Origin of the sequence: Streptomyces sp. NPDC005423, assembly GCF_040606415.1 — a bacterium.
In the GTDB taxonomy this organism is placed as follows: Bacteria; Actinomycetota; Actinomycetes; order Streptomycetales; family Streptomycetaceae; genus Streptomyces.
Map to the genome: position 1 here is coordinate 1 of NZ_JBEXET010000007.1, position 55,403 is coordinate 55,403.

At 70.6% G+C, this 55,403-nt stretch carries 50 protein-coding genes, 1 pseudogene and 1 riboswitch (1 of these 52 running past the window's edge); of the genes and pseudogenes, 20 read left to right on the top strand and 31 right to left on the bottom strand.

Features of this window, described 5'->3' with window-relative positions; all coding sequences use genetic code 11:
- Positions 1-214: pseudogene (locus ABZT12_RS11050) on the top strand (hypothetical protein); the annotation flags it as partial.
- On the opposite strand, the gene ABZT12_RS11055 reads toward ABZT12_RS11050, so the two are convergent.
- The 7 genes from ABZT12_RS11055 to ABZT12_RS11085 all read right to left on the bottom strand — a co-directional run bounded on the left by ABZT12_RS11055 (position 117) and on the right by ABZT12_RS11085 (position 9,634).
- Positions 117-602, bottom strand: coding sequence for a hypothetical protein (locus ABZT12_RS11055; RefSeq protein ID WP_356380894.1), 486 nt, complete (start codon positions 600-602; stop codon positions 117-119). The pseudogene ABZT12_RS11050 and the gene ABZT12_RS11055 sit on opposite strands and share 98 nt — an antisense overlap.
- 110 nt (positions 603-712) lie before the next feature.
- The gene (locus ABZT12_RS11060; protein WP_356380897.1) at positions 713-2,788 is read right to left on the bottom strand and encodes a putative Ig domain-containing protein; all 2,076 of its coding nucleotides are present in this window, start codon (positions 2,786-2,788) and stop codon (positions 713-715) included.
- 284 nt (positions 2,789-3,072) lie between these two features.
- Entirely contained in the window at positions 3,073-4,029 is a 957-nt protein-coding gene (locus tag ABZT12_RS11065; RefSeq protein WP_356381363.1) for a ribonucleotide-diphosphate reductase subunit beta, read from the bottom strand.
- 50 nt (positions 4,030-4,079) lie between these two features.
- The gene (locus ABZT12_RS11070; protein WP_356380900.1) at positions 4,080-6,449 is read right to left on the bottom strand and encodes a ribonucleoside-diphosphate reductase subunit alpha; all 2,370 of its coding nucleotides are present in this window, start codon (positions 6,447-6,449) and stop codon (positions 4,080-4,082) included.
- A 122-nt stretch (positions 6,450-6,571) separates the two neighbouring features.
- Positions 6,572-6,734, bottom strand: a riboswitch (cobalamin riboswitch).
- Positions 6,735-6,874: 140 nt separating this feature from the next.
- Positions 6,875-8,485 (bottom strand): monocarboxylate uptake permease MctP, encoded by a 1,611-nt coding sequence (gene mctP / locus ABZT12_RS11075; RefSeq protein WP_356380903.1) that lies wholly within the window; start codon positions 8,483-8,485, stop codon positions 6,875-6,877.
- On the bottom strand, positions 8,482-8,745 hold the full coding sequence (locus ABZT12_RS11080) for a DUF3311 domain-containing protein (RefSeq protein ID WP_356380906.1): 264 nt from the start codon (positions 8,743-8,745) through the stop codon (positions 8,482-8,484). Before ABZT12_RS11080 ends, mctP begins: the two co-directional genes overlap by 4 nt.
- Positions 8,746-8,869: 124 nt before the next feature.
- The gene (locus ABZT12_RS11085) at positions 8,870-9,634 is read right to left on the bottom strand and encodes a GntR family transcriptional regulator (RefSeq protein ID WP_356380909.1); all 765 of its coding nucleotides are present in this window, start codon (positions 9,632-9,634) and stop codon (positions 8,870-8,872) included.
- A gap of 361 nt (positions 9,635-9,995) precedes the next feature.
- On the opposite strand from ABZT12_RS11085, the gene ABZT12_RS11090 reads away from it, so the two are divergent.
- The 4 genes from ABZT12_RS11090 (at position 9,996) to ABZT12_RS11105 (ending at position 14,735) form a co-directional block, all read left to right on the top strand.
- On the top strand, positions 9,996-11,279 hold the full coding sequence (locus tag ABZT12_RS11090) for an extracellular solute-binding protein (protein ID WP_356380912.1): 1,284 nt from the start codon (positions 9,996-9,998) through the stop codon (positions 11,277-11,279).
- 73 nt (positions 11,280-11,352) lie between these two features.
- Complete coding sequence (locus ABZT12_RS11095) at positions 11,353-12,345, top strand: sugar ABC transporter permease (protein ID WP_356380915.1); 993 nt, start codon at positions 11,353-11,355, stop codon at positions 12,343-12,345.
- Positions 12,342-13,184 carry a carbohydrate ABC transporter permease gene (locus ABZT12_RS11100; protein WP_356380918.1) on the top strand — a complete coding sequence of 281 codons (843 nt, stop codon included), beginning with the start codon at positions 12,342-12,344 and terminating at the stop codon, positions 13,182-13,184. Before ABZT12_RS11095 ends, ABZT12_RS11100 begins: the two co-directional genes overlap by 4 nt.
- 9 nt (positions 13,185-13,193) lie before the next feature.
- Positions 13,194-14,735 carry a glycoside hydrolase family 3 protein gene (locus ABZT12_RS11105; RefSeq protein ID WP_356380921.1) on the top strand — a complete coding sequence of 514 codons (1,542 nt, stop codon included), beginning with the start codon at positions 13,194-13,196 and terminating at the stop codon, positions 14,733-14,735.
- An 82-nt stretch (positions 14,736-14,817) separates the two neighbouring features.
- Here ABZT12_RS11105 and nagB read toward each other — a convergent pair whose 3' ends face one another.
- A complete protein-coding gene (nagB, locus tag ABZT12_RS11110) occupies positions 14,818-15,603 on the bottom strand; it encodes a glucosamine-6-phosphate deaminase (RefSeq protein WP_356380924.1) in 786 nt (261 codons plus the stop codon).
- Positions 15,604-16,145: 542 nt separating this feature from the next.
- Between nagB and ABZT12_RS11115 the strand changes: the two genes are divergently transcribed.
- Positions 16,146-17,612: a PAS domain-containing sensor histidine kinase gene (locus ABZT12_RS11115; RefSeq protein ID WP_356381366.1), complete on the top strand. Its 1,467-nt coding sequence runs from the start codon at positions 16,146-16,148 to the stop codon at positions 17,610-17,612.
- Positions 17,613-17,798: 186 nt separating this feature from the next.
- Here the strand turns inward: ABZT12_RS11115 and ABZT12_RS11120 are convergent, their stop codons facing one another.
- Together ABZT12_RS11120 and ABZT12_RS11125 are read right to left on the bottom strand one after the other, a co-directional pair.
- Positions 17,799-18,056, bottom strand: coding sequence for a WhiB family transcriptional regulator (locus ABZT12_RS11120; RefSeq protein ID WP_006142322.1), 258 nt, complete (start codon positions 18,054-18,056; stop codon positions 17,799-17,801).
- Between the two features lie 323 nt (positions 18,057-18,379).
- On the bottom strand, positions 18,380-19,345 hold the full coding sequence (locus ABZT12_RS11125; protein WP_356380927.1) for a diacylglycerol kinase family protein: 966 nt from the start codon (positions 19,343-19,345) through the stop codon (positions 18,380-18,382).
- A 116-nt stretch (positions 19,346-19,461) separates the two neighbouring features.
- Between ABZT12_RS11125 and ABZT12_RS11130 the strand changes: the two genes are divergently transcribed.
- Positions 19,462-19,908, top strand: coding sequence for a hypothetical protein (locus tag ABZT12_RS11130; RefSeq protein ID WP_356380929.1), 447 nt, complete (start codon positions 19,462-19,464; stop codon positions 19,906-19,908).
- Between the two features lie 15 nt (positions 19,909-19,923).
- Here ABZT12_RS11130 and ABZT12_RS11135 read toward each other — a convergent pair whose 3' ends face one another.
- The 3 genes from ABZT12_RS11135 to ABZT12_RS11145 all read right to left on the bottom strand — a co-directional run bounded on the left by ABZT12_RS11135 (position 19,924) and on the right by ABZT12_RS11145 (position 21,967).
- The gene (locus ABZT12_RS11135) at positions 19,924-21,009 is read right to left on the bottom strand and encodes a SigB/SigF/SigG family RNA polymerase sigma factor (protein WP_356380932.1); all 1,086 of its coding nucleotides are present in this window, start codon (positions 21,007-21,009) and stop codon (positions 19,924-19,926) included.
- A 17-nt stretch (positions 21,010-21,026) separates the two neighbouring features.
- Positions 21,027-21,440 (bottom strand): anti-sigma factor, encoded by a 414-nt coding sequence (locus ABZT12_RS11140; protein ID WP_006136266.1) that lies wholly within the window; start codon positions 21,438-21,440, stop codon positions 21,027-21,029.
- Positions 21,441-21,706: 266 nt separating this feature from the next.
- The gene (locus tag ABZT12_RS11145; RefSeq protein WP_356380936.1) at positions 21,707-21,967 is read right to left on the bottom strand and encodes a UBP-type zinc finger domain-containing protein; all 261 of its coding nucleotides are present in this window, start codon (positions 21,965-21,967) and stop codon (positions 21,707-21,709) included.
- A 62-nt stretch (positions 21,968-22,029) separates the two neighbouring features.
- On the opposite strand from ABZT12_RS11145, the gene ABZT12_RS11150 reads away from it, so the two are divergent.
- Positions 22,030-23,625: a Na+/H+ antiporter gene (locus tag ABZT12_RS11150; protein ID WP_356380939.1), complete on the top strand. Its 1,596-nt coding sequence runs from the start codon at positions 22,030-22,032 to the stop codon at positions 23,623-23,625.
- A gap of 2 nt (positions 23,626-23,627) precedes the next feature.
- Here the strand turns inward: ABZT12_RS11150 and ABZT12_RS11155 are convergent, their stop codons facing one another.
- Both ABZT12_RS11155 and ABZT12_RS11160 read right to left on the bottom strand, forming a co-directional pair.
- Complete coding sequence (locus tag ABZT12_RS11155; RefSeq protein ID WP_356380942.1) at positions 23,628-24,527, bottom strand: pyridoxal-phosphate dependent enzyme; 900 nt, start codon at positions 24,525-24,527, stop codon at positions 23,628-23,630.
- Between the two features lie 21 nt (positions 24,528-24,548).
- Positions 24,549-25,139: an N-acetylmuramoyl-L-alanine amidase gene (locus tag ABZT12_RS11160; RefSeq protein ID WP_356380945.1), complete on the bottom strand. Its 591-nt coding sequence runs from the start codon at positions 25,137-25,139 to the stop codon at positions 24,549-24,551.
- 313 nt (positions 25,140-25,452) lie between these two features.
- Here ABZT12_RS11160 and ABZT12_RS11165 point away from each other — a divergent pair, with 313 nt between their 5' ends.
- The 3 genes from ABZT12_RS11165 (at position 25,453) to ABZT12_RS11175 (ending at position 28,529) form a co-directional block, all read left to right on the top strand.
- Complete coding sequence (locus ABZT12_RS11165) at positions 25,453-26,859, top strand: family 2B encapsulin nanocompartment shell protein (RefSeq protein ID WP_356380948.1); 1,407 nt, start codon at positions 25,453-25,455, stop codon at positions 26,857-26,859.
- A gap of 113 nt (positions 26,860-26,972) precedes the next feature.
- Positions 26,973-28,043, top strand: coding sequence for a family 2 encapsulin nanocompartment cargo protein polyprenyl transferase (locus ABZT12_RS11170; protein ID WP_356380951.1), 1,071 nt, complete (start codon positions 26,973-26,975; stop codon positions 28,041-28,043).
- A gap of 132 nt (positions 28,044-28,175) precedes the next feature.
- Positions 28,176-28,529 carry a DUF952 domain-containing protein gene (locus tag ABZT12_RS11175; RefSeq protein WP_356380954.1) on the top strand — a complete coding sequence of 118 codons (354 nt, stop codon included), beginning with the start codon at positions 28,176-28,178 and terminating at the stop codon, positions 28,527-28,529.
- A 49-nt stretch (positions 28,530-28,578) separates the two neighbouring features.
- Here the strand turns inward: ABZT12_RS11175 and ABZT12_RS11180 are convergent, their stop codons facing one another.
- From ABZT12_RS11180 to sodN, 4 genes are all read right to left on the bottom strand, one after another.
- Positions 28,579-29,331, bottom strand: a complete 753-nt coding sequence (locus tag ABZT12_RS11180; RefSeq protein WP_356380957.1) for a VOC family protein — start codon at positions 29,329-29,331, stop codon at positions 28,579-28,581.
- Entirely contained in the window at positions 29,328-29,792 is a 465-nt protein-coding gene (locus ABZT12_RS11185; protein ID WP_356380960.1) for a VOC family protein, read from the bottom strand. Before ABZT12_RS11185 ends, ABZT12_RS11180 begins: the two co-directional genes overlap by 4 nt.
- A gap of 9 nt (positions 29,793-29,801) precedes the next feature.
- On the bottom strand, positions 29,802-30,212 hold the full coding sequence (locus ABZT12_RS11190; RefSeq protein ID WP_356380963.1) for a helix-turn-helix transcriptional regulator: 411 nt from the start codon (positions 30,210-30,212) through the stop codon (positions 29,802-29,804).
- Between the two features lie 335 nt (positions 30,213-30,547).
- A complete protein-coding gene (gene sodN / locus ABZT12_RS11195; RefSeq protein WP_356380966.1) occupies positions 30,548-30,943 on the bottom strand; it encodes a superoxide dismutase, Ni in 396 nt (131 codons plus the stop codon).
- Positions 30,944-31,088: 145 nt separating this feature from the next.
- Here sodN and sodX point away from each other — a divergent pair, with 145 nt between their 5' ends.
- The gene (gene sodX, locus ABZT12_RS11200) at positions 31,089-31,523 is read left to right on the top strand and encodes a nickel-type superoxide dismutase maturation protease (protein WP_356380969.1); all 435 of its coding nucleotides are present in this window, start codon (positions 31,089-31,091) and stop codon (positions 31,521-31,523) included.
- Here the strand turns inward: sodX and ABZT12_RS11205 are convergent.
- Positions 31,406-32,056 carry a CGNR zinc finger domain-containing protein gene (locus ABZT12_RS11205; protein ID WP_356380972.1) on the bottom strand — a complete coding sequence of 217 codons (651 nt, stop codon included), beginning with the start codon at positions 32,054-32,056 and terminating at the stop codon, positions 31,406-31,408. The two genes, sodX and ABZT12_RS11205, sit on opposite strands and share 118 nt — an antisense overlap.
- A 100-nt stretch (positions 32,057-32,156) precedes the next feature.
- On the opposite strand from ABZT12_RS11205, the gene ABZT12_RS11210 reads away from it, so the two are divergent.
- The gene (locus ABZT12_RS11210) at positions 32,157-32,915 is read left to right on the top strand and encodes a class I SAM-dependent methyltransferase (RefSeq protein WP_356380975.1); all 759 of its coding nucleotides are present in this window, start codon (positions 32,157-32,159) and stop codon (positions 32,913-32,915) included.
- 52 nt (positions 32,916-32,967) lie between these two features.
- Here ABZT12_RS11210 and ABZT12_RS11215 read toward each other — a convergent pair whose 3' ends face one another.
- The 3 genes from ABZT12_RS11215 to ABZT12_RS11225 are packed head-to-tail and all read right to left on the bottom strand — an operon-like array spanning position 32,968 to position 35,692.
- Complete coding sequence (locus ABZT12_RS11215; protein ID WP_356381369.1) at positions 32,968-33,720, bottom strand: amino acid ABC transporter ATP-binding protein; 753 nt, start codon at positions 33,718-33,720, stop codon at positions 32,968-32,970.
- A gap of 50 nt (positions 33,721-33,770) precedes the next feature.
- Positions 33,771-34,709, bottom strand: a complete 939-nt coding sequence (locus tag ABZT12_RS11220) for an amino acid ABC transporter permease (RefSeq protein WP_356380978.1) — start codon at positions 34,707-34,709, stop codon at positions 33,771-33,773.
- Between the two features lie 35 nt (positions 34,710-34,744).
- Positions 34,745-35,692, bottom strand: coding sequence for an ABC transporter substrate-binding protein (locus ABZT12_RS11225; protein WP_356380981.1), 948 nt, complete (start codon positions 35,690-35,692; stop codon positions 34,745-34,747).
- A gap of 527 nt (positions 35,693-36,219) precedes the next feature.
- Between ABZT12_RS11225 and ABZT12_RS11230 the strand changes: the two genes are divergently transcribed.
- From ABZT12_RS11230 to ABZT12_RS11245, 4 genes are all read left to right on the top strand, one after another.
- A complete protein-coding gene (locus ABZT12_RS11230) occupies positions 36,220-37,443 on the top strand; it encodes an NADP-dependent malic enzyme (protein ID WP_356380984.1) in 1,224 nt (407 codons plus the stop codon).
- Between the two features lie 596 nt (positions 37,444-38,039).
- Positions 38,040-39,005 carry a zinc-binding dehydrogenase gene (locus tag ABZT12_RS11235; protein ID WP_356380987.1) on the top strand — a complete coding sequence of 322 codons (966 nt, stop codon included), beginning with the start codon at positions 38,040-38,042 and terminating at the stop codon, positions 39,003-39,005.
- A 202-nt stretch (positions 39,006-39,207) separates the two neighbouring features.
- Positions 39,208-39,417: a helix-turn-helix domain-containing protein gene (locus tag ABZT12_RS11240; protein WP_356380990.1), complete on the top strand. Its 210-nt coding sequence runs from the start codon at positions 39,208-39,210 to the stop codon at positions 39,415-39,417.
- Positions 39,417-40,001, top strand: a complete 585-nt coding sequence (locus tag ABZT12_RS11245; RefSeq protein WP_356380994.1) for a Clp protease N-terminal domain-containing protein — start codon at positions 39,417-39,419, stop codon at positions 39,999-40,001. Before ABZT12_RS11240 ends, ABZT12_RS11245 begins: the two co-directional genes overlap by 1 nt.
- A gap of 43 nt (positions 40,002-40,044) precedes the next feature.
- Here ABZT12_RS11245 and ABZT12_RS11250 read toward each other — a convergent pair whose 3' ends face one another.
- The 7 genes from ABZT12_RS11250 to ABZT12_RS11280 form a co-directional block, all read right to left on the bottom strand.
- Positions 40,045-41,115 carry a helix-turn-helix transcriptional regulator gene (locus ABZT12_RS11250; protein WP_356380997.1) on the bottom strand — a complete coding sequence of 357 codons (1,071 nt, stop codon included), beginning with the start codon at positions 41,113-41,115 and terminating at the stop codon, positions 40,045-40,047.
- 1 nt (position 41,116) lies between these two features.
- Positions 41,117-42,202, bottom strand: a complete 1,086-nt coding sequence (locus ABZT12_RS11255; RefSeq protein WP_356380999.1) for a DUF4097 family beta strand repeat-containing protein — start codon at positions 42,200-42,202, stop codon at positions 41,117-41,119.
- 278 nt (positions 42,203-42,480) lie between these two features.
- Positions 42,481-42,666 carry a DUF6104 family protein gene (locus ABZT12_RS11260; protein WP_024761804.1) on the bottom strand — a complete coding sequence of 62 codons (186 nt, stop codon included), beginning with the start codon at positions 42,664-42,666 and terminating at the stop codon, positions 42,481-42,483.
- A gap of 130 nt (positions 42,667-42,796) precedes the next feature.
- Positions 42,797-46,615, bottom strand: a complete 3,819-nt coding sequence (locus ABZT12_RS11265) for a multifunctional oxoglutarate decarboxylase/oxoglutarate dehydrogenase thiamine pyrophosphate-binding subunit/dihydrolipoyllysine-residue succinyltransferase subunit (protein WP_356381002.1) — start codon at positions 46,613-46,615, stop codon at positions 42,797-42,799.
- Positions 46,616-46,896: 281 nt separating this feature from the next.
- Positions 46,897-48,003: a HAMP domain-containing sensor histidine kinase gene (locus tag ABZT12_RS11270; RefSeq protein WP_356381005.1), complete on the bottom strand. Its 1,107-nt coding sequence runs from the start codon at positions 48,001-48,003 to the stop codon at positions 46,897-46,899.
- Positions 48,000-48,740, bottom strand: coding sequence for a response regulator transcription factor (locus ABZT12_RS11275; protein WP_356381008.1), 741 nt, complete (start codon positions 48,738-48,740; stop codon positions 48,000-48,002). The genes ABZT12_RS11270 and ABZT12_RS11275 overlap by 4 nt, the downstream gene beginning before the upstream one ends.
- Before the next feature lie 112 nt (positions 48,741-48,852).
- Positions 48,853-49,557: a spermidine synthase gene (locus ABZT12_RS11280; RefSeq protein WP_356381372.1), complete on the bottom strand. Its 705-nt coding sequence runs from the start codon at positions 49,555-49,557 to the stop codon at positions 48,853-48,855.
- Positions 49,558-49,719: 162 nt separating this feature from the next.
- Between ABZT12_RS11280 and ABZT12_RS11285 the strand changes: the two genes are divergently transcribed.
- The 3 genes from ABZT12_RS11285 (at position 49,720) to lon (ending at position 54,737) form a co-directional block, all read left to right on the top strand.
- Complete coding sequence (locus ABZT12_RS11285) at positions 49,720-50,520, top strand: rhomboid-like protein (RefSeq protein WP_356381375.1); 801 nt, start codon at positions 49,720-49,722, stop codon at positions 50,518-50,520.
- A gap of 330 nt (positions 50,521-50,850) precedes the next feature.
- On the top strand, positions 50,851-52,134 hold the full coding sequence (locus ABZT12_RS11290) for an MFS transporter (protein WP_356381011.1): 1,284 nt from the start codon (positions 50,851-50,853) through the stop codon (positions 52,132-52,134).
- 176 nt (positions 52,135-52,310) lie between these two features.
- The gene (gene lon, locus ABZT12_RS11295; RefSeq protein WP_356381014.1) at positions 52,311-54,737 is read left to right on the top strand and encodes an endopeptidase La; all 2,427 of its coding nucleotides are present in this window, start codon (positions 52,311-52,313) and stop codon (positions 54,735-54,737) included.
- Positions 54,738-54,803: 66 nt separating this feature from the next.
- Here the strand turns inward: lon and ABZT12_RS11300 are convergent, their stop codons facing one another.
- Positions 54,804-55,403: the 3' portion of a lysozyme gene (locus ABZT12_RS11300; RefSeq protein ID WP_356381016.1), read on the bottom strand. 237 nt of this gene lie beyond the right edge of the window; only the last 600 of its 837 coding nucleotides appear in the window; its start codon lies beyond the right edge, outside the window — the gene reads right to left on this strand; the stop codon is at positions 54,804-54,806.

Sequence of the window (55,403 nt, forward strand, 5' to 3'; positions counted from 1 at the left end):
CAGCGAGGACGCCCCGCTGAACTACGCGTACATGATCCAGTGGTGGCTGTTCGCCGCGGCCGTCCCGTTCGGCTACGTGGTACTGGCCCGCGCACCGCGGGCCGCCGTCCGTCAGGTCACTTCGCCGTCACCACGACGGTGGCCCGCCACTCCTGGATGCCCTTGCAGGAGATCTTGTGCGGCGCGGTCGCGCACAGCGGCCGGGACGCGGTGAGTTCGACGGTCCCGGCCGAGACCGCCCGGAACGCCGAACTGGCGTCACCGGCCCGGATCATGATCCCCCCGTTGGTGGCCTCCAGGCCGGTGCCGGCGGTGCTGACCGGCGTCCAGGGCCGGGCGGCCGTCCCGTCCAGCAGAACGCGGACCGTGCCGCCCTCGGTCAGGCAGAACGTGCCGTTGCCGTCGGCGGCGGCGAGGGACGTCTTGGGCGTGCAGTCCGGCCGGCCGGACGCGCTCGACGAGGGCGTCGGCGTCGGGGTGGGCGTGGCGGTGGGGGACGGGGACACGGTGGCGCTGCCGGTGTCGGACGTGGAGTCGCAGCCCGCGAGGGCGAGTGCCAGGACGGCGAGGGCGAGCGCGGGGCGAAGGGTCGATCGGCGCATGGGGGACCTCCTTTGTCCCTTTGACGTGTCACCGTCGAATCCGGATCCATTCGTGGACATGACAGGACCCCGACCGCTGCGAGACGGCCGGGGCCCAGCTCATGAGGGGATCAGCTGGTCGTCACGGCGGTGTCGTCGAGGACGAAGCTGGTCTGGAGGGAGGAGTCCTCGACGCCGCTGAACTTCAGCGTGACGGTGGAGCCGGCGAAGGAGGACAGGTCGAAGCTCTTCTGCGTGTACCCGGTGGCCTTGTTCAGGTTGGAGTACGTCGCGAGCGTGGTCGATCCGGCGGTGACCGTCAGCTTGTCGTACGCCGAGCTGGTCGAGGTCTCCGCGGTGTCGACGTGCAGGTAGAAGGTGAAGGTGGCCTTGCAGCCGGACGGGACGGTCACCGACTGGGACAGCGTGTCGGTGTGGGTGGAGCCGTAGCCGTCGAGCCAGGCGTAGTAGGAGCCGCCGTGGGCGGTCTGGCCGCTCTCGTTGGTGATGACCCCGCTGCTCGCGGTCCAGGTGGTGCTGCCCGACTCGAAGCCCGCGTTGCCCAGGAGCTGGGTCGAGGTGCAGGTGCCGCCGCCGCCGGAGGTGCTGACCGTCCAGGTGAAGGCGGCCGAGCCGGAGGCGCCGGTGGAGTCGGTGGCGGTCACCGTCACCGCGTAGGTGCCCGCGGTGGAGGCGGTGCCGGAGATCAGACCGGTCGAGCTGCTGATCGACAGCCCGGTCGGCAGGCCGCTCGCACTGTAGGTGAGGGTCGCGCCCGCGCTGTCCGACGCCGAGATCTGCAGGCTGGCCGCGCTGCCGGTCACGGTGGACTGGCTGCCCGGGTTGGTGACGGTCACCGTGTTGCCGGTGGTGGTGCCGGAGGTGAAGGCCGCGGTGCCGTCGGGGGTGCCCCAGCCGGTCGGGCCGTCGTAGCCGGTCCCCGCGGTGCAGTAGTACGAGGTCGTGCACGAGCCGTTGTTGCCGCTCGTGACGTCGTACAGGTTGGAGGTGTGGGAGTAGGGGTACTTCGCCGGGTAGTCGCTGGAGCCGGGGGTGCCGGCCAGCGCGTAGACGCCCGCGATGATCGGCGCCGAGGCGCTGGTGCCGCCGTAGACCGCCCAGCCCGAGCCGCCGTAGGTGTCGTAGACGGCCACGCCGGTGGCGGGGTCGGCGACGGCGGAGACGTCGGACTCCATGCGCTTGGTGCAGCCCGTGTCGGTCTGCCAGGACGGCTTCGTGTCGTACGCGGAGCAGCCCGAGCCGGTCCCCTCCGTGCTGCTCGTCTTCCACACGGACTCGGTCCAGCCGCGGGTGCTGGAGGAGCTGGAGAGGGCGGTGCCGCCGACGGCGGTCACGTACTGGGATGTTGCCGGGTACTCGGCGCCGTAGGCCGAGTCACCCGAGGAGACGGTGATCGCGACACCCGGGTGCTTGAAGTACGAGGTGTCCTCGCTGGTCTGTGAGGAGGACTCGGAGCCGCCCCAGCTGTTGGAGACGAACTTCGCGCCCAGGGCGACGGCCTCGTTCTCGGCGGTGCCGAGGTTGGCGTCGGTGGCGGAGGTGGCCTCCACCAGGATGATGTTGCAGTTGGGGCAGACCGCGCTGACCATGTCGATGTCGAGCGCTTCCTCGCCCGCCCAGCCGGTGTCGTTGGTCGGCAGCGAGGTGGTCGAGCCGGTCTGGCTGACCTGCTTGAAGCAGCCGTTGGCCTTGGTGCAGGCGGAGAGGCCGTAGTTGGAGCGGTAAGTGGCCAGGTCCGACTCGGCGTTGGGGTCGTTGTAGGCGTCGACCACGGCGACCGTCAGACCCGAACCGCCGGTGGAGGGGAGGGCGTAGGCGCTGTGCAGGTTGGCCGGGCTGAGGCCGGAGACCGCGGCGGCGGCGTCCGCGTGCACGGCGGCGGCCAGTCGCTGTTTGATGTCGGTGCGCCGCTGCGCGAAGCAGGAGGCGTGGCCGGGGGCGGCGGTGGCGCACAGGTGCTCGGTCGGCACCTTCTGGCCGGCCTTGCCGGTGGAGTGGACCGCCTGGGCCGTGGGAGAGGTGAGGGCCTTGGCGTTCTGGGTGACGCGGGAGACCTGGGCGGCGGCGTGGGGTGCGGGTTGCGCACCCGCGGGCGAGGCCGCGACGAGTCCGGCGACGCTGAGGGCGAGAGCGGGTATGGCAGCGGTCAGTAGTCTTCGCAGACTCCGTCTGGGCTTCTCACGCATGGGGTACTGCCTCCGTCTTGGAGTGGGGTTCCTCGGCGTGGTGGCAGGCCTGTGACGCGCGTAGCGGCGGCGGTAGACGTCGTCATGGGCATGACACTTTGGTCGTCCTGCTGAGCCACTTGTAAGTGACATGAACAGGACGGGCAGAACCTAGCCGGGACGGGCGGACCGCGAACAGGGACCCCTCAAGAACTTTGCTCCCCCATAGCAGCTCCATGGACGGCCCATGAAAGCTCCATGGGCCGTCCGCGACACGGGGGAGGGGCCGGCGGGGGGACCGCCGGTCAGAAGTCCTCGTCGAGGTCGACCGTGCCCTCCACCGCGACCTGGTAGGCCGACGACCGCCGCTCGAAGAAGTTCGTCAGCTCCTGCACGCCCTGCAACTCCATGAAGGAGAAGGGGTTTTCGGAGCCGTAGACGGGCGCGAAGCCGAGCCGCCGCAGACGCTGGTCGGCGACGCACTCCAGGTACTGGCGCATCGACTCGGTGTTCATGCCCGGCAGTCCCTCGCCGCACAGGTCACGGCCGAACTGGAGCTCCGCCTCGACCGCCTCCCTCAGCATCTCCGTCACCTGGTCGCGGAGTTGCTCGTCGAAGAGCTCCGGCTCCTCCTTGCGCACGGTGTCGACGACGTCGAACGCGAAGGACATGTGCATCGTCTCGTCCCGGAACACCCAGTTGGTGCCGGTCGCCAGGCCGTGCAGCAGACCCCGGCTGCGGAACCAGTAGACGTACGCGAAGGCGCCGTAGAAGAACAGGCCCTCGATGCACGCGGCGAAGCAGATCAGGTTGAGGAGGAAGCGGCGGCGGTCAGCGCGGGTCTCCAGCCGGTCCAGCTTCTCCACCTCGTTGATCCACCGGAAGCAGAACTCGGCCTTCTCCCGGATGGAGGGGATGTTCTCCACCGCGTCGAACGCCGCCGCGCGGTCCGCCGGGTCCGGGAGGTAGGTGTCCAGCAGCGTCAGATAGAACTGGACGTGCACCGCCTCCTCGAAGAGCTGGCGGCTCAAGTAGAGCCGCGCTTCAGGGGAGTTGATGTGCTTGTAGAGGGTCAGTACGAGGTTGTTCGCCACGATCGAGTCACCCGTCGCGAAGAACGCCACCAGCCGGCCGATCATGTGCTGCTCGCCCGGGGTCAGCTTCGCCAGGTCGGTCACGTCCGAGTGGAGGTCCACCTCCTCGACGGTCCAGGTGTTCTTGATCGCGTCCCGGTACCGCTCGTAGAAGTCGGGGTAGCGCATCGGACGCAGGGTCAGCTCGAAGCCCGGGTCGAGCAGGTTCTTGGCGGTCGTCACTGGCAGGCCTCGCAGGCTTCGGGGTTCTCGAGGGAGCAGGCCACCGCGTCGGGGTCGGCGGTCCGCTGGACGGGCGGGGGCGCGGCCTCCTGGGCCCGGGCCGCGCGGGCGATCCGGGTCGCGGGGCGCGAACGCAGGTAGTACGTCGTCTTCAGGCCCGACTTCCAGGCGTACGAGTACATCGAGGAGAGCTTGCCGATGGTCGGCGTCTCCAGGAACAGGTTCAGCGACTGGGCCTGGTCCAGGTACGGGGTGCGGGCGGCGGCCATGTCGATCAGGGCGCGCTGCGGGATCTCCCACGCCGTGCGGTACAGGGCGCGCACCTCGGCCGGGATCCAACTGAAGCCCTGCACCGAGCCGTTGGCCTCGCGCAGCGCCTCCCGGGTGCGGGCGTCCCAGACGCCGAGCGCCTTCAGGTCGTCCACCAGGTAGGAGTTGACCTGGAGGAACTCACCGGAGAGCGTCTCGCGCTTGAACAGGTTGGAGACCTGCGGCTCGATGCACTCGTAGACGCCCGCGATGGAGGCGATGGTGGCGGTCGGCGCGATCGCCAGCAGCAGCGCGTTGCGCAGTCCGCCGGCGGCGATCCGCTCGCGCAGCGCCGCCCAGCGCTCCGGCCAGGCCGGGGTCGTGTCGTAGTGGTCGGGGTGCAGGACACCGCGGGCGGTACGCGTCTTCTCCCAGGCGGGCAGCGGGCCGCCGCGCTCGGCGAGGGCCGCGGACGCCTCGTACGCGGCGAGCATGACGCGCTCGGCGATCCGGGTGGAGAGCGCCTTCGCCTCGGGCGAGTCGAAGGGCAGCCGCAGCGCGAAGAAGACGTCCTGGAGGCCCATCGCGCCCAGACCCACCGGGCGCCAGCGGGAGTTGGAGCGGCCCGCCTGCTCGGTCGGGTAGAAATTGATGTCGACGACCCGGTCCAGGAAGGTGACCGCCACGCGCACGGCCTCGTCCAGCCGCTCCCAGTCCATGTCGCCCCGCGCCGCGTCGACGAACGCGCCGAGGTTGACCGAGCCCAGGTTGCAGACGGCGGTCTCCGAGTCGTCGGTGACCTCCAGGATCTCCGTGCAGAGGTTGGAGGAGTGCACGGTGTGGCCCGGCTCGGCGGTCTGGTTGGCGGTGCGGTTGGCCGCGTCCTTGAAGGTCATCCAGCCGTTGCCGGTCTGCGCCAGGGTGCGCATCATCCGGCCGTACAGCTCGCGGGCCGGGATGGTCCTCCGGGCCAGTCCCGCCGCCTCCGCCGCGCGGTAGGCCGCGTCGAACTCCTCGCCCCACAGGTCGACCAGGTCCGGCACGTCGGAGGGGGAGAACAGCGACCAGACGCCGTCCTCGTTGACCCGGCGCATGAACTCGTCCGGGATCCAGTGCGCGAGGTTGAGGTTGTGCGTACGGCGGGCGTCCTCACCGGTGTTGTCCCGCAGCTCCAGGAACTCCTCGATGTCGGCGTGCCAGGTCTCCAGGTAGACCGCGGCCGCGCCCTTGCGCCGGCCGCCCTGGTTCACCGCGGCGACCGAGGCGTCGAGGGTCTTCAGGAACGGGACGATGCCGTTGGAGTGCCCGTTGGTGCCCCGGATCAGCGAACCGCGCGCCCGGACGCGGCTGTACGACAGCCCGATGCCGCCCGCGTGCTTGGAGAGACGGGCCACCTGGTGGTAGCGGTCGTAGAGGGAGTCCAGCTCGTCGCGCGGGGAGTCGAGGAGGTAGCAGGAGGACATCTGGGGGTGCCGGGTACCGGAGTTGAAGAGCGTCGGGGAGGACGGCAGGTAGTCCAGGCGGCTCATCAGCCCGTAGAGCGCGGCGACTTCGTCCACGGCGCGGGGGGTGTCGTCCTCGGCGAGGCCGGCGGCGACGCGCAGCAGGAAGTGCTGCGGTGTCTCGACGACCTTGCGGGTGATCGGGTGCCGCAGCAGGTAGCGGCTGTGCAGGGTGCGCAGCCCGAAGTAGCCGAAGCGGTCGTCGGCCCGCTCGTCGATCAGGGCGTCGAGGCGGACGCCGTGGACGCGCACGAACTCGGCGGTGCGGTCCGCGATCAGGCCCTCGCGGTGGCCCACGGCGACGGACCCGGTGAAGGACGTGACGCCCTGCGAGGCGGCCTCGGCGGCGATGCCGATCGTCAACAGCCGGGCGGCCAGCCGCGAGTAGGCGGGGTCCTCGGAGATCAGGCCCGCGGCCGCCTCGGTGGCCAGCTCGCGCAGCTCCGTCTCGTCCGCCCGGGCGGACCGGCCGCGCAGCGCGGCGGCGGCGACCCTGCCGGGGTCGGCGTCGGGCAGGTCGGCGGTCAGCTCGGTCAGGGTCCGCAGCAGCGCGGTCCCGGGACCGTCCGTCCGTACTGGGTCCGCTGAGACCGGCTCTGCTGGCGCGATGGTCACGTTGGGGCTCTCCCTCGCTCGGCACAGGGCCTGGCGCGGGGCAGGCGGCAGCACACGAGCGCACGGGGCGTCGCCTCCGCCGGCCCACTCCACGAGGCCCGGACGTCAGGCGCCTGGCCGGGTCGGCCGGGCGCGCTGTCGGCAGGTCCTCGGACTGACCGGGCGTGCGAAAGCACGCAAGTACACCGTTGCGGGACAGTTCCGGATTCGCACCGGATTCCCCTGCGGCGACAGCGAGCATGAGCATACATCTTGTGCCGGGCTGCCGAGACGCCACCAGATGTTGTGTCAGGGTGGTGTCGGAGCGTCAACTCGTAGGTGAGGAGAGTGATCACTCCGCGGCCCCGCGGCGCACGCCGACGGGCCGCCGGCAACCTGCTGCCGACGGCCCGTCGCGGGGTGGCGGGACTCTGTTGGGGGTGGGCTCAGTGGGCGGGAGCCGCGGTCGCCGGCGGCAGTTCCGCCTGTACGCCCGGGTCGCCGGCGTCCGCCGTGTAGTCGGCGGGGCTGGTCTCGTCGACGCCTTCGGGTGCCTTGAACGCCTTCAGGGCGAAGGTCAGCACGACCGTGACGACGACGTTCAGGACGAACGCGGTGAGGCCGATGTAGCCGATCTCGCCGATGCCGGGGATCTCCTTGGAGGAGCCGCCGAAGTGGGCCTGGGTCGGCGAGGCCACCCCGTACGCGGCGAGGGTGCCGTAGATCATGCCTACCGCCCAGCCCGCGAGCAGGGCCCAGCGGTGGAACCAGCGGGTGAAGAGGCCGCCGACCAGGGCCGGGAAGGTCTGAAGGATCCAAATGCCGCCGAGGAGCTGGAAGTTGATGGCGACCGTCTTGTCCATGGTGAGGACGAAGACCAGCGCGCCCACCTTCACCAGCAGCGAGACCAGCTTGGAGACCCTGGTCTCCTGGGCCGGGGTCGCGTCGGGCTTGATGAAGTCCCGGTAGATGTTGCGGGTGAACAGGTTCGCCGCCGCGATCGACATGATCGCCGCCGGCACCAGTGCGCCGATGCCGATCGCCGCGAACGCCACACCGGCGAACCAGGCCGGGAACATGTCCTCGAAGAGCTGCGGGATCGCCAACTGCCCGTTGGTCACCTTCACTCCGGCCGCGATCGCCATGAAGCCCAGCAGCGCCAGCAGACCGAGCATCAGCGAGTACAGCGGCAGCAGCGTGGTGTTGCGGCGGATCACCTCACGGCTCTTGGAGGAGAGCGTCGCGGTGATCGAGTGCGGGTACATGAAGAGCGCGAGCGCGGAGCCCAACGCCAGGGTGGCGTACGTCCATTGACCCGCCGGGGCGGGGACGAGACCGCCCGCTCCCGCCGCGGTGAACTTGGCGCCCGCCTTGGCGAAGACGGAGCCGAATCCGCCGAGCTTGATCGGGATGTAGATGATCGCCACCGCGATGACGATGTAGATCAGCGAGTCCTTCACGAACGCGATCAGCGCGGGCGCCCGCAGCCCCGACGAGTAGGTGTACGCGGCCAGCACCCCGAAGGCGATGAACAGCGGCAGGTCCTTCACGAACCAGTTGGCATGGGCGCCGCCGCCCACCCCCAGCACGTCCAGCACGGCCTGGATCCCGACCAGTTGGAGCGCGATGTACGGCATCGTCGCCAGGATGCCGGTGACCGCCACCGCCAGCGAGAGCCCCTTCGACCCGAAGCGCCCCCGCACGAAGTCCGAGGTCGTCACGTACCCGTGCCGGTGCGAGACCGACCAGAGCCGGGGCAGGAAGGTGAAGATCAGCGGATAGACCAGGATGGTGTACGGCACCGCGAAGAAACCGGCCGCGCCCGCCGCGTAGACCGCCGCCGGAACGGCCACGAAGGTGTACGCCGTGTACAGGTCGCCGCCGAGCAGGAACCAGGTCACCCAGGTCCCGAACGACCGTCCGCCCAGGCCCCATTCGTCGAGGCTGTGCTCGTTGTCCGGCCGCCGCCAGCGCGCGGCCAGGAAGCCCAGGACCGTGACGGCGAGGAAGAAGAAGACGAAGACGCCGAGCGCGACGCCGTTCACACCGTTCTTCACTCGGACGCACCTCCCTCACGCGTCGCGCCGGCCCGGACCTCGCGCTGCCACAACTGGTGCGCGGTCACCGTCAGCGCGGTGGAGATCAGCACCCAGAGCATCTGGTACCAGTAGAAGAACGGGATACCGATGAACGTCGGGTCCGTCTTGGAGTAGGAGCCGACCCAGAGCAGCGCCACGAAGGGCGCGGCCAGGCAGACGGCGATCACGACGCGTACCGGTGTCACCACCGGGTGTCTCACTTCTGTTCCGTCCGGCATACCGCGACTCCATCCCCTCACCGTTCGCCTGTGTAACGCGCAGGCAATCTAGATCACGCCGTCAGGGCAGCGAAAGGGCAAGTCCGCGTATCCGTATGCCGATTTCGTGAAGGGCCGCGCGCGGTCAGTCCTGCGGGCGCTTGAGCCGGGCCACGAACTTGTAGCGGTCGCCCCGGTAGACCGAGCGCACCCACTCCACCGGCTGGCCCTCCTTGTCCAGGGAATGGCGGGAGAGCATGAGCATCGGCAGGCCCACGTCGGTGCCGAGCAGGCCGGCCTCGCGCGGAGTGGCCAGCGAGGTCTCGATGGTCTCCTCGGCCTCCGCGAGATGGACGTCGTACACCTCTGCGAGGGCGGTGTAGAGGGACGTGTACTTGACGAGGCTGCGGCGCAGCGCCGGGAAGCGCTTGGCCGAGAGGTGCGTCGTCTCGATCGCCATCGGCTCGGCGTTGGCCATCCGCAGGCGTTCGATCCGCAGCACCCGCCCGCCGGCCGTGATGTCGAGCAGGCCGGCGAGGGTGTCGTCGGCGGTGATGTAGCCGATGTCCAGCAGCTGCGAGGTCGGCTCCAGGCCCTGGGCGCGCATGTCCTCGGTGTAGGAGGTGAGTTGGAGCGCCTGGGAGACCTTCGGCTTGGCGACGAAGGTGCCCTTGCCCTGGATGCGTTCGAGCCGGCCCTCGACGACCAGTTCCTGGAGCGCCTGGCGCACGGTGGTGCGGGAGGTGTCGAACTCGGCGGCCAGGGTGCGTTCGGGCGGCACCGGGGTGCCCGGGGTCTGGGTCTCCGTCAGGTCGAGCAGGTGCTTCTTCAGCCGGTAGTACTTGGGCACGCGCGCGGTACGGACGGTCGGTCCACCCTCGTTCTCCGCACTGCTGACGTCGGTGCTCATGTCTGCCTTCCCGGCTCCGGATGCGGCTCACATCGTGGCACGGCAGCGTGCCGGGGGATCCGCGGCGTGCTCCGTGATCCCTTCTGTATACCGTCGGCCGCCTCTTTTGGTCTAGTCCACCACGTGGAATGGTCTACCGGAAGCGACCCCTCCGGGGCCCGTCTTTTCGAGGGCTTCTTACTTAAAGGTTCCTGCATATGTAGGTCCCATAACGGCTGGTCGGAGCCCTTTCGGCCACCCTTGACACGCTTCATGGTCTGGTCCAAGCTCCCCCTACTGGTCTACACCATTGGTCCAGGTCCCGGCCCAACGCTCGCGCGGGGAGGCAGGGGGGTGTGCAGGATCCCTGAGGAGGGTTGGCGTGAAGCGCAAGCTCATAGCCGCGATCGGTATCGCGGGCATGATGGTCTCCGTCGCGGCGTGCGGGGGCAACGACGACAAGGGTTCGGGCAAGAGCGGCGCCGACGCCAAGGAGCTGACCGTCTGGCTCACCGTCGACGCCCAGAACAACTGGCCGGCCCTGGTGAAGGCCGCCGACGCCGCCGTGCAGAAGAAGCACCCGGGCGTCAAGATCAAGCACGAGTACTACGGCTGGCCCGACAAGAACACCAAGCTGGACGCCGTCCTCGCCACGGACAAGGTGCCCGACGTGGTCGAGATGGGCAACACCGAGATGCTCGGCTACATGGTCAAGGGCGCCTTCGCCCCCCTGGACACCGCGCAGTTCACCAACTCCTCCGCCTGGCTCGACGGCCTCAAAGCGTCGGTGACGTACGACGGCAAGACCTACGGCGTGCCCTACTACGCCGGCGGCCGGGTCGGCAACTGGCGCAAGGACCTCTTCGCCTCGGTAGGCGTCAAGTCGACCCCGAAGACGTACGCGGAGCTCACCGCCGACCTGGACAAGGTGCAGAAGAAGGAGGGTGGCAAGTTCTCCGCCTGGTACCAGCCCACCCGTGACTGGTACGCGGCCATGTCCTTCGTCTACGACGCCGGCGGCTCCATCGCCAAGGAGGACGGCGGCCAGTGGAAGGCCAACCTCTCCTCGCCCGAGTCCCTCAAGGGCCTGAACGAGTTCAAGACCGTCGTCGACAAGTACATGCACGGCGACAAGACCAAGGACGAGTCCGACCGCTACATCGTCTACGGCCAGGGCAAGTCCGGCATGATCTTCGGCGCGGCCTGGGAGGGCGCCAGCGCCACCGACCCCAAGGCCGACAAGACCGGCAAGCTCAAGGACAACCTCGAGAACTTCGTGATGCCCGGCCCGTCCGGCAAGAACCTGCCCGTCTTCCTGGGCGGTTCCGACCTCGCGGTCCCGGTCAAGTCCAAGGCGCAGGCGCTCGCCGCCGAGTGGATCAACGCCTTCACCGGTCCGGCCGGCCAGAAGGGCCTGATCGCCAAGGGCAACCTGCCCAACAACAAGACGGACCTCGCGGCCCTGAAGAACGACCCCGCGACCGCCGTCCCCGCCACCGCGGCCGAGTCCAACTGGTTCGTCCCGATGGCGCCGGGCTGGGGCCAGGTCGAGAAGGCCCAGGTCCTGCAGACCATGCTGCAGAGCATCGGCACCGGCAAGCAGTCGGTCGAGGCCGCCGCGAAGGCCGCCGACACGGCGATCGACAAGGTCATCAACACCAAGTGACCTGAACGCAGGGCCCTGTCGAGCACAGGGCCCTGCTTCTCGTACGACCAGAGGGACCGCTGAGGAGCGCGCGATGAGTGCCGCAGACACCACCACCCCCGCCAAGGTGCCGCCGCCGCGGCAGGCGCCACCACCACCGGCCGCCGCGCACAACCCCCGCCGCAGAAACCGGACTTCGGGCGGCCCGGCCACGCCCTGGCTGCTGCTCGCGCCCTGTCTGCTGCTGCTCGCCCTGGTCATGGGCTACCCGCTGGTCCGGCTGGTCACCCTCTCCTTCCAGACGTTCGGCCAGTCCCAGCTGTGGGGCTTCAAGCCCGCCGAGTGGGTCGGCTTCGACAACTTCGCCGACGTCCTCAAGGACAGCGAGTTCTGGTCGGTCGTCGTCCGCACGATCGTCTTCGCGGCCGGCTGCGTGCTCTTCACGATGGTCGTCGGCATGCTCGTCGCGCTGCTGCTCCAGAAGGTGTCCGGCTGGCTGAAGACCCTCATCAACATGGTCCTGGTGGCCAGTTGGGGCATGCCGGTCATCGTCGCCACCACCGTCTTCAAGTGGCTCTTCGACTCGGACTACGGCGTCTTCAACGCGCTGCTCAGCAGGCTCCCCGGCGTGGACATGATCGGCCACAACTGGTTCGCCAGCGGACCGCAGGGCCTCGCCGTGATCATGCTGCTGGTGGTGTGGGGCGCGGTGCCGTTCGTCGTCATCACCCTCAGCGCGGGACTGACCCAGGTGCCGAAGGAGATGGAGGAGGCCGCCCGCCTCGACGGCGCCGGCGCGTGGGGCGTCTTCCGCTACGTGACCCTCCCGATCCTGAAGCCGATCATCGTGATGCTCACGACCCTGTCGGTCATCTGGGACATGGGCGTCTTCCCCCAGGTCTTCGTCATGCGCAACGGCCACCCGGAAGCCGAGTTCCAGCTGCTCAGCACCTACTCCTACGACCGGGCGTTCGTCATCAACGACTACTCGCAGGGCTCGGCGATCGCCCTGCTCACCGTGGTGCTGCTGCTCGGCGTCGTCGCCGTGTACATGCGCCAGATGCTCCAGATCGGAGAGGTCGAATGAGCACCCTCGCCCCCGGGCGGCGCCGGAAGCCGAAGCTCGGCTGGAACCTCCTCGGCCTCCTCGTCCTGGTCGTCACCGGCTTCCCGATCTACTGGATGCTCAACACGGCGGTCAAACCGGCGAAGGACGCCATCGACGCCGACCCGAGCCTGCTGCCCACCGGCATCACGCTCGACAACTTCCGCCGCGCACTGGACATCGCCGACTTCTGGGGTCCGGTCGGCCGCAGCCTCGTCGTCTCCCTGTCGGTGGTGGTGATCGGCGTCGTCATCGGGCTGCTGGCGGCACTGGCCATCTCCCGCTTCGCCTTCCGCGGCCGGCAGGCCGTGATCGTGGGCATCCTGGCGGTCCAGATGGTCCCGCTGGTCTCGATGATCATCCCGGTCTTCCTGCTCCTGAACGACCTCGACCAGTACGACAGGCTCTCCGGCCTGGTCATCACCTACCTGACCCTGATCCTCCCGTTCACGGTGTGGACCCTGCGCGGCTTCATCGTCAACATCCCCAAGGAGCTGGAGGAGGCCGCGATGGTCGACGGCTGCTCCCGCACCGGCGCCTTCGTACGGGTCGTCTTCCCGCTGCTCGCCCCCGGCATGGTCGCCACCTCGGTCTACGGCTTCATCCTGTCCTGGAACGAGTACCTGTACGCCCTGATGCTGATGAGCCAGGAGCACCAGACGGCGACCGTGTGGCTCGGCAACTTCACCACCAAGCACGGCACCGAGTACGCCCCGATGATGGCCGGAGCCACGATGATGGCCGTGCCGATCGTCGCCCTGTTCCTCCTCGTCCAGCGCAAGATGGCCGCGGGCCTGACCGCTGGCGCCGTGAAGGGATAACGCCCTCCGATGACGACATTCGCCAGCGGCACGGACACGTTGACGCGCGACGCCCTCACCGTGCTCCAGCCCGGCTTCCCCGGCACCACGGCCCCCGACTGGCTGCTCCGCCGCCTCGGCGAGGGCCTGGCCTCGGTCGGCCTGTTCGGCCGCAACATCGCCTCACCCGGTCAACTCGCCTCCCTGACCGCCCAGTTGCGGGCCGAACGCGACGACGTACTGGTGGCGATCGACGAGGAGGGAGGTGATGTGACGCGGCTGGAGGTGCGCACCGGCTCCTCCTTCCCCGGCAACCACGCCCTCGGCGCGGTGGACGACGTGGAGCTGACCCGGCTGGTCGCCCACGAACTCGGCCGTCGGCTCGCCGCCTGCGGGGTGAACCTCAACTGGGCCCCCTCGGCGGACGTGAACTCCAACCCCGCCAACCCGGTCATCGGCGTCCGCTCCTTCGGCGCCGACACCGGCCTGGTGGCCCGCCACACCGCCGCCTACGTCACCGGCCTCCAGGCGGCGGGCGTGGCGGCCTGCACGAAACACTTCCCCGGCCACGGCGACACGGCGGTCGACTCCCACCACGCGCTGCCGCGCATCGACGCGGAGCTGCCCGTCCTCCACCGGCGCGAACTCGCGCCCTTCCGCGCCGCGATCACCGCCGGCACCCGCGCGGTGATGAGCGCGCACATCCTCGTCCCGGCCCTGGACCCGGACCGCCCCGCGACCCTCTCGCCCCGCATCCTGACCGACCTCCTGCGCCACGAGCTCGGCTACGACGGGCTCATCGTGACCGACGGCATGGAGATGCGCGCCATCGCGGGCACCTACGGCATCGAGCAGGGCAGCGTCCTCGCCATCGCGGCCGGCGCCGACGCCATCTGCGTGGGCGGCGGCCTCTCCGACGACGCGACCGTACGACGGCTGCGCGACGCCCTGGTGGCGGCGGTCCGCTCGGGCGAACTCCCCGAGGAACGCCTCGCGGAGGCGGCGGAACGGGTGCGGGGACTGGCCCGGTGGACGGCGCAGGCGCAGCGGGCCGCGGCGGCCGCCTCGGAGGCGCCCACGGAGCCCGGCACGGAGCCGGCCGCGGGTACGGTCGGCCAGGCGGGCCGGGCCGACGTCGGCCTGGTCGCCGCGCGGCTGGCCCTGCGCGTCACCGGCGCCGACGGTTTCGTGCCGCTCACCGAGCCGCCCTACGTCGCCGCGCTCACGCCCGTCGCCAACATCGCGGTCGGTGACGAGACGCCGTGGGGCCTCGCGGCAGAGCTGTCACGGAAGCTGCCCGGCACCGGAACAGGCAGCTTCACCGGCGAGGACGCGGGGCGGGCCGCGCTGGCGGCGGCCGGCGAACGGAGGGTCGTGGCCGTCGTGCGCGACGAGCACCGGCACCCCTGGATGGCGTCCGCGCTCGACACCCTGCTGGCGGACCGCCCGGACACGATCGTCGTGGAGATGGGCATCCCCCAGGCCGAGCCGCGCGGCGCGCTCCACATCGCCACCCATGGCGCGGCCCGCGTCTGCGGCCTGGCCGCGGCCGAGGTCATCGCGGGGGAGTGACTCCCGAAGACACCGGTGCCGGGCGACTCCACGAGGTCGCCCGGCACCGGTCCGTCTTCTGTCACCTGTCCCGCTGGGAGCTTCAAATCCTTTGCCAGGCGGGCTTGTTGGCGTAGGTGTGCCGGAAGTAGTCGGCGTGCTTCAGCTTGGCCGCGGCCGCCTCGTCGACGACCACGGTCGCGTGCGGATGGAGCTGCAACGCCGAGGCCGGGCAGACCGCCGCGACCGGCCCCTCGACCGTCGCCGCGACGGCGTCCGCCTTGCCCTCACCGGTCGCCAGCAGCACCAGGTGCCGCGCCTCCAGGATCGTCCCGATGCCCTGCGTGATGACGTGGTGCGGAACCTGCTCGATGTCGCCGTCGAAGAAACGCGCGTTGTCGATCCGGGTCTGCTCGGTCAGCGTCTTGATCCGCGTCCGCGAGGCGAGCGAGGAGCACGGCTCGTTGAACCCGATGTGCCCGTCGGTCCCGATCCCCAGCAGCTGGAGATCCACCCCGCCGGCCGCGCCCAGTGCCCGGTCGTACGCCTCGCACGCGGCCTGCACGTCCGCGGCGGTGCCGTCGGGCCCCATAAACGCGTCCATCCCGACCCCGAGCGGCTCCAGCACCTCCCGCCGCAGCACCGAACGGTAGGACTCCGGATGCTCGGCGGGCAGCCCGACGTACTCGTCGAGCTGGGCGATCCGCGCCCGCCCGACCCGCACGGCCCCGGCGCGCACCCTGGCCGCCAGCGCCTCGTAGACGGGCAGCGGGGTCGAACCGGTGGCCACGCCGAGCACGGCGTCCGGCTTCCGTCCGAGCAGCTGGGCCATGGACTCGGCGACGAGCTCGCCGCCCGCCCTGGCGTCCGGGACGATGACAACTTCCACGCTGGGCCTGCCGATCTGGGGAGACTGGCTCGACTCTGGCACGAGCCGCCAGAACTACGACTGGTGGTTTCTGTGGTTTCCGTGGTCTCTGTGGTTTAGACCAATCTAACAGAATCGACCCTTGCCTCCCAGGCGGAAGGGAGTTGGCGAAGGCCGCCGAAATTGCCCCCGGTATCCGGCCCCGCGCATGACCGGACACCGTTAGGCTGCTCGGAGATGCTGGGTCGTCCGAGCAACGGGCGGAAGCGCCGGCATCGAACATTCCCCGACGCATGGACACGGATAGTGGTCTAGTCCACAATGCGTAGGGAGATAGAAGCCTCCGCCTTCCCTGCACAGGAGGGCGGACCGAGGAACCGGCGCTCTCTGCCCTGACTGCTCCGGCTCCTCATCCATCGGCCGATCGGGACCGCACACCCCGTGGCCGTTGTTGCTCCGGGCTGCGGTGCCGGGAGGGTTGAGGGTCCCTCTCAGGCGCCGCGGCCCGCGGGTGTGTTCGGAGCTGGTCCAGACCGGCGGGTACGCTCGGACCTGTGCCCTCCATGAACGAGCTCGTACGCCAGCACACCGCACTCGACGTCTCCGACCTCGAATGGCTGCACCTGCTGGTCTCGGAGTGGCAGCTGCTCTCCGACCTCTCCTTCGCCGACCTCGTCCTGTGGGTACCGACCCGGGACGGCACGCGCTACGTCTCCGTCGCCCAGATGCGGCCCAACACCGGACCGACCTCCTACCAGGACGACATGGTGGGCCACCTCGTCCCGCGCGGCCGGCGCCCCATGCTGGACGCCGCCCTCGACGAGGGCCGGATCGTGCGCGAGGGTGACCCCGAGTGGCGCGAAGAGGTCCCGGTCCGCGTCGAGTCGATCCCGGTACGGCGCGAGGGCCGCGTCCTCGGCGTCATCGCCCGCAACACCAACCTGCTCACCGTGCGCACCCCGAGCCGCCTCGAACTGACCTACCTCCAGAGCGCGTCGGACCTCGCGCAGATGATCGCGGCCGGCTCCTTCCCCTTCCCCGGGCAGCAGGTCGACATGGACGCCTCGCCCCGCGTCGGCGACGGGCTGATCCGGCTCGACGGCGACGGGATCGTCCAGTACGCCTCGCCGAACGCGCTCTCCGCGTACCACCGCATGGGGCTCGCCGCGGACCTCGTCGGCCACAACCTGGGCCGGACCACGGCCGAACTCGCCCCCACCCGGGGGCCGGTGGACGAGGCGCTCGCCAAACTCGCCAGCGGCTGGGCGCCGCGCGAGTTCGAGATCGAGGCGCACGACGGGGCGATCCAGTTCCGGGCGATCCCGCTCAAACCCAAGGGCACCCGCATCGGTTCACTGGTGCTGCTCCGGGACGTCACCGAACTGCGCCGCCGCGAGCGGGAGTTGATGACCAAGGACGCGACCATCCGGGAAATCCACCACCGGGTGAAGAACAACCTCCAGACGGTCGCCGCCCTGCTCCGCCTCCAGGCCCGCCGGATCGAGTCGGAGCGCGGCCGGGAGGCACTGGAGGAGGCCGTACGGCGGGTCGGCTCGATCGCGATCGTGCACGAGACGCTCTCCCAGAACCTGGACGAGCGCGTGGAGTTCGACGAGATCGCCGACCGGGTGCTCGCGATGGTCGCCGAGATTTCGCCGGGCAAGGTCAGCTGCCGGCGCAGCGGACGCTTCGGAATACTGGACGCCGAGGTCGCCACCCCGCTCTCCATGGTGCTGACGGAGATTCTGCAGAACGCCCTGGAACACGGCTTCCGTGAGGGCGAGAGCGGCACCGTCGAGGTCGCGGCGGTGCGCGGCGGCGCGGCGAAGGAGGCCCGCCTCCTCGTCACCGTCCAGGACGACGGCGTGGGTCTCCCCGCGGATTTCGACCCGCACACCTCGGGCAACCTCGGCCTGCAGATCGTACGGACCCTGGTGGAGGGCGAGTTGGGCGGCACCTTCGACATGGTCCCGGCACCGGAGCGGGGAACGAGAGTCATCCTGGATGTGCCGGTGCGCGCCAACAAATAGGGGCCGTAGGGTGGTTGATCCGGGGCCGGACAGCAAGAAGCCCCGGACCTTCTCGGATCCGGGGCTTCCCGTGCTCGTTGCCAGCGGGTGCTGCGCATCGGGGGTACTGCGCGCTGCGGCTCGGGGGCGGGAGAAGCGTACTCGCTGTACGCGCCGCCCAAGCTCAGGCTTGTGGGGTGGGTGTGGTCAGGCGGAGGCCTGACGAGCCCGGTTGCGAGCGGCGCGGCGCTTCATGGCGCGGCGCTCGTCCTCGCTGAGACCACCCCAGACGCCGGAGTCCTGGCCGGACTCGAGCGCCCACTGCAGACACTGATCCATTACGGGGCAGCGACGGCAGACGGCCTTGGCTTCCTCGATCTGCAGCAGCGCAGGACCGGTGTTGCCGATGGGGAAGAAGAGCTCGGGGTCTTCCTCGCGGCAAACGGCGTTGTGACGCCAGTCCATGGCTGCTACCTCTCCTTGGTATTACGTGCAAGGTGTGCTTGTGAATGTGAACGCTTTCACGAATCCCTCAACAAGTGAAGGGCCGAACACCAGGTCGCCTGGTGTGAGGTCCTGTGGATTGAAGAGGGGTTCCGGCGATCCGTGGAGGCTGGTGCTGCGCGCCGTCTCGATCGCCACGTAGAGACTCGCAAACCTCAGCGGCGGATACAACCCCTTCCGGAAACTTTTTTTTGATTCCTCGGTGTCGACTAGGTCACAGCCGTACTTCCATGGGGTGGACCCTGGTCTAAACGTTCGAGTGAAAGGACTTTCGCCCCTTCTGCTCACACAATCACACGCAGTGCACGGCGTACGCCTGTGAACGTCACGCTTGTGCGCAGTCCGAGGTGGTCGCCGTCCATCTGAAGGGGGAGGGGAGCCTTCGAATGCAAGGTGAACTCACTCAGGTCGTGCAGCGCTACGGCGTGCCTGCCGTGGGGTCCGCGCTCGGGGGAGGAACTGAGCAATTGGGCGGCAACCCGGACAGCGGAAGCGGTCGAGAGCCGGTTGAGGCCGACCACGTCGAGCCCGGTATCGAACGAGGCTTTAGGTGCCGCGTACACCGGGCGATTGCCCAGATAGGTCCACGGAGAGGTGTTGCAGATTATGGACAGCACCAAATCGGTCACCGGATCCTCGCCGGCCCGCTCCAGGGTGATCGTGCCGCGGCGCCGGTGCGGATCGCCCACGAGCTGGCGCACCACCTGGCGCACATAGAGCGCGTGCGTCGACTTCCTGCCGCGTTCGCGGTGCTGTTCGACCCGGCCGACCACACCCGCGTCGAAACCCAGGCCCGCGTTGAAGGTGAACCAGCGGGAGGGGACCGCCTCGTCGTCCGTGCCTGGCGTTCCCGAGGCCAGGCCGAGCCCGACCGTGCGCTCACCGCCGTCACGGAGGGCGTCCAGAATGGCGCCGGTGGCCTCCACGGCGTCGTTGGGCAGGCCCAGGGCGCGGGCGAAGACGTTGGTGGAGCCCCCGGGGACCACGGCGAGACCGGGCAGCCCCGGGTCGGGGCCCTCGTGCAGCAGCCCGTTGACCACCTCGTTGACCGTGCCGTCGCCGCCGAGCGCCACGACCAGATCGATGTCCTTGCTCTCGGCCGCCTGCCGGCCCAGGTCGCGCGCGTGGCCGCGGTACTCGGTGGTGACCGCTTCGAGCTTCATCTCGCTCGCGAGGGCGTGGATGAGGACATCGCGCGTACGTGCGCTTGTGGTGGTTGCCGCCGGATTGACCACGAGAAGTGCACGCATGTGATGCAGCGTACCTACTGGGTGGTACTCCACCCCTACCGAGTTAGGGATCGGGTAAGAGGGAAGGGCGTGAGCCTGGACACGGTGGCCGGAACGGCCGGGGCTACCCTTCAGGGGTGAGTTCTGAGCAGACCCCCGCCCCCGAGAACACCGGACCCCGCCCGCGACGCCTGACCTGGGCGGCGGCGCTCGCCGGCCTCGAAGGGCTGGCGCTGACCGTCGGGGGCGGCTGGCTGCTGGTACTGGGACTCACGGGCGGCCTGCACGACCGCCAACAGGCGGTGACCGGCGGGGCGACCCTGCTCGTACTGGCGCTGCTGCCGCTGCTGGCCGCCCGCGGACTGCTCCGCCGCCGCAGCTGGAGCCGGGGCCCGGCCGTGATCACCCAGCTCATGGCGCTGCCGGTGGCCTACAACCTGCTCCAGGCCGACAGCGTCGCGATCCCGGCCGGGATCGCCCTCGCCGTCGTCGCGATCGGGGCGCTGGTCCTCCTGGTGAACCCGGAGACGACCCGGGCCCTCGGCATCCGGGGCCCCGGTCGCACGGAGGAGCCGAAGAGCTAGGGCCCCTCGGCCGGCTCACTCCTCGACGAGCAGCTTCTCCCGCAGCTGGGCCAGCGTGCGGGCGAGCAGCCGGGAGACGTGCATCTGGGAGATGCCGACCTCCTGCGCGATCTGCGACTGGGTCATGTTGCCGAAGAAGCGCAGCAGCAGGATCCGCTTCTCGCGGGGCGGCAGGTCCTCCAGAAGAGGCTTGAGCGACTCGCGGTACTCGACGCCTGCCAGCGCCTCGTCCTCGGCGCCCAGGGTGTCCGCCACGGCCGGCGACTCGTCATCGGTGTCCGGGACGTCCAGGGAGAGCGTGGAGTACGCGTTGGCCGACTCCAGACCCTCCAGGACCTCCTCCTCCGAGATGGCCAGCTTCTCGGCCAGCTCGTGCACGGTGGGGGAGCGGCCGTGCTGCTGCGAGAGCTCCGCGGTCGCCGTGGTGAGCGAGAGCCGCAGTTCCTGCAGCCGGCGCGGGACTCGTACCGCCCAGCCCTTGTCGCGGAAGTGCCGCTTGATCTCGCCGACGACCGTGGGGGTGGCGTACGTCGAGAACTCCACGCCGCGGTCGGGGTCGAAGCGGTCGACCGACTTGATCAGGCCGATGGTGGCGACCTGGGTCAGATCGTCCAGCGGCTCGCCGCGGTTGCGGAAGCGGCGCGCGAGGTGCTCGACGAGCGGCAGATGCATACGGACCAGCCGGTTGCGCAGCTCCGCGTACTCGACACTGCCGTCCCGCAGCGTGCGCAGCTCGATGAAGAGCGCGCGGGCCCCGCTGCGGTCCTGCGGGTCGTGCCGCGTGCTGTGCACGCTCTGTGCGCTCACCGCGCTGTCCTCGGCGTTTCGCTCGTGCTCGCTCATCGTCCCGCCCGTAGCCCTTCCCAGAGCTCTCGCCTCCTCCCCCGCGCCCGGTACGCCGTGCGCGGGGGGACCCCCGGGCACGGGAGAGGCCCCGCCCAGGCGCACCGCACCGTCCTGATCCCGCTGCCCGTCCGCCACGAAGCCGGCCTCCGCACGGTCGTCGGAGTCGTCCTCGGGGTGCGGCCGGGCCTGCTCGGGGATGCCGTCGATGCCGCCCTCGGCGGGCAACTCCCGTGTGCCGCGCTCGTCGTCCCGCACCGGCCCGCCCCCGTTCCTCACGCCGGCCCGGGTCCCGCGCCGCGCTGTTTGTACAGGCTGATCGAAACGGTTCTGTCCTCGTCGACGGCGGACGAGACCTTGCCCGCGAGGGCCGAGAGCACGGTCCAGGCGAAGGTGTCGCGCGAAGGGGCGTGACCGTCCGTGGTCGGCGCCGAGACGGTGACCTCCAGCGAGTCGTCCACCAGCCGGAAGACACAACTGAGCACCGAGCCGGGCACGGCCTGCTGGAGCAGGATCGCGCAGGCCTCGTCCACCGCGATGCGGAGGTCCTCGATCTCGTCGAGGGTGAAGTCCAAACGGGCCGCGAGTCCGGCCGTGGCCGTACGCAGCACCGACAGGTAGGCACCCGCGGCCGGCAGCCGGACTTCGACGAAGTCCTGGGTCGCGGGCTCGCCTGCGATCTGGGACACCCTCACCTCCAAGGTGGTACAAGCTCTTCCGGGGGCCGAGGGTCGCCCCCCGGGGGTAACGCGATAATGGGTTCAGCGGTGACGCTACCGCGCTCCGAACTTTTATGTCCCCGGGACCCCAACCCCATGCTGTCACTCATAGTAAACCTACGGATACGCTCCGTGGCTAGGGGTCCTGCGAGCCCAATTGGGAAGAGCGCGCGCCGGGTTGACGTACCCAGACGTCAGACGGTCGAACCGTCGGAACCGGCGGTCAGATTACGGGGTCACAGGAGCACGTGGTCGACGAAGCACCAGCGCCAGCTCTCGCCGGGCTCGAACGTGCGCATCACCGGGTGGCCGGAGTCCTTGTGGTGTGCCGTGGCGTGCCGGGAGGGCGAGGAGTCGCAGCAGCCGACGTGGCCGCAGAGGAGGCAGAGCCGCAGTTGCACCGGGTGGGTGCCGGCGGCCAGACACTCCAGACAGGTCTCGCTCTGGGGCGCGGGCTCGGGGTGCGGCAGCGCGTCCGTGTGCGTGCACTGTTTCATGATTGCCAGATTACGACGGGTGTGCGGTTCGCCGCGCGAAAAACGAGGGCGGGCGAGGACGTATGGACGTGATGCCACTGCTGTTGCTGGTGGCGGGAAGTGCCGCCGTGGCCGCGGCGGCACGGCGCACCCCCGTGCCGGCACCGCTGCTGCTGGTCGCGGTGGCGCTGACGGTGTCCTACCTGCCGGGGGTCCCCGACTACACCCTCGACCCGGAGATCGTCCTGCCGCTGCTGCTGCCCCCGCTGCTGTACACGTCGGCCAGTGACAGTTCGTACCTGGACCTGCGGGCCCAAGTGCGGCCCGTGGCGCTGCTGTCGGTCGGCTATGTGCTCTTCGCCACGGTCGTCGTCGGCCTGGCCGCGTACGTGATCGTGCCGGGGCTGCCGCTGACCGCGGCCCTGGTGCTCGGCGCGGTGGTGGCACCGCCGGACGCGGTCGCGGCGACGGCGGTGGCGCGCCGGGTCGGACTGCCGTCCCGGATCACCACGATCCTCCAGGGCGAGTCCCTGCTGAACGACGCGACCGCGATCACCGCCTACAAGGTGGCCCTCGCCGCCGCGATCGGCGAGGGCGCCACCTGGTCCGGCGGGATCGGCGAGTTCCTGCTGGCGTCGGTCGGCGGGGTCGGCGTCGGACTGGTGCTGATGGCGCCGCTGCACTGGCTGCGCACCCATCTCCGGGAGGCGCTGCTGCAGAACACGCTCTCCCTGCTGATCCCGTTCGTCGCGTACGCCGTCGCCGAGCAGGTGCACGCCTCCGGGGTGCTCGCGGTCGTGGTCGTCGCCCTCTACCTCGGACACCGCGCCTGGGAGGTCGACTTCGCCACCCGTCTCCAGGAGGAGGCGGTGTGGAAGATGGTCGCCTTCGTCCTGGAGTCGGCGGTCTTCGCTCTGATCGGGCTGCAACTCCCCGTGGTGCTCAAGGGACTTGGCGAGTACCGGGGGCTCGATGCCGCCTGGTACGCGATCGCCGTCTTCCTGGTGGTCGTCGCGGCCCGGTTCGTGTGGGTCTACCCGGCCGCCTTCCTGCCCCGCCTGATGTCGGCGAAGATCAGGGAACGCGAGGACAACCCCACCTGGAGAGGGGCGATGACCACCGCGTGGGCCGGCATGCGAGGCGTCGTCTCGCTGGCCATCGCCTTCTCCATCCCGCTCACGGTGCACGGCGGCGACGCCTTCCCGCAGCGCAACCTCATCCTGTTCCTCACCTTCACCACGGTCATCGGGACGCTCGTCGTCCAGGGACTGACGCTGCCCCCGCTGATCCGGCTGCTGAAGTTCCCCGGCCGTGATCCGCAGGCCGAGACGCTCGCGGAGGCGAACGCCCAGGCCCAGGCCTCCCGGGCCGCCGAACACCGTCTGGAGGGGCTTCTCGCCGACGACCGCAACAGCCTGCCGCCCCCGCTCGCCGACCGGCTCCGCGAGGTCCTCGAGCGCCGCCGCAACGCCGTCTGGGAGCGGCTCGGCGCGGTCAACCCGGTGACGGGGGAGACGGTCGACGACACCTACCGGAGGCTCTCCCGGGAGATGATCAGCGCCGAGCGCGCGGTGTTCGTGCGGCTGCGCGACGGCCGCCACATCGACGACGAGATGCTGCGCACCCTCCTGCGCCGGCTGGACCTGGAGGAGGCGGCGGCCTACCGGGAAGCCGCGTAGCCCTACGGGAAGGGGCGGCCGGTGACGACCGCCGCCACCGTCGTCCCGCGCGGGAAGGCGCCCTCGTCGGCCAGGGCGACAAGTCCGTACAGCAACTTGGCGACATAGAGGCGTTCCACGGGCAGCCCGTGCCGGTGCTCGAAGTCCCGCGCGAAAGCGTCCAGTTCAGGGGGCACGCGTGCGTAGCCCCCGAAGTGGAAGCGCTCGTCGAGCCGCCACTCGCCCCGCGGCGCGCCGAACGCCTCCCGCTGCAACTCCCGTACGGCGGCGCCCAGGAACCCGCCCCGGAGGACGGGAACGCCCACCGCCCGCTGCCCGTCGCCGAGTCCCGCGGCGAGGCCGGCGAGCGTGCCCCCGGTGCCGCAGGCGAGGGCGACGACATCGGCCCGCCCGCGCAGCTCCTCGCCGAGCGCCCGACAGCCGCGTACGGCCGCGGAGTTGCTGCCGCCCTCGGGGACGACGTGGGCGCCGACGGCGTCCGCGGCGTGGAGGACCGCCGCCAGGGTCGCCGGTTCGTGGACGCGCCGATACGTCGATCTGTCGACGAAGTGAAGGCGCATCCCGTCGGCCACGCACCGGGCCAGCGACGGGTTGAGCGGCCGGTCGGCCAGCTCCTGGCCGCGGACCACCCCGACGGTCGGCAGACCCAGCAGGCGGCCCGCGGCGGCGGTGGCGCGCAGATGGTTGGAGTAGGCGCCCCCGAAGGTGACGATCGTGCGGCCGGCCGCCGCCGCGAGGTTCGGCGCCAGCTTGCGCCACTTGTTGCCGACCAGGTCCGGGTGGATCAGATCGTCCCGTTTCAGCAGCAGCCGGACGCCGTGCCGCGCGAAGCGGCCGTCCGCCACCTCCTGCACCGGCGACGGGAGCCGGGGGCGCAGGGCGGCGAGATCGGGGCCGGTCACGCCCCCATTGTCACCCGGCGCTCACTTCAGCCGGTCACGCACCCGCTCGCGCAGCCAGGCCATGGTGAACCCGCGCGGGTCCACCTTCCCCGGCTGCCACTCCAGGTGCCCGATGACCGACCGCTCCGACCACCCGTGGTGGCGGCAGAGCGCCGCGGCGACCTTCTCCACGGCCGTCAGCTGGGCCTCGGGCCAGGGGTCCTCGCCGTCGCCGAGGTTCTCGCACTCGAAGCCGTAGAAGTGCCGGTTGCCGTCGGTGTTCGCCTCGTTGTCGTGCGGCAGCGCCCTCTCGGCGATGACGGCGCGCAGGACGTCGTCGTCGCCGAGGCCCGCGTGGTTGGCGCGGCCGTAGCCGACCAGGTGGACGGTGCCGTCCTTGGTGATGACACCGTGGCAGAGCGGGCCGGGCAGGTCCGGGCGGCCGTCGCGGCACAGGGCCACCGTGCGCTCGCCGCCCCGGGTGGCCGTGTGGTGGAACATCACGCCGTGGACGGGACCCCAGGCTCCCTTGTGGTTGCGGTTGTGGTGGATCCAGTCGCCCGACTCGGCGAGGGTGACGCCCTCGGCCCTCAGAGCTTCCAGGAAACCGTCCGCGGACATGGGTGAGGCCATGATCGCCTCCTTCGTGCTGTGCGGCGGCCGCCGATCGCGGCCGTCTGTCATCGCTGCTTGTACCGATAACAGCCCAGTTGCGCCTAGTTGTTCGCACGGTGTGCGAGCCGATCCGGACAGGCCCGGCGGCCCGGACGGAGGCCGGCCGGTCGAACGGCGCTCGACAGAAATGAGGCGCCTGCCCAGGACCGGGAAGATCCAACCCCGCTCTTTCGGGTAATACCATCAACACGCTCCGTGAGGGAGGCTGGTGCGCGAGAAGGATGCCCGGGGCACATCCGCGCCGGAGCATGTACTGGGAGGGCAATTCTCTATGTCGGTAGGCGAAGAGGTCCGCGCGGAGCAGAACAAGCCGCAGCAGAGCCTTGGTACGGCGGCCGCACGGAACCTGGCCACGACCACCAAGTCCGTACCGCAGATGCAGGAGATCAGCTCCCGCTGGCTGCTGCGCACCCTGCCGTGGGTCAACGTGCAGGGTGGCACTTACCGGGTGAACCGACGGCTGAGCTACTCCGTGGGTGACGGCCGGGTGACATTCGTGAAGACCGGCGACCGCGTCGAGGTCATCCCCGCGGAACTCGGCGAACTGCCCGCCCTGCGGGAGTACGAGGACGAGGAGGTGCTGACCGAGCTGGCCACGCGCTGCCGGCAGCGCGAGTTCGCCCCGGGCGAGGTGATCGCCTCGTTCGGCAGCCAGGCGGACGAGGTGTACCTGCTGGCGCACGGCAGGGTGGAGAAGATCGGCACCGGCCCCTACGGCGACGACTCGGTCCTCGGAGTCCTCGCCGACGGCGCGTACTTCGGCGACCAGGCGCTCCTCGACCCCGAGGCCATCTGGGAGTACACGGCCCGCGCGGACACCGCCTGCACGGTGCTGATCCTGGCCCGCCAGGACGTCGAGCAGGTCGCGGAGCGCGCCGACTCCCTGCGCGAACACCTCGCCGAGCAGCGCGGGATCCCCGAGCAGCGCACCAACAAGTACGGCGAGAAGGAGATCGACCTCGCCGCGGGCCACTCCGGCGAACCGGACATCCCGCACACCTTCGTCGACTACGACGCCCAGCCGCGCGAGTACGAACTGAGCGTCGCCCAGACCGTCCTGCGCATCCACACGCGCGTGGCCGACCTCTACAACCAGCCGATGAACCAGACCGAGCAGCAACTCAGGCTCACCGTCGAGGCGTTGAAGGAGCGCCAGGAGCACGAACTCGTCAACAACCGCGAGTTCGGCCTGCTCAACAACTGCGAGTACGACCAGCGGATCCAGCCGCACGACGGCGTGCCCGGCCCCGACGACATGGACGAACTGCTCAGCCGGCGGCGCGGCACCAAGCTCTTCCTCGCCCACCCGCGGGCCATCGCCGCCTTCGGCCGCGAACTCAACAAGCGCGGACTGGTCCCGGAGACCATCGACGTGGGCGGCAACCGCATCCCGACCTGGCGCGGAGTGCCGCTCTACCCGTGCAACAAGATCCCGGTCAGCGACCGGCGGACGACCTCGATCATCGCCATGCGTACCGGCGAGGCCGAGCAGGGCGTCATCGGTCTCCAGCAGGCCGGCGTCCCCGACGAGATCGAACCGAGCCTGTCGGTGCGCTTCATGGGCATCAACGAACAGGCGATCATCAAGTACCTCGTGACGGCCTACTACTCTGCGGCGGTCCTGGTGCCGGACGCCCTCGGCGTCCTGGAGAACGTCGAGATCGGCCGCTGGAGGTGACGTCCGCGCATCTGGAGACCGTGTCCCCGCCCCTCGGGGCGGGCGCACCCCGGTCGTACGCGCCCGGCCGCCGTACCGGCGCGCCCGTCGGCCGACTCTCCGAGGGGGACCCCATGGCCGAGTCCATGACGGAGACGGGCAACGCCGGGACGCCGCCGCTCGACGGCCACGAGGCGGAGGCGATCCTGGAGCGGTCGCGGGCCATCGTCGACCCCGCGCTACGGGCCGCGATCGACTCGCTGCCCGGTTCGATGCGCCGGATCGCGCTCTACCACTTCGGCTGGGAGCACCCGGACGGCACCCCGGCGGCGGGCAACGCCGGCAAGGCCATCCGGCCCGCCTTCGTCCTCACCGCGGCCGCCGCGCTCGGCGGCGAGAAGGCACGGGCAAGCGCCGTACGGGCCGCCGCGGCGGTGGAACTCGTCCACAACTTCACGCTGCTGCACGACGACGTGATGGACCGGGACACCACCCGCAGACACCGGCCCACCGCGTGGACCGTGTTCGGCGACGCCGCCGCGATCCTCGCCGGCGACGCGCTCCAGGCGCTGGCTCTCAGACTGCTCGCCGAGGACCCGCACCCGGCCTCCTCGGCCGCCGCCGTACGGCTCGCCGACTGTGTCGTCGAACTGTGCGCGGGGCAGCACGCCGACACGTCCCTGGAGAGCCGCGCCCCTCGCGAGGTCACCCTCGACGAGGTGCTCGCCATGGCCGAGGCCAAGACGGGCGCGCTGCTCGGCTGCGCCGGCGCCCTCGGAGCGCTGTACGCGGGGGCGGCTCCGGGGGACGTCGACGCGCTCGACGCGTTCGGCCGCGAGGCCGGGCTCGCCTTCCAGCTGATCGACGACGTCATCGGCATATGGGGCGACCCGAGCCGTACCGGGAAACCGGCCGGCGCCGACCTGATCGCCCGTAAGAAGTCGCTCCCGGTGGTCGCCGCGCTCACCTCCGGCACCCCGGCGGCGGAAGAGCTCGCCCGGCTGTACGAAGTGCCGTACCAGGAGGGGGACTTGGAGCGCACCGTGCTCGCCGTGGAACGGGCGGGCGGCCAGGACTGGACGCAGATCCAGGCGGCCGACCGGATGGCTCGCGCCGTGCACGAGCTGGCCCGCGCCGTCCCGGACCCGGCGGAGGCGGGCGGTCTGCTGGCCCTCGCGGAGTTCGTGACGCGGCGCAGCACCTGAGACCCCGGAGCCCCGAAGACCGCGCGGGCTTGACCCTGCCCGGCCGTCGGGGACTCCGGACGGCGGGTCCCGCGCATCCCCACGGTGCGCGGGGCCCGCGCACGCGCACCGGAATCCCGTAGCGTTGCCGTCATGCCCGAAGCGCCCTCGTCACAGCCGACCCCCGCCCCCGTCCTCCACATCACGGAACGCGCCCTCTGGGACGCGGCCCGCGAGCGCGGTGCCTACGAGATGTCGACGCGTGGCCGCACCCTGCGGGAGGAGGGCTTCATCCACTGCTCGACCAGGGCCCAACTCCCCGCCGTAGCAGCCCTCTTGTACGGCTCCTACGACGGGCCCGACGACCTGGTGGTGCTGGTCGTGGACCCCGCACGGCTCGGTGTACCGCTGAGGTACGAGGCGCCGCAGCCCGGCGGCGAGGAGTTCCCGCACGTGTACGGGCCCATTCCGGTGGACGCGGTGGTGGACGTGGAGGCGTGGGAGTGACGGACGGCCCATGTCGCGGGAGGGCCACCCGGCGCTCGTACTCCGCCGTTCAGGTACGGGGCGGCAGGCCGCCGGTCTCGGGGTCGCGGCCGGTCAGGCAGTACGTTCCGCCCACCGGGTCACGCAGCACGCTCCAGTGAGTGTGCTCGGCGACGAGGACGGCCCCGAGCCGTTCGTGCCGGGCGCGGGTGGCGCCGATGTCCGCGCAGGCGAGGTCGAGGTGGGCGGAGGCGGGGCGTTCGTCGCCCAGACGCTGCACCAGGACGCGGACCGGCAGGCCGGGCGGCGGCTTGAGCACGTGGAACTCGGGGCGCGAGCCGACCGCGGAGTCCCATCCGTTCTCGCCCAACAGGCCGCTCCAGAAAGCGACTTCGGCGTCGAAGACGGAGGGCGCGAGGTCGAGGCAGACCTGGTCGAGGCGGCTGCCGTCGACGACGGGCCCCCGTACGGTCTCCTGCTGCCAGGGCACGGCACAGAACAACTGCCCCGCGGGGGAACGCAGTACGGCCCATCCGTCGTGCTCGGCGACGGACCGCGCGCCGTGCCGCAGCGCGGAGACCACGAAGCCCGGCACGTCGTCGACCGCGAAGTCGAGATGCGCACCGCCGTCGCCCGCCCCGACGCCCTGGACCTTCACCCAGGGGTCCGCCCCCTCGGCCCGTGGCAGCAGGGTGCCGAACTCCCCGCGCTCACCCCGGGGTTCGGAGAGCCGGGTGGCCGTGGCGGCGGTCCAGAAGTCACGGGCGGGGGCGAGGAGACCGACCGGACGGTCGACGAAGACGTAGGTCCAGCGGATGCTCATGGCGTGAGAGCGGACGGGTCGACCCCGCCGGTCGCCGGCCCGGACCGGTCGGCCGCCCGCTCCAGGAACCGCAGCATGTTCCCGGCCGGGTCGCGGAACGCGCAGTCGCGCACACCGTACGGCTGGTCGGTCGGCTCCTGCACCACCTCGGCGCCGGACTCCTCGACCCGGGCGTAGAGCGCGTCGCAGTCGGCGGTGGTGAAGATGACGCCGCGCAGCATGCCCTTGGCCAGCAGTTGCGCCATCGCCTGCCGGTCGGCGGGGGAGGCGTCCGGGTTCGCCGCGGGCGGCTCCAGCACGATCTCCACGTCCGGCTGCGCGGGCGATCCCACGGTCACCCACCGCATCCCCTCGAACCCGACGTCGTTGCGGACCTCCAGTTCCAGGACGTCACGGTAGAAGGCGAGCGCCTTGTCGTGGTCGTCGACGGCGATGAAACACTGGTGGAGTCTGATGTCCATGGCCCCAAACTAGGGCCGCGCCGGCGGTCCCGCGCGCCGCGGTCGGGAAAAGGTCCGGGCCACGCACGGCGGAATCACCGCGCTTTCCTCATGCGGACGGGCCCGGTACGCGCTCGGCGTCTCGCCGACCAGCTCCGTGAAGCGCGAACTGAACGAACCCAGCGAGGTGCAGCCGACCGCGAGACATACCTCGGTGACGCTCAGGTCCCCCCGCCGCAGCAGCGCCTTCGCCCGCTCGATCCGCCGTGTCATCAGGCAGGTGTAGGGCGTCTCCCCGAACGCGGCCCGGAAGCTCCGCTGGAAGTGGCCCGGCGACATCAGCGCGGTCCGCGCGAGCGACGCCATGTCGAGCGGCTCGGCGTACGCGCGGTTGATCCGGTCGCGGGCCCGGCGGAGGCGGACGAGGTCGTCGGGGGTCACGCCTCCCAGAGTCGCACGGGCACGCGGGCGGAGGGGGCGCACGGGAACTACGGGGAGGGGAAGGACCGGCCAGGAGCCGGAGGAACGGAAGGTCGGGGTGAGCCGGGGGAGCGGGAAGGGCCGGAGGAACGGTAGGGGCCGGAGGAACGGCAGGGGTGGTAGGGGCGGGAGCGACGGGAAAGGCCGGAAGGGCCGCGGCGCGGAGAGAGCCGCGGGCGTGGGGAGAGCCGGAAGGGGCCCGGCCGGAATTCGTATTCCGGCCGGGCCCCTTCGCGAAGTCCACTACCCCGTCGACCTGCGATGGTGCACCGATCGCGGGTCGTGGTGACGGGTGGTCAGGCCTTCTTGGTCTCCCAGAAGATCTTGTCGATCTGGGCGATGTAGTCCAGCGCCTTCTGGCCCGTCGCCGGGTCGGTGGACGCCTTGGCGGCCGAGAGGGCCTTCAGGGCGTCGTTGACCAGCTGGTGCAGCTCCGGGTACTTCTCGAAGTGCGGGGGCTTGAAGTAGTCGCTCCACAGCACCGAGACGTGGTGCTTGGCGAGCTCGGCGCGCTGCTCCTTGATGACGGTGGCACGCGTCTGGAAGTGCGGGTCGTCGTTGGCGGCCATCTTCTCCTGCACGGCCTTCACCGACTCCGCCTCGATGCGGGCCTGGGCCGGGTCGTACACACCGCAGGGCAGGTCGCAGTGTGCGCTGACCTTGACCTTGGGGGCAAACAGGCGGGAAAGCATGGAGCATTCCTTCCTCGTGATCGTCTTCTCAGGTGGGACATTACTCCCTGGGAGAGGCGAAATAACGAGTGCCCCCATCGGCTTAGGACAAAAGTCCGGGGTCGGACCCAGACTGGTGGAGGATAGGACCGGGGAGGTGCCGGGAATGCCGGAGCTGTCGCAGGAGACCGAGCACGGAAGGGCCGTACTGCCCTTCGGGTGGGCCGAGGTGACCGGGCCGTCCATGGTGCCGACGCTGTTGCACGGGGATCTGCTGGTGGTGCAGTACGGCGCCCGGATCAGGCCCGGCGACATCGTCGTACTGCGGCATCCGTTCCAGCAGGACCTGCTGGTCGTCAAGCGGGCCGCCGAGCGGCGCGACGGGGCGTGGTGGGTGCTCGGGGACAACGCCTACGCCGGCGGCGACAGCACCGACTACGGTGCCGTGCCCGAGGACCTGGTACTGGGCAAGGCGCGGTTCCGCTACCGGCCGCCGGCCGCCGGCCGGCGCTCGCCGTGGGCGCTGGTGTGCTGGGCGCTGTCCGCCGCGAGGCCCGTCTTCGCCGACCGGTCCGCCTCCAGGCGCTTGCGGGCCCGGTAGGCGGCGACGTTGGCGCGGGTCGCGCAGCGGTCCGAGCAGTAGCGCCGGGAGCGGTTGGTGGAGGTGTCGAGGTAGGCGTTGCGGCACGGGGGCGCCTCGCACAGGCCGAGGCGGTCGACGCCGTACTCGGTGAGATGGAACGCCAGGCCCATTGCGGCGATCGCCGCGTAGCCGGCGGTCGCGTTCGACGGGTGGTCCGCCAGGTGCATGTGCCACAGCGGGCGGCCGTCCTCGTCCCGGTGGTCGTGCCCGGAGATCTGCGGGCTGACCGGGAACTCCAGGAGCAGTGAGTTCAGCAGGTCGACGGCGAGGGTCTCGTCGCCGCCGTCGGCCGCCTCGAAGACCGCGCGCAGCCTGGCCCGGACCGAGCGGAACCGGGTGACGTCGGCCTCGGTCGCGCGCCGGGCCGCCGACGCGTTGGCGCCGAAGAGGTCACGGACGGCCTCCACCGAGGTCAGGGAGTCCTTGCCCCGGGCCGGTTCCTCGCTGTTGACGAGGCGCACGGCGTGCTCCGAGTAATAGGCCAGTTCCACTTGTAGTCCTTACGGAGGCGCTCTATGGTCGTGGATGCGATCGGGTAACAGCCGATCGTGCTTCCAGGGTATTACGTAGGTGACTGAAGAGGGGGCTCCCATGACCACCCGTACCGGAACCGACTGGCAGGCCTGGCAGGAGAGCTGGGACCGGCAGCAGGAGTGGTACATGCCCGACCGGGAGGACCGCTTCCGGATCATGCTCGACATGGTCGAGGCCCTCGCCGGCCCCACGCCCCGCGTCCTCGACCTCGCCTGCGGCACCGGCAGCATCACCGGCCGGCTGCTGGCCCGGCTGCACGGCGCCACCAGCACCGGTGTCGACCTCGACCCGGCCCTCCTCGCCATCGCCGAGGGCACCTTCGCGGACGACGGCCGGGTCTCGTTCGTCGCGGCCGACCTCAAGGACCCCGACTGGACGAAGGCACTGCCCTACGACTCCTACGACGCCGTCCTCACCGCCACCGCCCTGCACTGGCTGCACAGCGGACCCCTCGCCGTCCTCTACGGCCAGATCGCGCAACTCGTCCCCGACGGCGGTGTGTTCATGAACGCGGACCACATGAGCGACGAGACGACCCCCCGGATCAACGCGGCCGAACGGGCCCGCCGGCACGCGGACATGGACCGGGCCCGGCGGGACGGCGCGCTCGACTGGGCCGAGTGGTGGCGGCTCGCCGCCCAGGACCCGGTCCTCGCCGCACCGACCGCCCGCCGTCACGAGATCTACGGCGAGCACGCCGAGGGCGACACACCCTCCGCCGCGTGGCACGCGCGCGTGCTGCGCGAGAAGGGGTTCGCGGAGGCGCGCCCGGTGTGGTGCTCGCCCTCCGACACCCTGCTGCTCGCCCTCAAGTAGGCGGACGCGACGAGGGGCGGTACGGAGACCCGTACCGCCCCTCGCTCGTCGGCTAGAGCACCTTGGACAGGAAGGACTGGGTCCGCTCCTGCTGCGGGTTGGTGAGGACGTCGCGCGGGTGGCCGGACTCGACGACCACACCGCCGTCCATGAAGACGAGACTGTCGCCGACCTCGCGGGCGAAGCCCATCTCGTGGGTGACGACGATCATCGTCATCCCGGACTCGGCGAGGTCGCGCATGACGTCGAGGACGTCACCGACCAGCTCCGGGTCGAGCGCCGAGGTCGGCTCGTCGAACAGCATCAGCTTCGGGTCCATCGCCAGCGCCCGGGCGATCGCCACCCGCTGCTGCTGGCCGCCGGAGAGCTGCGAGGGGTAGCTCCCCGCCTTGTCGGCCAGGCCCACCCGCTCCAGGAGCTGCATCGCGCGCTCCCTGGCCTGCGCCTTGCCCGCGCCCCGGACCTGAATGGGCGCCTCGGTGATGTTCTCCACGGCGGTCATGTGCGGGAACAGGTTGAAGCGCTGGAAGACCATGCCGATGTCCCGGCGCTTCATGGCCACTTCGCGGTCGCGCAGCTCGTAGAGCTTGTCGCCCTGCTGCCGGTAGCCGACCAGCTCCCCGTCGACGTACAGCCGCCCGGCGTTGATCTTCTCCAGGTGGTTGATGCACCGCAGGAAGGTCGACTTGCCGGAGCCGGAGGGGCCGATGAGGCAGAACACCTCGCCCGACCGGACCTCCAGGTCGATGCCCTTGAGCACCTCGACCGGGCCGAACGACTTGTGGACGCCCTCGGACTTGACCATGAGGGCCGCCGGGGCCTTGGCCGCGGACTCGCTCCCGGTGAGCTCCTCGCTCATGCCGTGCCTCCCTTCGGACGGCCGATGGACAGCACGTTCGCCTTGATCTTCTGGAACGGCGTCGGCGGCAGCGCGCGGCTGGAACCGCGGGCGTAGTACCGCTCGATGTAGTACTGCCCGACGCTCAGGACCGAGGTCATGATCAGGTACCAGGCGGCGGCGAGGAAGTACATCTCCACCGGGGCACCCGAGTTCTGGCCGATGTCCTGGGCGTAGCGGAACAGCTCCGGATACTGGACGGCCGCCACGAGCGAGGTCGTCTTCAGCATGTTGATGACCTCGTTGCCCGTCGGCGGCACGATCACCCGCATCGCCTGCGGGATCACGATCCGGCGCAGCGTCTTGGCGTGACTCATGCCCAGCGCGTGTGACGCCTCCGTCTGCCCCTCGTCCACGGCGAGCAGACCGGCACGGCAGATCTCCGCCATGTACGCGGCCTCGTTGAGACCGAGGCCGAGCAGCGCCGTCAGCAACGGCGTCATGAAGTCCGACCAGTAGTCCTTGTAGATCGGACCCAGGTTGATGTACTCGAAGACCAGGCCCAGGTTGAACCAGAGGAACAGCTGGACGAGGACCGGGGTGCCGCGGAAGAACCAGATGTAGAACCACGCGATGGACGAGGTCACCGGGTTCTTCGACAGCCGCATCACGGCGAGGACGATGCCGCCGACGATGCCGATCACCATGGACAGGACCGTCAGCAGCAGGGTCTTGCCCACACCGGTCAGGATGCGGTGGTCGAAGAAGTAGTCCGGTACGGCATGCCAGTTGATCTTGCCCTGGCCGAACGCGTAGACGATCGCGACGAGGAGCGCGATCGCGACGACGGCGGACACGTACCGCCCGTAGTGCCGGACCGGAACGGCCTTGATGGTCTCCGGGGCGGCCGGGGGAGTGTCCTTCGGCCCGGTCGCCCTGTCGGTGTCAGTAGTCACGGGGATTGCCCTTCAGTGCCCGCTCGGAACCGCGGTCACTTGCCGCCGTTGACAGCGGCCGACTTGACCGCGCCGTCCTGGGCGCCCCACTTCTCCAGGATCTTCTCGTACTCGCCGCTCTTGATCACCGCGTCCACCGCGGCCTGCAGCGCGTCCCGGAGCTGGGTGTCGCTCTTGGCGACCGCGATGCCGTACGGCGCCGCCTCGACCTGGTCGCCGACGATCTGGAAGTCCTTGCCGCCGCCGGAGGTCTTCACCGCGTACGCGGCGACCGGGAAGTCGGAGGAGGCGGCGTCCGCACCCTTCGACCGCAGCCGGGTCTGGGCCTGCTGGTCGTCGTCGAACGCCTCGATGGTGATCTTCTTGCCGCCCGTACACTTCTTCGTCTCGGACTTGGCGAGGTCCTCGGAGACGGTGCCGCGCTCGACGGCGAGCTTCTTGCCGCACAGGTCGGACCAGGTGGCGATGGACCCGGTGTCGCCCTTGCGGGTGTAGATCGAGACACCCGCGGTCAGGTAGTCGACGAAGTCGACGCCCTCGCCGACCTTCTTGCCGGTGTCCGGGTCGACGCCGTTCTGGCGGTTCTTGTTGTCGGTCATCGCGGACATGGCGATGTCGTAGCGGTTGGAGCGCAGGCCGGTCAGCAGTCCGTCGAAGGTGCCGTTCTCGAACTGGAACGTCACGCCGAGCTGCTTGCCCATCGCCGCCGCCAGGTCGGGGTCGAGACCGACGACCTTGCCGGAGGAGTCCTTGAACTCCACCGGGGCGTACGCGATGTCCGAGCCGACCTTGACGACGCCCGCGGACCGGATCGCCTTGGGGAGCTTGGACGCCAGCGGTGCCGTGCTGGCACTGCCGGAGTCGTTCTTCTTGGTCTGGTCACCGCAGCCGGTGAGCAGCAGGGCGCCGGCGACCGCGATCGCACCGACCGCTGCTAGCCGGTTGTGCGCGGCGGTCGTACGACGGGTGGAGCGTGCGGTCATTGGGGTCCTCCGGCGGATGGATGGAGTTGCCGATGGGTCGACGAGAACACACAGCCTCGGGTGTCGCGACCTTGTGTGATTAGGGCATCTTGCCATTCGGACTGAACCATTCAGGGGACCGGTCATGTCAAAATCGGATAACGGGTGACCCCCGAACCGTTCCAGGTCGGCGTATCGCGGCGGACCATCTGCGGGAATCCTCCATTCCGGCCGGAGGATCTCCGGCCCGTCCCGGGATGCGGTCGGCCGCCGCCGGAGAACCACTCGAGGGCCGAACGCCCCCCGGTCCAGGGCCGACGCGATTGCGCTGCCCGGATGTGACCTTGCACGTATTGGACTCGTCCCCGTGCCGTCCGTCCGGTAAGAAGGTTCTTTACACCCCTCATCCGGGGCTCAGGGCGCGTGTGCGGCGCGCCCGTCGCGCAGGTGCTGGTACGCACCACTGACAGGGCCCTGCGCGGTGCCCGCCCACCCCTTACCAGGGAGTGGCCACCCTCAGACCATGATTACTTAAGGGGTAAGACAAAGTGGCAGCGGAGATCGTCAATCCTCGCAGCGACACCAGTACGGACCAGGACGGCGGGGCCGAGCCCCTCGATTCCTTCGATCCGGCGTTCGCGCTGCACCGCGGCGGCAAGATGGCTGTGCAGGCCACCGTGCCGATCCGCGACCGGGACGACCTGTCCCTGGCGTACACACCCGGCGTCGCGCGCGTGTGCACCGCGATCGCGGAGCAGCCGGAACTCGTCTACGACTACACCTGGAAGTCCTCCGTGGTGGCGGTCGTGACGGACGGCACGGCCGTCCTCGGACTCGGGGACATCGGTCCCGAGGCCTCCCTCCCGGTGATGGAGGGCAAGGCGATCCTGTTCAAGCAGTTCGGCGGCGTGGACGCGGTGCCGATCGCGCTGGACTGCACGGGTGTCGACGAGATCATCGAGACCGTGGTCCGGCTCGCGCCCTCCTTCGGGGGCGTCAACCTGGAGGACATCTCGGCGCCGCGGTGCTTCGAGATCGAGCGCAGGCTCCAGGAGCGGCTGGACATCCCGGTGTTCCACGACGACCAGCACGGTACGGCGATCGTGACGCTGGCCGCGCTGCGCAACGCGGCACGGCTGACCGGGCGCGGCCTCGGCGACCTGCGGGCCGTGATCTCGGGCGCGGGCGCGGCCGGTGTCGCCATCGCCAAGTTCCTGCTGGAGGCGGGGCTCGGCGATGTCGCCGTCGCCGACCGCAAGGGCGTGGTCTCGCGCGACCGGGACGATCTGACGCCGGTCAAGCGGGAGTTGGCCGAGATCACCAACAGGGCAGGGATCTCGGGGTCGTTGGAGGCGGCGCTGGAAGGCGCCGACGTCTTCATCGGCGTCTCCGGCGGTACGGTGCCGGAGCCGGCCGTGGCCTCCATGGCGCCGGGCGCCTTCGTCTTCGCCATGGCCAACCCCAACCCCGAGGTGCACCCCGACGTGGCGCACAAGTACGCGGCGGTCGTCGCGACGGGCCGGTCGGACTTCCCGAACCAGATCAACAACGTGCTGGCGTTCCCCGGGGTCTTCGCGGGCGCGCTCCAGGTGCGGGCCTCCCGGATCACCGAGGGGATGAAGATCGCGGCGGCCGAGGCGCTGGCGGGTGTCGTCGGCGACGACCTCGCCGCCGACTACGTCATTCCGTCGCCGTTCGACGAGCGGGTCGCCCCCGCCGTGACGGCGGCGGTCGCCGCCGCCGCCCGCGCGGAGGGCGTGGCCCGACGCTGACGTCCGCCCGACGGCCCCGCCCGCTTCTTGGGCGGGGCCGTTCGTCTTCCCCGGTCCGCCGGTCCGCCGGTCCCCCTGTCCCTCTTCTCGCCGGTCCGGCCTTCTCGCTTGTCCGGCCTTCTCGCTTGTCCGGCCGTCCGCCGGTCCGTCCGCCTGTCCGCCTGTCCGGCCGTCCGGCCGCCCGCCCGCCCGAGTGAACCAGGGACGGGGCGGTGTTCCTCGATGCCGGGGGATGTCACTCAGCCCCGCGGGATGACGCTCATCCCGTCCGGTGGCCGGAGGCGCGATCACCATTCCGACTTCCGCCGACGCTGCTGCTGCCGCCTCCGCTGTTGTTGCTGCCGCTTTGCGGCGCGGGCGGCATCACTCGGCCCTGGGGGAGGGGGGATCAGTCCCAGGGATGTATCACTTAGCGCAGGGGTGTAACACTTTTCGGGCGGTATCACCCAGCCCGTCCGGCGTTGGAGGACGAGGGCTGGGCGACGCCGTGCAGCGCCGTGTGGGGCGGCGGGGGCGGCAGCCCGCCTTGGCAAGAGGGTAAGTGTCACACCGTCCGGTCGTTCCCCGCGCAACCGGCGGAGCCTATGGTCGACGTCATGTTCGCCGTCTACGCCGCCCGAATCGACCGCGACCAGCCGCTCTCCGGCCTGGAGCTGGGGGAGCGTCCCGCCCCCGGGGCCCGGCCGGGCTGGAGCACCGTCGACGTCAGGGCCGCCTCCCTCAACCATCACGATCTGTGGTCCCTGCGCGGCGTCGGCCTCGCGGAGGACAAGCTGCCGATGATCCTCGGGTGCGACGCCGCCGGTGTCGACGAGGACGGCAACGAGGTCGTCCTGCACTCCGTCATCGGCCAGACCGGCCACGGCGTCGGCCCCCGGGAACCCCGCTCCATCCTCACCGAGCACTACCAGGGCACCTTCGCCGAACAGGTCGCCGTCCCGACGTGGAACGTGCTGCCGAAGCCCAAGGAACTCTCCTTCGAGGAGGCCGCCTGTCTGCCCACCGCGTGGCTGACGGCGTACCGCATGCTCTTCACCAACGCCGGGGTGCGGCCCGGTGACTCGGTGCTCGTGCAGGGCGCGGGCGGCGGGGTCGCCACGGCCGCCATCGTCCTGGGCAGGGCGGCGGGGCTGCGGGTCTTCGCGACCAGCCGGGACGAGGCCAAGCGGAAGCGGGCGCTGGAACTGGGTGCCGTGGAGGCGCTGGAACCGGGAGCGCGGCTGCCGCAGCGCGTGGACGCCGTCATCGAGACCGTCGGCGCGGCCACCTGGTCGCACTCCGTCAAGTCCCTGCGGCCCGGCGGCACGATCGTCATCTCCGGTGCCACCAGCGGCGACCGCCCCTCACACGCCGAACTGACCCGGATCTTCTTCCTCGAACTCAAGGTCGTCGGCTCCACGATGGGCACCAAGGACGAGTTGGAAGACCTGCTGTCCTTCTGTGCCACCACCGGCGTCCGTCCGGTGATAGACGAGATCCTCCCGCTCGACCGCGCTCGTGAGGGCTTCGAGCGCCTCGCCTCCGGCGACCAGTTCGGCAAGATCGTCCTCACGAACGCCTAGCGTTTCCCCTTCTCCCCCTGCTCCCCCTGCTCCCCCTGCTCCTCCTGCTCCTCCTTCTCCAGCGCTCCGCTCCCTTCCCTTCCCCTCCCGTCTTCCTCTCCTCCTCGTTCATTTTCTGCGGTCGGTCCGGGCTTCCCGGGTCGGCCGCAGCCGCGTGTCAACCTCGATTGACGAGCGCGCCGCGTCAATGTACGTTGACAGCATGACCGAAGCGACGGATCTCGCCGAGCGAGCCGGTGACCGTGACCCGCGGATCGGCCTGCGGGCCGTCGCCGCGCTGCGCAGGCTGCTGGATCAACTGGAGGCCGTGCAGGTGCGTGCCGCGCGCAATCAGGGCTGGTCGTGGCAGGAGATCGCCGCGGAGCTCGGTGTCAGCAGGCAGGCCGTGCACAAGAAGTACGGGAGGCATTGATGTTCGAACGGTTCACGAAGGACGCCCGAGCCGTCGTCCAGGACGCGATGGAGCAGCGGGAGCGTTCGGGGGCCCGGTCCGTCGAGCGCGAACACCTGCTGCTCGCCCTCCTGGACCGCGAGGCGAGCCGCACCTCGTTCGTCCTGGGTGCCCTCGGCCTCACCCCCGAACGCAAGGAGTCCGTACGGCAGGGTCTCGCCGACGCCCGTCGGCGGGCCGGTCTCTCGCAGGCCGAGTCGGAGGCGCTGGCCGGGCTCGGGATCGACGTCACGGCCATCGTCGCCCGGGTCGAGGAGGCCCACGGGGTCGGCGCGATGTCCGGTGACCGCCAGAGGAAGGAGTGGTGGTCGGACCGCCGCTCCTTCGGCCGGGGCGCCAAGGACGTCCTGGAGAAGGCCCTGCGCATCGCCGTCGGCCGGCGCGACCGGCACATCGGCGACGAGCACCTCCTGCTCGCCCTCACCGTCCTCCCGGGCACCCCCGGGGAGGTGCTCGCCGATCACGGGGTGACCCACGAGTCCGTGACACGGGTGCTGTACGGCGAGGGTCAGGGCGAGGCCGGGGGCGAGGCCAAGGCGGGCTGACGGCCGGCGTCGGCGCGCGTCCGCCCCGGCCCAGCCGTGCGGCTCAGGTTCTCGGAGTGCGCAGCACCGCTCCGATGTGTGCCGCCGCCGTAGCCAAGTGTCGTCGCGTGTTGCGGAGTTGGGACTCGGTGACGCCCTGGTCGCGGGCCGTGTCCCGGATGTCGTCCCGGAAGCGGTCCAGGAGACGGTCCAGGTCGCGGACCGGGTCGCCGGTGGGGTCCTCGTGGGCCCACGCCGGTTCGTACTCGGCGGGGAAGTCCTCCGGAGTCCGGGAGTACTCGGGGGTGGGGGGCTCGGCCGGGGCCTTCGCCGACTTGGGCGCGCTGGTGCGGCCGAACCCGAACTCCTTCCCGAAGTCCTTGCCGAAGTCGCCGAACTCCTTGGCCAGTTCGGTCAGGCTCTCCCGGACCCCCGAAGGCCAGTCGCCGTGCGCGAAGTGGTCCTGGGCCTGCTCCTGGACCCGGTGGGCTATGCGCTGCACTTCCTCCTGGGCCTGGGCCCACGCGCGGGTCTGTGCCTCCTTGGCCTGACGGCGGGCCTGCTGGGCCTCCTCGCGGGCCCGGCGGCTCTCGTCCTTGGCCCGCCTGGCCTGCTCCTTCCACTCCTGCTTGACGCGGCGCATCTCCTCCTTGGTGGCGTGCCACGCCTCCTTGTCGCCGGCGTCGACGAAGTCGCCGAAGGAGCCGTCGCGTTCGGTGCCCCGGGCGTCACCGCTCCCGGCTGCCTTGCGGGCCTCGGAGGCCGCCGCGCGCATCTCGCGCCGCAGATCGCCCGCCGCGCCCCGGACATCGGCACGGATCTCGGCGGCCAGCTCGGCGACCGACTCGCGGATCTCCAGTTCCAGGTCCGCCAACTCGCCCCTGCGGTCGGCCAGTTCGGCCCGGCCGGCGTCAGTGATGGCGTACACCTTGCGGCCGCCCTCGCTGGTGTGGGTGACCAGGCCCTCCGCCTCCAGCTTGGACAGGCGCGGATAGACCGTGCCCGCCGACGGTGCGTACAGCCCCTGGAAACGCTCTTCCAGGAGGCGGATGACCTCGTAGCCGTGGCGGGGGGCCTCGTCGAGCAGCTTCAGCAGGTAGAGGCGGAGTCGGCCGTGGGCGAAGACGGGGGGCATGTCAGAGCACCTTCTTGTCGGTCGTGCCGTCGGCCGCCGCGGTGGGCGGACCACCGGCCGGGCCGGAAACGGAATGGTCCCCCGAGTCGGTCTCATCCTCATCCCCGGCAGCAACTGCCGTGCTGCCAGCAGTGGTTGGGGCGGAGTCCTTCTCGACGCCGACGCCCCCCTCGACACCGGCCTCTGTCTCGACCCGGGTGTCGACGTGCGGGCCGGGGTGCGGGTCGGAGTGGCTGTCGTCCGGGCCGTCGGCCTCCCGGGCGCCGGCGTCGCCCCCGTCCTCCGCCGGTGGCCGGCGCAGCAGGGCGATCGAGCCGGAGACGGTGGTGGCCTTGAGGGTGCCGGTGCCGGCGCCGAGGCGGCCGGTGATCTTGTGGGCACCCCACTGGCCGTGGACGCGCAGGTCCTCGAAGGCGCTGGAGATCCTGCCGCTCGCGGTGTTCGCCTCGACGCGGGCGTCCGTCGGGTGCGGCAGCCTTATGGCGATCTCACCCGAGACGCTGTTCAGCCTGATGTCGGTGGGGCCGCCCGGGTCGAGGTCGACGATCATCGAGCCGCTCACCGAGTCGGCGCGCACGGAGGAGCCCGAACCCTCGACGACCGTGAGGTCCCCGGAGACGGAGTTGAAGCGGAGGTCGCCGGTGACGGCCTGCGCCTCCAGGTTCCCCGACACCGTGTCCGCGCGGACCGGGCCGGAGAGACTCACGAGGGTCGTGTCACCGGTGACTCCCCGCACCGTGGAGGGGCCGCTCATCCCGGAGACGACGGCGGCGGCGCCGACCACGCCCACCTCGACACGGGTGCTCGCGGGGACCGCCAGGGAGACCACCGCACTGCGCCGCCACCCCTGGCGGTCGAGCCACTTGAGGAAGCCCTTCCAGGGGAGGTCGTCGTAGGCCACGGTCAGTGTGCCGTCCTCCTGGGTCACGACGAGGGGCGGGCCCTCGATGTGGGAGACCTCCAGGCGGGCGGAACCTTCTTCCGTCCCCACGACGTTCACTGTTCCGTTGACGATGCGTACGTGGAGCTCGCGTACGGGCTCGTCGAACGTGAGCTTCTGGGGCTCTGCGACGGACCACTCGGACATGGGGCATACCTCCTAGGCCGGACTGCACAGGAGACGACGCGCCATATCGCGTCTTCCAAGAAACACGATATATCGCGGTGAGGGAAAGTCAAGACACCCGATCGGGTGACCCCGGGTCGTCGGAGACGAACGCCACCTCCCGGCGGGCGCGCATGGCGACGAGGAAAGGGCAGGCCAGAACGTCTGGCCTGCCCTTCGGTTCGGTTCTCCTGGCGGCCCGTCCACGCACAGGCGACCGGCACCGCGCGTCGGATCTGCTACCTGCTACCTGCTGCCCGCTATTCGTCGTCGTCCTCGTCGTCGTCCAGTCGCGCCAGCCAGGTCGCTAGGCGCTCGACCGGGACCTCGAAGTCCGGGTTGAGGTCGACGAAGGTCCGCAGCTGTTCGGCGAGCCACTCGAAGGTGACCTCTTCCTCGCCGCGCCGCTTCTCCAGCTCTTCGATGCCACGGTCGGTGAAGTACACAGGTGCTCCGGACGGAAGTCGACTGACACGTACCCGGCCAGGTTAACGGGACTTCCCGCCCCCACGGGCAGGGGCCCGGCGCCGAGTCTGGTCGACTCGGAACCGGGCCCCTGTCAGGCGTTTCGGCGGCTCAGGCCTCGAACACCTCGCGTACCAGCTGCTCCTGCTCGGCCTGGTGGCGCTTGGCCGAACCGACCGCCGGGGACGAGGAGTGCGGGCGGGAGATCCGCCGCAGCCGCTCGCCGTGCGGCACGTCCGCGCCGACCGCCAGGTCCAGGTGGTCGATCAGGTTCAGGGCGATGAACGGCCAGGCACCCTGGTTGGCCGGCTCCTCCTGGGCCCACAGGTACTTCTCGACGTTCGGGAACTTGGCGATCTCCGCCTGGAGTTCGGCACCCGGCAGCGGGTACAGACGCTCGACGCGGATGATCGCGATGTCCGTGGCGCCGCGCTTGGTGCGCTCGGCCTCCAGGTCGTAGTACAGCTTGCCGGAGACGAAGACGACCTTGCGGACGGCGGACGGGTCCGTCACCGAGGCGTCGCCGATGACCGGGCGGAACTGACCCGACGTGAACTCCTCCGCCTTCGACGCGGCTGCCTTCAGGCGCAGCATCGACTTCGGGGTGAAGACCACCAGCGGCTTGTGGTGCGGGTTGTGCACCTGCCACCGCAGGAGGTGGAAGTAGTTCGACGGCAGGGTCGGCGCCGCGACCGTCATGTTGTTCTGGGCGCAGAGCTGCAGGAACCGCTCGACCCGGGCCGAGGAGTGGTCCGGGCCCTGCCCCTCGTAGCCGTGCGGGAGGAGGAGGGTGACGCCGGAGGTCTGGCCCCACTTCTGCTCCGCCGCCGAGATGTACTCGTCGACCACGGTCTGCGCGCCGTTGACGAAGTCGCCGAACTGCGCCTCCCACATCACCAGCGCGTCCGGGCGGGCCAGCGAGTAGCCGTACTCGAAGCCCATGACCGCGTACTCGGAGAGCAGGGAGTCGTAGACGTTGTACCGCGCCTGGTCCTCGGCGAGGTACTGGAGCGGGGTGTAGTCCTCGCCCGTCTCACGGTCGATGAGGACCGCGTGCCGCTGGCCGAAGGTGCCGCGGCGGGAGTCCTGGCCGGAGAGGCGCACCGGGGTGCCCTCAAGGAGCAGCGAGCCGATGGCGAGGGTCTCGCCCATGCCCCAGTCGATCGTGCCGTCCTCGACCATCGCCGCCCGGCGCTGGAGCTGCGGAAGCAGCCGCGGGTGGACGTGGAACTGGTCGGGGATGTTGACCTGGGACTCGGCGATGCGCTTCACGACCTCCGCGGAGATCGCGGTGGAGACGGCGACCGGGAACTCGGCCCGCGAGTCCGACATCGGCGCCACGCCCGGCTGGGCGGTCGCCTCGCGGACCTCGGTGAAGACCTTCTCCAGCTGGCCCTGGTAGTCCTGGAGGGCCTGCTCGGCCTCTTCCAGGGTGATGTCGCCGCGACCGATGAGCGACTCGGTGTACAGCTTGCGCACCGAGCGCTTCTTGTCGATCAGGTCGTACATCAGGGGCTGGGTGAAAGCCGGGTTGTCCGACTCGTTGTGACCGCGGCGCCGGTAGCAGATGAGGTCGATCACCACGTCCTTGTTGAACGCCTGACGGAACTCGAAGGCCAGCCGCGCGACGCGCACGACGGCCTCGGGGTCGTCGCCGTTCACGTGGAAGATCGGGGCCTCGATCATGCGGGCCACGTCGGTGGCGTACATGGACGAGCGGGAGGACTCCGGGGCGGCGGTGAAGCCGACCTGGTTGTTGATGACGATGTGGACCGTGCCGCCGGTGCGGTAGCCGCGCAGCTGCGACATGTTGAGGGTCTCGGCCACCACGCCCTGGCCCGCGAAGGCCGCGTCACCGTGCAGGGCGACCGGCAGGACCGTGAAGTCCGTGCCGCCCTTGTTGATGATGTCCTGCCGGGCGCGGACGATGCCCTCGATGATCGGGTCGACCGTCTCCAGGTGGGAGGGGTTCGCCGCCAGCGACACCTTGATCTGCTCGCCGTCCAGGCCGGTGAAGGTCCCGTGGGCGCCCAGGTGGTACTTCACGTCACCGGAGCCGTGCATCGACTTCGGGTCGAGGTTGCCCTCGAACTCACGGAAGATCTGGGCGTACGACTTGCCGACGATGTTGGCGAGGACGTTCAGCCGGCCGCGGTGGGCCATGCCGATGACGACCTCGTCCAGACGGGACTCGGCCGCGCTGTCGATCACCGCGTCGAGCAGCGGGATGACGGACTCGCCGCCCTCCAGGGAGAAGCGCTTCTGGCCGACGTACTTGGTCTGGAGGAAGGTCTCGAAGGCCTCCGCCGCGTTGAGCCGGCGCAGGATGCGCAGCTGCTCCTCGCGCTCCGGCTTGGAGTGCGAGCGCTCGATGCGGTCCTGGATCCACTTGCGCTGCTTCGGGTCCTGGATGTGCATGAACTCGACGCCGGTGGTGCGGCAGTACGAGTCGCGCAGCACGCCGAGGATGTCGCGCAGCTTCATCAGGGACTTGCCGGCGAAGCCGCCGACCGCGAACTCCCGCTCCAGGTCCCACAGGGTGAGGCCGTGCTCGGTGATGTCCAGGTCGGGATGCTTGCGCTGGCGGTACTCCAGCGGGTCGGTGTCGGCCATGACGTGGCCACGGACCCGGTAGGAGTGGATCAGCTCGAAGACACGGGCGGCCTTGGTGACGTCGTCGTCGTGGCTGGCGTCGATGTCCCGGAGCCAGCGGACCGGCTCGTAGGGGATGCGCAGCGCCTCGAAGATGTCGTCGTAGAAGCCGCTCTCGCCGAGCAGGAGGTTCGCGACGATCCGCAGGAACTCGCCGGAGGCGGCGCCCTGGATGACCCGGTGGTCGTAGGTCGACGTGAGCGTCATGACCTTGGAGATGCCGAGCTTGTTCAGGGTGTCCTGGGAGGTGCCCTGGAACTCCGCCGGGTAGTCCATGGAGCCGACGCCCATGATGACCGACTGGCCGGGCATCAGCCGCGGCACCGAGTGGACCGTGCCGAGGCCGCCGGGGTTGGTCAGGGAGACCGTCACACCGGTGAAGTCGTCCATCGTCAGCTTGCCGTCACGGGCGCGGCGGACGATGTCCTCGTAGGCCTGCCAGAACTCGAAGAAGTTCAGCGTCTCGGCCTTCTTGATGCCGGCGACGACGAGCTGGCGGTCGCCGTTGGGCTTCACCAGGTCGATGGCGAGACCGAAGTTGACGTGCTCCGGCTTGACCAGGGTCGGCTTGCCGTCCTTCTCCACGAAGGAGTGGTTCATCGACGGCATGGCCTTGATGGCCTGCACCATCGCGTAGCCGATGAGGTGGGTGAAGGAGATCTTCCCGCCCCGGGCGCGCTTCAGGTGGTTGTTGATGACGATGCGGTTGTCGAAGAGCAGCTTGACGGGGACCGCGCGCACGGACGTCGCCGTGGGGACCTCGACCGAGGCGTTCATGTTCTTCGCGACCGCGGCGGCGGGGCCGCGCAGCGTCACGTACTCGGGACCGGCGGGGGCCTCCGTCGCGGGCTCGGCCTTCGGCTTGGCGGCCGGAGCCGGGGCGGCGGGCGCGGGTGCCGCGGCCTTGGCCGGCGCGGGGGCCGGAGCCGGCGCGGGGGCCGGGGCGGCGGGCGCGGGCTGGGGAGCGGCGGCGGGTGCCGGAGCGGGAACGGCCGCAGCCGCGGGCGCCGGGGTGGCGGGCGCCGCCGGGGCCGGCGTGGTGGTACCTGCGGCCCCCGCGGCCGCAGTACCCGCCGCGGCGGGGGTGGCGGCACCCGGCTTGTAGTCGGCGAAGAAGTCCCACCACGCTCGGTCTACCGAATTCGGGTCCTGGAGGTACTGCTGATAGATCTCGTCGACGAGCCACTCGTTGGGTCCGAACGCGGCAGCGGGGTTCTTGCCCGCTGGTTGGTCGGACTCGGTCGAGATGGTCGAGTTACTGGGGGACTGTGACGACACGGCGGCAACCGCCCTCTTCCGCTTCACAAGGTGATGGACAGCGGAAATAAAGGCTACGCCCCCATGACGGGGAAGGTCAGGTCGGGCCGGTCCATCGTCGCGTAAGTCACACCGGAAACCGTGTTTCGGGGGTTGAAATGGCGGGAAACAAGCGTGGTTCCGCTGCGGAACGGCCGCCTCCGACAGCGCCGTGCGCGCCCGGAGTGCGGGCCTCTGCCTGATCACACGTGTCTTCCAGCGACGACGCCCGTGGATCTTCCGGCTCCGCCTCGAACTTTACGTCAACTTGGAGCGGAGTGGACTCCCGGAAGAGTGACGATGATCCTGCAACCGCGGTCGGATTCGGCCACCGCGATCCGGCCGCCGTGCAGATCCACCGCCCAGCGGGCGATCGCCAGCCCCAGGCCCGTACCGCCGTCGCTGCCGGGTCCGTGCGGCGCGCGCACCGCCCCGCGGTTGAACCGCTCGAAGACCCGGTGCCACTCCGACTTCGGTATGCCGGGCCCCTCGTCCAGGACCTCAAGCTCCAACGACTCCGCAAGCGCCCCGCGCCGGGCCTTCACCGTCACCCGGCCGTGCGCCGGGCTGTGCTTGACCGCGTTGTCGATCAGGTTGGCCACGACCTGGTGGAGCCGCTCGGGGTCCGCGTGCGCGGTCAGCTCGGGCGGGGAGACGTCGAGGTGCAGATGGACGTCGGTACGGGTGTGGCTGCCGGAGCCGGAGGCGATGCCCGCGCGCGCGGAGGCCACCATGTTCGCCTCCTTGAGCACGCCCGACAGATACGGCCACACCTCGAACCGGCGGGTCTTGAGGGGGACGACGCCGTTGTCCAGGCGGGAGAGGTCGAGCAGCGTCTCGACCAGCCGCCCGAGCCTCTCCGTCTGCTTCAGCGCCGTACGCATGGTCTCGGGATCGGCGGCCGAGACGCCGTCGACGACGTTCTCCAGTACGGCCCGCAGGCCGGCGATGGGGGTGCGCAGCTCGTGCGAGACGTTCGCCACCAGCTCCTTGCGGTGGCGCTCCTGGGCCTCCAGCTCGTCGGCCATGACGTTGATGGTCCCGGCCAGGTCGCCCAGTTCGTCGCGGCGGTTCTCGCTCACCCGGCGCGTGTAGTCGCCCCGGGAGATGGAGCGGGCCACCGTGTTCATCTCGTCCAGCGGCGCGGTGAGCGAGTGGGCCACGAACTGCGTGATCAGCAGGGTGGCGATCATCGAGAAGACCGTGATGAAGCGGAGCTCCGTCTTGGTGTGCACCGCGATCATCGACAGGCCGGTGGTGATCAGCACCGCGATGACGACCAGCGCGCCCAGCTTGGTCTTGATCGAGAACGGGCGCACCCCGCCCCAGGGCTCCCCGGGGGTCCTCTGTCCGGGCGGCCCGCCGCTCATGGCGTCGGGGTCTCCAGCGCGTACCCGACACCGTGCACCGTGCGGATCCGCTCGGCGCCGATCTTCCGGCGCAGCGCCTTGATGTGGCTGTCCACGGTCCGGGTGCCGGAGGCGTCCGCCCAGTCCCACACCTCCGCGAGCAACTGCTCGCGGGAGAGCACGGCGCGCGGGGTGTTCGCCAGACAGACCAGCAGGTCGAACTCGGTGGGCGTGAGGTGCACGTCCTCGCTGCGCACCCGCACCCGGCGCTGCGCGTGGTCGATCTCCAGCTCGCCGAGGCGCAGTATCCCGCTGCGGGGCGTCGAGGCCGCGATGGCGGCCCGCTCCACCCGGCGCAGCAGGACGTGCACCCGCGCGGCCAGTTCGCGCATCGAGAACGGCTTGGTCATGTAGTCGTCGGCGCCGACACCGAGCCCGACCAGCATGTCGGTCTCGTCGTCGCGTGCGGTGAGCATCAGCACCGGCACCGGGCGCTGGGCCTGCACCCGGCGGCAGACCTCCAGGCCGTCGAAGCCGGGCAGCATGATGTCGAGGATCAGCAGATCGGGCTGCCAGGCCTCCGCGGTGTCCACGGCCGACGGCCCGTCTCCCGCGGTCTGCACGAGAAATCCCTCGGCGCGCAGGCGGGCCGCGATGGCGTCGACGATCGTCGGGTCGTCCTCGACCACCAGCACCCGGCGCTGCGCGCCCTGCGTGGCCGTGGCCGTGCCGCTGTGGGAGGTGTGTGTCTGCTCCATCGCCCGCCCCTGAGTGTGCTTTCCGGAATCAGTGGGGTGATCCCATGACTGCGCTTGACGCTTGAATGAACCGCGTCAGGAAAGCAGAGTACGGGGAGTCATCGCGCCTCTGCTATCCAGGTCGTACGGCGAGATGCACGACGTCGGGAACGCCTCGGGCAACGGGGATCTCTTCGGTACGCACCTGCTGGAACCCGGCATTCCGCAAGGTTCGCTCAAATTCCGGAGAGGGTTCCGCCGACCACACCGCGAGTACCCCGCCGGGCCTCAACACCCTTGCGCAGGACGCCAGTCCGGCCGCCGAGTAGAGGCCGTCGTTGCCTTCCGTGACGGTCCAGCCGGGCCCGTTGTCGATGTCGAGGCAGAGCGCGTCAAAAGTGGCGCACGTCTCATTGACGAATGTGACCAGATCCGTTTTCACCATCTCGGTGCGCGGATCGGCGAGGGCCACCGCGGAGAGCGCGGAGAGGGGTCCGGCGCGGTGCCAGTCGATGACGGCGGCTTCGCGTTCCACGACGGTGATCCGCCCCCAGCGGCGGTCGGCCGCCGCGTGCGCCAGTGAGAAGCCGACGCCCAGCCCGCCGATGAGTACGGCGGGTGCGGGGCGCCCGTCGAGCGCGGCGTACGCGGCGTCGACGAGCAGTCGCTCCGAGCGTCCGTCGGAGGTGTCCATCAGGAAGCAGCCGTTGGCGATGATCTGGAGGAGCTCGCCGTGCCGGCGCAGTACCACTTCCCCGTACGGGCCCTCGCGACGGTCCAGGACGAGGGGGGTGCCGTGATCAATGCCGTGATCGGTCGACTCGTGGGCGGCGGTCATGGCGGTCATCTTGGCAGTTTCACGGAGGCGGACCGCCGATGGATGAGGCGGACGTATAAAAAACCTCTGAGGTTGATGTGAATCGCCTGTCGCGTGGCGTCGGTCCCAGACAGGAGGGCGTGGGACGCGAACGCTGGGGCGAAACGGAAGGATGGTCCCTTGGTGGAACGGACCGCGACGGCCGGCCGCACGGCTACCTCCTCGCCCGCGGCGCCCCCGGAGGCGCCGCTGACCGACCCGGCCGGACTGCTGGACGGCGTGCCCGCCCAGCGCGGAGCCGCCGCCCCGGCCACCGTGCCGGCCGCCCCGGTGGAGCCGGCGCCCGAGGTGTTCCCGCCGCGCGCCGCCCGCCCGGCCCGGCTGCCGCTGCCCACTCCGGCGGGAACGCCGTTCACGTTCGGCTACGCGCTCGTGCTCGCCGCCACCTCACTGGTCGGGTGGTACGTCGGTCCCGCCGTCGCGCACGCCCTGCACCAGGCGTCCAGCACCGACGTGGCCCACCTGGTGCGGGACCCGCTCCTGGTGCTGCCGGCCAGCGCGCTGTGGATCGTGGGCGGGCCGGTCTCGACGTACGCGCTGCTCTTCCTGGTGGTGCTCACCGCTCTGGAGCGGCGGATAGGCGGGCTCCGCGCGGCCGGTGTCTTCCTGCTCGGGCATGTGCTCGCGACCCTCGCGACCGAGGTCCCCGTCGGGCTCGCGGTGCTGGCGGGACGCCTGCCCGAGAGTTCCCTGCACCGCCTCGACTACGGCATCAGCTTCGGGGTCGCCGCGAGTGTGGGCGCGATGGCGGGACTGCTCCCGGTCTGGCTGCGGTGGCCGCTGCTCATGGTCTACGGCGGTCTGCTGGTCCAGGACCTGATCACCTTCACCGACCCCATGACCGACTACGGGCACCTGCTCGCCCTGACGATCGGCGCCGCGACCTGGCCGCTGGTGCGGCGCTGGCACCGCGAACGCGCCTGACGCCGGAACCGGTTGTCAACTCCCTTGGTGCGGGCGGCTGTTGGTGTGTTCGGTGCCGCGGAGCGCGACCGTCCGGCACGGGCGTGAATCGCCTTTGGCGCTGAGCCGCCGAGAGGTTATGTTCGGGTGCGACGAGTCGCCCACGAGGAGTGAGAAGGACATGCCCGGTCGTCCGAGCGCGCGTTGACCTTGTAGGCCGTCACCGGCCTGTCATCGCGTGCTGCCCTCGATGTCGCGGCACAGCGAGCCTTCTCCCCCGCCTGAACAGTCCGCGCACGCCTGTCGTGCGCCGGGCGTCGGGCCTCGTCGTCGGCGACTCAAGGGGTCCCCGTGCCGCCCGCATCCTCCGACGTATCCGATTCCGGTCGGCCCGTTCCAGCGAGCCTGTGGCGGGACGGCGACTTCCGCAGACTCTGGGTGGGGCAGACGGCCTCCCAACTCGGCGAACAGGCGAGCCTGTTGGTCCTGCCGCTCCTCGCCGTCCTGACACTCGACGCCGGTGCCGGCCAGGTGGGCGTTCTCCGCGCGGTGGGGCAGGCGCCGGTCCTGCTGCTCTCGCTCCTCGCCGGCGCGTGGGTGGACAGGTGGCGCACCCGCACGGTGATGGTGCTGGCGGATGCCGGCCGGGCTCTCACCCTGGGCGCCGCCGCCGTGGCCGGCCTGCTCGGCGGGCTCGGCCTGCCCGCGCTGCTCGTGGTCGCCTTCGCCGTCGGGGCCCTGTCCGTCTTCTTCGACGTGGCGTACCAGGCGTCTCTCGTAGGGCTGGTGGAACGCGATCAGCTGGTGCGGGGCAACAGCGCGCTGGAGGGCAGCCGGTCGGCGGCGCAGATGGCCGGTCCCGCGCTGGGCGGCGCCGTGGTGTCACTGTTGTCGGCGCCGGTCGCCGCCGCCTCCGGCGCGCTGTTCTTCGCGCTGTCCTTCCTGTCGCTCCGCCGGATCCGGCGGACCGAATCGGTGCCGGAGCGCTCGGAGGGTGCCCCTCGGGTGTGGCGACGGATCCATGAGGGCCTCCGTTTCGTGGCCGCCGAGTCCGCGCTGCGGACCGTGTGCCTGGCCTCGGCCGCCTTCCAGTTCTCCTACGCGGCGACGACGACCGTCTATCTGCTCTTCCTGCCACGGGAGTTGCACCTCTCGGGCACCGTCGTCGGCCTGGCGCTCGCGGCGACGGGGCCGGGCGCACTCCTGGGCTCGATGCTCGCCGCCCGCCTGCCGGGCCGGTTCGGCCATGGCCCGGTGCTCGTGTCGGCGGCGGTACTCGGCGACGGCGCGTTCCTGTGGGTGCCCGCACTGCACGGCTCCTCCGCCGTGACCGTTCCCGCGCTCCTCGCGGTCGGCTTCGTGTTCGGGACCGGCGGCCAGTTGGTGAACGTCACCGTCATGGCCGTACGGCAGGCCGTCACCCCGGACGGGATGCAGGGCCGCGCGACCGCGACGATCACGTTCGTCGGCATGGGGCTGACCCCGCTCGGCTCGCTGCTCGGCGGGGCTCTCGCGGCGGAGTGGGGGGCGCGCACCAGCCTCCTGGTGACGGCCGCGGGCATGCTGCTGTCTCCCGCGCTGATCGCCCTGTCCCCCCTCGCTCGCCTGGGACGGGCCCTCCCTGAGCACCTGTGACGGCCGGCGCGACGGACACCGCTGACCGGCGGACGCGGCTCGGCCAACGGCGCATCCGGCCTCGACCGGGACACCGGCCGCACGTGATCGCTCTCGGCGAACATCCGCTGGGGAACAACGGGAGCCTCCTGGGCATTGAGTCGAGATAGCTCAACTTGACTGCCAAAGGGGAGATCATGGCTTCGACGTCCTCACCGCTCACTCTGCCTGTGCTGCCGCTCGACGACGAGGTCGTGCTGCCCGGCATGGTGGTCCCGCTGGACTTGAACGACACCGATGTACGGGCCGCCGTGGAGGCCGCGCAGGCCGCCGCGCGGTCGGAGACCGGCAAGCCCCAGGTGCTGCTGGTCCCGCGGATCGACGGGACGTACGCGAACACCGGGGTGCTCGGCACCGTCGAGCAGGTCGGCCGGCTGGCCGACGGCGACCCGGGCGCGCTGATCCGCGGCCGTGGCCGCGTGCGCATCGGCGCGGGCACCACCGGCCCCGGCGCCGCCCTGTGGGTCGAGGGGACGCGGCTCGACGAGAGCGTGCCCGATCCGCTGCCCGGCTCGGTGACCGAGCTGGTGAAGGAGTACAAGGCGCTGGCCACGGCCTGGCTGCGCAAGCGGGGCGCCTGGCAGATCGTCGACCGCGTCCAGGCGATCGACGACGTGTCCGCGCTCGCCGACAACTCCGGTTACTCGCCTTTCCTGACCACCGAGCAGAAGGTGGAACTGCTGGAGACCGCCGACCCGGTGGCCCGGCTGAAGGTCGCCGCCCAGCAGCTGCGCGACCACCTCGCCGAGCAGGACGTCGCCGAGACCATCGCCAAGGACGTCCAGGAGGGCGTCGACAAGCAGCAGCGCGAGTTCCTGCTCCGCCGCCAGCTGGAAGCGGTCCGCAAGGAGCTGCGCGAACTGAACGGTGATTCCGCCGAGGGTGAGGAGTCCGACGACTACCGCACCCGCGTCGACAACGCCGACCTGCCCGAGAAGGTCCGGGAGGCCGCCCTCAAGGAGGTCGAGAAGCTGGAGCGGTCCAGCGACCAGTCCCCGGAGGGCTCCTGGATCCGCACCTGGCTGGACACGGTGCTCGAACTGCCGTGGAACGAGCGGACCGACGACAGTTCCTCCGAGCGCGACATCCAGGGCGCCAGGGCGATCCTCGACGCCGAGCACGCGGGCCTGGAGGACGTGAAGGAGCGGATCACCGAGTACCTGGCCGTGCGCAAGCGGCGCATGGAGCGGGGACTGGGGATCGTGGGCGGCCGGCGCGGCGGTGCCGTGCTCGCGCTCGTGGGCCCGCCCGGGGTCGGCAAGACCTCGCTCGGCGAGTCCGTCGCGCACGCGATGGGGCGGAAGTTCGTCCGGGTCGCGCTGGGCGGCGTACGCGACGAGGCCGAGATCCGTGGCCACCGGCGTACCTACGTCGGCGCGCTGCCCGGTCGGATCGTCCGCGCGATCAAGGAGGCCGGGTCCATGAACCCGGTGGTCCTGCTCGACGAGATCGACAAGGTGGGCTCCGACTTCCGGGGTGACCCCGCGGCGGCGCTGCTGGAGGTCCTCGACCCGGCCCAGAACCACACCTTCCGGGACCACTACCTGGAGGTCGAACTCGACCTGTCCGACGTCGTGTTCCTCGCGACGGCGAACGTCCTGGAGGCCATCCCAGAGGCGCTGCTGGACCGGATGGAGCTGGTCCGGCTCGACGGTTACACCGAGGACGAGAAGATCGTCATCGCCCGTGACCACCTGCTCCCGCGCCAGCTGGAGCGGGCCGGCCTCCAGGCGGACGAGGTCGTCATCGACGACGGCGCGCTGCGCAGGCTGGCCGGCGAGTACACGCGTGAGGCGGGCGTCCGCAACCTGGAGCGGTCGGTCGCCCGGCTGCTGCGCAAGGTCGCGGCCCAGCACGAACTGGGTGAGCGGGAGCTGCCGTTCACCGTCACGGACGAGGAGCTGCGGGCCCTGATCGGCCGGCCGCACCACGTGCCCGAGTCCGCGCAGGACCCGGCGGAGCGCCGTACGGCCGTCCCCGGTGTCGCCACCGGGCTCGCGGTCACCGGTGCGGGCGGTGACGTCCTCTACGTCGAGGCGTCGCTGGCCGACCCGGAGACGGGCGCGGCGGGCCTGACCCTGACCGGTCAGCTCGGTGACGTGATGAAGGAGTCGGCGCAGATCGCGCTGAGCTTCCTGCGCTCGCGCGGTGCCGAACTGGAGCTTCCCGTGGGTGACTTGAAGGACCGGGGGGTGCACATCCACTTCCCGGCGGGCGCGGTGCCGAAGGACGGCCCGAGCGCGGGCGTCACGATGACGACGGCCCTGGCGTCGCTGCTGAGCGGGCGCCCGGTCCGTACGGACGTGGCGATGACCGGCGAGGTCTCGCTGACCGGGCGGGTCCTGCCGATCGGCGGAATGAAGCAGAAGCTGCTCGCCGCGCACCGGGCCGGTATCACCACGGTCATCGTCCCCAAGCGCAACGAGGCCGACCTGGACGACGTGCCGGCCGAGGTGCTGGAGAAGCTCGACGTGCACGCCGTGACGGACGTCCGCCAGGTCCTCGAACTGGCCCTGTCGCCCGCCACCAACGGCGCGTCGCCGGAGGTTCCGGTGGCGGCGTGACGGACGCCATCGGACCGAAGGGCCCGGCTCCCCCGAACACCAGGGGGGCCGGGCCCGCGCCGCGTCTCAGCCGTTGGCCAGTGCGGTCACCCGGTCGAGCGCGCCGTTGAACGCGTCGTGGTCACCGACGGTCGGTCCGGACGAGGTGTACTGCCACATCGTGTAGAACGTGTACCCGGCCGGCAGGGTCCCGGCGTCCGAGGCGTAGCGGGCGATCCACAGCGGGTCGGCGGCGGCGAGACCGGCGTGGTTCCCGGTGCAGGAGCTCCACCAGCTGGTGGACGTGTAGATCACCGCGTACCGGCCGGTGCGGGAGTGGTAGGCGGCGACGAAGTCGGAGATCCAGGCGACCATCGCCGAGGCCGACTTGCCGTAGCAGGAGGCGCCGTAGGGGTTCCACTCGATGTCGAGGACGCCGGGCAGCGTCCTGCCGTCCTTCGACCAGCCGCCGCCGTGGTCGACGAAGTAGTTCGCCTGGGCCGTGCCGCTGGTCGTGTCCGGGGTGGCGAAGTGGTACGAGCCGCGGATCATCCCGACGCCGTACGCGCCGTCGTACTGCTGCGTGAAGTACGGGTTCGTGTAGTACGTCCCCTCGGTCGCCTTGGTGTACGCCCAGCGGACCCCGCTGCTCCACAGGGTCGACCAGGCCACGTTGCCCTGGTAGGC

Excerpts from the sequence above, each read along its gene's own strand:
- ABZT12_RS11250 (WP_356380997.1), bottom strand. The coding sequence starts at position 41,115 with ATGCCCCCCGTCTTCGCCCACGGCCGACTCCGCCTCTACCTGCTGAAG.
- ABZT12_RS11270 (WP_356381005.1), bottom strand. The coding sequence starts at position 48,003 with ATGAGCGGCGGGCCGCCCGGACAGAGGACCCCCGGGGAGCCCTGGGGC.
- ABZT12_RS11125 (WP_356380927.1), bottom strand. The coding sequence starts at position 19,345 with ATGCGTGCACTTCTCGTGGTCAATCCGGCGGCAACCACCACAAGCGCA.
- sodN (WP_356380966.1), bottom strand. The coding sequence starts at position 30,943 with ATGCTTTCCCGCCTGTTTGCCCCCAAGGTCAAGGTCAGCGCACACTGC.
- ABZT12_RS11275 (WP_356381008.1), bottom strand. The coding sequence starts at position 48,740 with ATGGAGCAGACACACACCTCCCACAGCGGCACGGCCACGGCCACGCAG.
- ABZT12_RS11080 (WP_356380906.1), bottom strand. The coding sequence starts at position 8,745 with ATGCCGGACGGAACAGAAGTGAGACACCCGGTGGTGACACCGGTACGC.
- sodX (WP_356380969.1), top strand. The coding sequence starts at position 31,089 with ATGCCGGAGCTGTCGCAGGAGACCGAGCACGGAAGGGCCGTACTGCCC.
- ABZT12_RS11150 (WP_356380939.1), top strand. The coding sequence starts at position 22,030 with ATGGACGTGATGCCACTGCTGTTGCTGGTGGCGGGAAGTGCCGCCGTG.
- ABZT12_RS11085 (WP_356380909.1), bottom strand. The coding sequence starts at position 9,634 with ATGAGCACCGACGTCAGCAGTGCGGAGAACGAGGGTGGACCGACCGTC.
- ABZT12_RS11055 (WP_356380894.1), bottom strand. The coding sequence starts at position 602 with ATGCGCCGATCGACCCTTCGCCCCGCGCTCGCCCTCGCCGTCCTGGCA.
- ABZT12_RS11215 (WP_356381369.1), bottom strand. The coding sequence starts at position 33,720 with ATGGTCAAGTCCGAGGGCGTCCACAAGTCGTTCGGCCCGGTCGAGGTG.
- ABZT12_RS11170 (WP_356380951.1), top strand. The coding sequence starts at position 26,973 with ATGGCCGAGTCCATGACGGAGACGGGCAACGCCGGGACGCCGCCGCTC.
- ABZT12_RS11225 (WP_356380981.1), bottom strand. The coding sequence starts at position 35,692 with ATGACCGCACGCTCCACCCGTCGTACGACCGCCGCGCACAACCGGCTA.
- ABZT12_RS11240 (WP_356380990.1), top strand. The coding sequence starts at position 39,208 with ATGACCGAAGCGACGGATCTCGCCGAGCGAGCCGGTGACCGTGACCCG.
- ABZT12_RS11060 (WP_356380897.1), bottom strand. The coding sequence starts at position 2,788 with ATGCGTGAGAAGCCCAGACGGAGTCTGCGAAGACTACTGACCGCTGCC.
- ABZT12_RS11185 (WP_356380960.1), bottom strand. The coding sequence starts at position 29,792 with ATGGACATCAGACTCCACCAGTGTTTCATCGCCGTCGACGACCACGAC.
- ABZT12_RS11280 (WP_356381372.1), bottom strand. The coding sequence starts at position 49,557 with ATGACCGCCGCCCACGAGTCGACCGATCACGGCATTGATCACGGCACC.
- ABZT12_RS11115 (WP_356381366.1), top strand. The coding sequence starts at position 16,146 with ATGAACGAGCTCGTACGCCAGCACACCGCACTCGACGTCTCCGACCTC.
- ABZT12_RS11145 (WP_356380936.1), bottom strand. The coding sequence starts at position 21,967 with ATGAAACAGTGCACGCACACGGACGCGCTGCCGCACCCCGAGCCCGCG.
- ABZT12_RS11095 (WP_356380915.1), top strand. The coding sequence starts at position 11,353 with ATGAGTGCCGCAGACACCACCACCCCCGCCAAGGTGCCGCCGCCGCGG.
- ABZT12_RS11120 (WP_006142322.1), bottom strand. The coding sequence starts at position 18,056 with ATGGACTGGCGTCACAACGCCGTTTGCCGCGAGGAAGACCCCGAGCTC.
- lon (WP_356381014.1), top strand. The coding sequence starts at position 52,311 with ATGGCTTCGACGTCCTCACCGCTCACTCTGCCTGTGCTGCCGCTCGAC.
- ABZT12_RS11065 (WP_356381363.1), bottom strand. The coding sequence starts at position 4,029 with ATGCGCTACCCCGACTTCTACGAGCGGTACCGGGACGCGATCAAGAAC.
- ABZT12_RS11180 (WP_356380957.1), bottom strand. The coding sequence starts at position 29,331 with ATGAGCATCCGCTGGACCTACGTCTTCGTCGACCGTCCGGTCGGTCTC.
- ABZT12_RS11160 (WP_356380945.1), bottom strand. The coding sequence starts at position 25,139 with ATGGCCTCACCCATGTCCGCGGACGGTTTCCTGGAAGCTCTGAGGGCC.
- ABZT12_RS11175 (WP_356380954.1), top strand. The coding sequence starts at position 28,176 with ATGCCCGAAGCGCCCTCGTCACAGCCGACCCCCGCCCCCGTCCTCCAC.
- ABZT12_RS11255 (WP_356380999.1), bottom strand. The coding sequence starts at position 42,202 with ATGTCCGAGTGGTCCGTCGCAGAGCCCCAGAAGCTCACGTTCGACGAG.
- ABZT12_RS11105 (WP_356380921.1), top strand. The coding sequence starts at position 13,194 with ATGACGACATTCGCCAGCGGCACGGACACGTTGACGCGCGACGCCCTC.
- ABZT12_RS11100 (WP_356380918.1), top strand. The coding sequence starts at position 12,342 with ATGAGCACCCTCGCCCCCGGGCGGCGCCGGAAGCCGAAGCTCGGCTGG.
- ABZT12_RS11245 (WP_356380994.1), top strand. The coding sequence starts at position 39,417 with ATGTTCGAACGGTTCACGAAGGACGCCCGAGCCGTCGTCCAGGACGCG.
- ABZT12_RS11165 (WP_356380948.1), top strand. The coding sequence starts at position 25,453 with ATGTCGGTAGGCGAAGAGGTCCGCGCGGAGCAGAACAAGCCGCAGCAG.
- ABZT12_RS11210 (WP_356380975.1), top strand. The coding sequence starts at position 32,157 with ATGACCACCCGTACCGGAACCGACTGGCAGGCCTGGCAGGAGAGCTGG.
- ABZT12_RS11235 (WP_356380987.1), top strand. The coding sequence starts at position 38,040 with ATGTTCGCCGTCTACGCCGCCCGAATCGACCGCGACCAGCCGCTCTCC.